The sequence below is a fragment of the Psychrobacter immobilis genome (genome assembly GCF_904846225.1).
GTDB lineage: Bacteria > Pseudomonadota > Gammaproteobacteria > Pseudomonadales > Moraxellaceae > Psychrobacter > Psychrobacter immobilis_F.
In genome coordinates this window covers 57,672-115,342 of sequence record NZ_CAJGZJ010000004.1, presented here as the reverse complement: position 1 = coordinate 115,342, position 57,671 = coordinate 57,672, and the positions used below count along the sequence as shown (strand labels likewise).

At 42.2% G+C, this 57,671-nt stretch carries 51 protein-coding genes and 2 riboswitches (1 of these 53 only partly in view); of the genes, 26 read left to right on the top strand and 25 right to left on the bottom strand.

Going from position 1 to position 57,671, the window contains the following annotated elements; translation table 11 throughout:
• Positions 1 to 82: 82 nt before the first annotated feature.
• The gene (locus JMX48_RS04605) at positions 83 to 1,267 is read right to left on the bottom strand and encodes an acyl-CoA dehydrogenase (RefSeq protein WP_201534898.1); all 1,185 of its coding nucleotides are present in this window, start codon (positions 1,265 to 1,267) and stop codon (positions 83 to 85) included.
• 176 nt (positions 1,268 to 1,443) lie between these two features.
• Between JMX48_RS04605 and JMX48_RS04600 the strand changes: the two genes are divergently transcribed.
• On the top strand, positions 1,444 to 2,277 hold the full coding sequence (locus tag JMX48_RS04600) for an IclR family transcriptional regulator (protein WP_201534896.1): 834 nt from the start codon (positions 1,444 to 1,446) through the stop codon (positions 2,275 to 2,277).
• Between the two features lie 139 nt (positions 2,278 to 2,416).
• Here the strand turns inward: JMX48_RS04600 and JMX48_RS04595 are convergent, their stop codons facing one another.
• The 3 genes from JMX48_RS04595 to JMX48_RS04585 all read right to left on the bottom strand — a co-directional run bounded on the left by JMX48_RS04595 (position 2,417) and on the right by JMX48_RS04585 (position 5,768).
• On the bottom strand, positions 2,417 to 3,187 hold the full coding sequence (locus JMX48_RS04595) for a hypothetical protein (RefSeq protein WP_201534894.1): 771 nt from the start codon (positions 3,185 to 3,187) through the stop codon (positions 2,417 to 2,419).
• A gap of 102 nt (positions 3,188 to 3,289) precedes the next feature.
• The gene (rtcR, locus tag JMX48_RS04590; RefSeq protein ID WP_201534892.1) at positions 3,290 to 5,014 is read right to left on the bottom strand and encodes an RNA repair transcriptional activator RtcR; all 1,725 of its coding nucleotides are present in this window, start codon (positions 5,012 to 5,014) and stop codon (positions 3,290 to 3,292) included.
• A 76-nt stretch (positions 5,015 to 5,090) separates the two neighbouring features.
• A complete protein-coding gene (locus JMX48_RS04585; RefSeq protein WP_201534890.1) occupies positions 5,091 to 5,768 on the bottom strand; it encodes a hypothetical protein in 678 nt (225 codons plus the stop codon).
• A gap of 224 nt (positions 5,769 to 5,992) precedes the next feature.
• Between JMX48_RS04585 and JMX48_RS04580 the strand changes: the two genes are divergently transcribed.
• The 9 genes from JMX48_RS04580 to JMX48_RS04540 all read left to right on the top strand — a co-directional run bounded on the left by JMX48_RS04580 (position 5,993) and on the right by JMX48_RS04540 (position 15,187).
• Positions 5,993 to 6,625, top strand: coding sequence for a hypothetical protein (locus JMX48_RS04580; protein WP_201534887.1), 633 nt, complete (start codon positions 5,993 to 5,995; stop codon positions 6,623 to 6,625).
• Between the two features lie 296 nt (positions 6,626 to 6,921).
• On the top strand, positions 6,922 to 8,154 hold the full coding sequence (locus tag JMX48_RS04575; protein WP_201534884.1) for an RtcB family protein: 1,233 nt from the start codon (positions 6,922 to 6,924) through the stop codon (positions 8,152 to 8,154).
• A gap of 10 nt (positions 8,155 to 8,164) precedes the next feature.
• On the top strand, positions 8,165 to 8,665 hold the full coding sequence (locus tag JMX48_RS04570; RefSeq protein ID WP_201534881.1) for a hypothetical protein: 501 nt from the start codon (positions 8,165 to 8,167) through the stop codon (positions 8,663 to 8,665).
• Between the two features lie 24 nt (positions 8,666 to 8,689).
• A complete protein-coding gene (locus JMX48_RS04565) occupies positions 8,690 to 9,163 on the top strand; it encodes a hypothetical protein (RefSeq protein ID WP_201534879.1) in 474 nt (157 codons plus the stop codon).
• An 830-nt stretch (positions 9,164 to 9,993) separates the two neighbouring features.
• A complete protein-coding gene (locus tag JMX48_RS04560; protein ID WP_201534876.1) occupies positions 9,994 to 10,287 on the top strand; it encodes a hypothetical protein in 294 nt (97 codons plus the stop codon).
• A 21-nt stretch (positions 10,288 to 10,308) separates the two neighbouring features.
• Positions 10,309 to 10,767, top strand: coding sequence for a DIP1984 family protein (locus JMX48_RS04555; RefSeq protein ID WP_201534873.1), 459 nt, complete (start codon positions 10,309 to 10,311; stop codon positions 10,765 to 10,767).
• Between the two features lie 420 nt (positions 10,768 to 11,187).
• A complete protein-coding gene (gene rtcA / locus JMX48_RS04550; RefSeq protein WP_201534871.1) occupies positions 11,188 to 12,294 on the top strand; it encodes an RNA 3'-terminal phosphate cyclase in 1,107 nt (368 codons plus the stop codon).
• A gap of 202 nt (positions 12,295 to 12,496) precedes the next feature.
• Positions 12,497 to 14,299: an FMN-binding glutamate synthase family protein gene (locus JMX48_RS04545; RefSeq protein ID WP_201534868.1), complete on the top strand. Its 1,803-nt coding sequence runs from the start codon at positions 12,497 to 12,499 to the stop codon at positions 14,297 to 14,299.
• Between the two features lie 72 nt (positions 14,300 to 14,371).
• The gene (locus JMX48_RS04540) at positions 14,372 to 15,187 is read left to right on the top strand and encodes a phosphodiester glycosidase family protein (protein WP_201534865.1); all 816 of its coding nucleotides are present in this window, start codon (positions 14,372 to 14,374) and stop codon (positions 15,185 to 15,187) included.
• A gap of 93 nt (positions 15,188 to 15,280) precedes the next feature.
• Here the strand turns inward: JMX48_RS04540 and JMX48_RS04535 are convergent, their stop codons facing one another.
• The 6 genes from JMX48_RS04535 to JMX48_RS04510 form a co-directional block, all read right to left on the bottom strand.
• Positions 15,281 to 16,477, bottom strand: coding sequence for a globin domain-containing protein (locus JMX48_RS04535; RefSeq protein ID WP_201534862.1), 1,197 nt, complete (start codon positions 16,475 to 16,477; stop codon positions 15,281 to 15,283).
• 49 nt (positions 16,478 to 16,526) lie between these two features.
• Positions 16,527 to 17,750 (bottom strand): vWA domain-containing protein, encoded by a 1,224-nt coding sequence (locus JMX48_RS04530; protein ID WP_201534860.1) that lies wholly within the window; start codon positions 17,748 to 17,750, stop codon positions 16,527 to 16,529.
• A gap of 47 nt (positions 17,751 to 17,797) precedes the next feature.
• A complete protein-coding gene (locus JMX48_RS04525) occupies positions 17,798 to 18,451 on the bottom strand; it encodes a hypothetical protein (protein WP_201534858.1) in 654 nt (217 codons plus the stop codon).
• A 28-nt stretch (positions 18,452 to 18,479) separates the two neighbouring features.
• The gene (locus JMX48_RS04520) at positions 18,480 to 19,340 is read right to left on the bottom strand and encodes an AAA family ATPase (protein ID WP_201534856.1); all 861 of its coding nucleotides are present in this window, start codon (positions 19,338 to 19,340) and stop codon (positions 18,480 to 18,482) included.
• 435 nt (positions 19,341 to 19,775) lie between these two features.
• Positions 19,776 to 20,420 carry a hypothetical protein gene (locus JMX48_RS04515; RefSeq protein ID WP_201534854.1) on the bottom strand — a complete coding sequence of 215 codons (645 nt, stop codon included), beginning with the start codon at positions 20,418 to 20,420 and terminating at the stop codon, positions 19,776 to 19,778.
• Positions 20,421 to 20,676: 256 nt separating this feature from the next.
• Positions 20,677 to 20,997 (bottom strand): YcgL domain-containing protein, encoded by a 321-nt coding sequence (locus JMX48_RS04510; RefSeq protein WP_201534852.1) that lies wholly within the window; start codon positions 20,995 to 20,997, stop codon positions 20,677 to 20,679.
• A 237-nt stretch (positions 20,998 to 21,234) separates the two neighbouring features.
• A riboswitch (glycine riboswitch) is annotated at positions 21,235 to 21,387 on the top strand.
• A 54-nt stretch (positions 21,388 to 21,441) separates the two neighbouring features.
• Positions 21,442 to 21,601: riboswitch (glycine riboswitch) on the top strand.
• A gap of 171 nt (positions 21,602 to 21,772) precedes the next feature.
• Here JMX48_RS04510 and gcvT point away from each other — a divergent pair.
• The 4 genes from gcvT (at position 21,773) to gcvP (ending at position 27,504) form a co-directional block, all read left to right on the top strand.
• Complete coding sequence (gcvT, locus tag JMX48_RS04505; RefSeq protein ID WP_413786347.1) at positions 21,773 to 22,972, top strand: glycine cleavage system aminomethyltransferase GcvT; 1,200 nt, start codon at positions 21,773 to 21,775, stop codon at positions 22,970 to 22,972.
• A gap of 86 nt (positions 22,973 to 23,058) precedes the next feature.
• Positions 23,059 to 23,439 carry a glycine cleavage system protein GcvH gene (gene gcvH, locus JMX48_RS04500; protein WP_201534850.1) on the top strand — a complete coding sequence of 127 codons (381 nt, stop codon included), beginning with the start codon at positions 23,059 to 23,061 and terminating at the stop codon, positions 23,437 to 23,439.
• A gap of 345 nt (positions 23,440 to 23,784) precedes the next feature.
• Entirely contained in the window at positions 23,785 to 24,543 is a 759-nt protein-coding gene (locus tag JMX48_RS04495) for a nitroreductase family protein (RefSeq protein ID WP_201534847.1), read from the top strand.
• A 63-nt stretch (positions 24,544 to 24,606) separates the two neighbouring features.
• Complete coding sequence (gcvP, locus tag JMX48_RS04490) at positions 24,607 to 27,504, top strand: aminomethyl-transferring glycine dehydrogenase (RefSeq protein ID WP_201534844.1); 2,898 nt, start codon at positions 24,607 to 24,609, stop codon at positions 27,502 to 27,504.
• A 113-nt stretch (positions 27,505 to 27,617) separates the two neighbouring features.
• On the opposite strand, the gene JMX48_RS04485 is transcribed toward gcvP, so the two are convergent.
• Positions 27,618 to 28,049 carry a hypothetical protein gene (locus tag JMX48_RS04485; RefSeq protein ID WP_201534841.1) on the bottom strand — a complete coding sequence of 144 codons (432 nt, stop codon included), beginning with the start codon at positions 28,047 to 28,049 and terminating at the stop codon, positions 27,618 to 27,620.
• Between the two features lie 133 nt (positions 28,050 to 28,182).
• Here JMX48_RS04485 and JMX48_RS04480 point away from each other — a divergent pair, with 133 nt between their 5' ends.
• On the top strand, positions 28,183 to 28,884 hold the full coding sequence (locus JMX48_RS04480) for an esterase/lipase family protein (protein WP_201534839.1): 702 nt from the start codon (positions 28,183 to 28,185) through the stop codon (positions 28,882 to 28,884).
• Positions 28,885 to 28,902: 18 nt separating this feature from the next.
• Here the strand turns inward: JMX48_RS04480 and JMX48_RS04475 are convergent, their stop codons facing one another.
• From JMX48_RS04475 to JMX48_RS04455, 5 genes are all read right to left on the bottom strand, one after another.
• Positions 28,903 to 30,204 (bottom strand): ribonuclease D, encoded by a 1,302-nt coding sequence (locus JMX48_RS04475; RefSeq protein ID WP_201534836.1) that lies wholly within the window; start codon positions 30,202 to 30,204, stop codon positions 28,903 to 28,905.
• 124 nt (positions 30,205 to 30,328) lie between these two features.
• Complete coding sequence (recR, locus tag JMX48_RS04470; RefSeq protein WP_201534833.1) at positions 30,329 to 30,922, bottom strand: recombination mediator RecR; 594 nt, start codon at positions 30,920 to 30,922, stop codon at positions 30,329 to 30,331.
• A gap of 107 nt (positions 30,923 to 31,029) precedes the next feature.
• Positions 31,030 to 31,359 (bottom strand): YbaB/EbfC family nucleoid-associated protein, encoded by a 330-nt coding sequence (locus tag JMX48_RS04465; RefSeq protein WP_201534831.1) that lies wholly within the window; start codon positions 31,357 to 31,359, stop codon positions 31,030 to 31,032.
• Positions 31,360 to 31,439: 80 nt separating this feature from the next.
• Entirely contained in the window at positions 31,440 to 32,720 is a 1,281-nt protein-coding gene (locus tag JMX48_RS04460; protein ID WP_201534830.1) for an O-succinylhomoserine sulfhydrylase, read from the bottom strand.
• Positions 32,721 to 33,000: 280 nt separating this feature from the next.
• On the bottom strand, positions 33,001 to 33,651 hold the full coding sequence (locus JMX48_RS04455; protein WP_201534828.1) for a hypothetical protein: 651 nt from the start codon (positions 33,649 to 33,651) through the stop codon (positions 33,001 to 33,003).
• Between the two features lie 273 nt (positions 33,652 to 33,924).
• Here JMX48_RS04455 and JMX48_RS04450 point away from each other — a divergent pair, with 273 nt between their 5' ends.
• The 3 genes from JMX48_RS04450 to dusA all read left to right on the top strand — a co-directional run bounded on the left by JMX48_RS04450 (position 33,925) and on the right by dusA (position 38,410).
• A complete protein-coding gene (locus tag JMX48_RS04450; RefSeq protein ID WP_201534826.1) occupies positions 33,925 to 35,568 on the top strand; it encodes a phospholipase D family protein in 1,644 nt (547 codons plus the stop codon).
• 485 nt (positions 35,569 to 36,053) lie between these two features.
• Positions 36,054 to 37,355, top strand: a complete 1,302-nt coding sequence (locus tag JMX48_RS04445) for an MFS transporter (protein WP_201534824.1) — start codon at positions 36,054 to 36,056, stop codon at positions 37,353 to 37,355.
• Positions 37,356 to 37,438: 83 nt separating this feature from the next.
• Positions 37,439 to 38,410: a tRNA dihydrouridine(20/20a) synthase DusA gene (dusA, locus tag JMX48_RS04440; RefSeq protein WP_201534822.1), complete on the top strand. Its 972-nt coding sequence runs from the start codon at positions 37,439 to 37,441 to the stop codon at positions 38,408 to 38,410.
• Between the two features lie 50 nt (positions 38,411 to 38,460).
• Here dusA and JMX48_RS04435 read toward each other — a convergent pair whose 3' ends face one another.
• From JMX48_RS04435 to JMX48_RS04420, 4 genes are all read right to left on the bottom strand, one after another.
• Positions 38,461 to 39,246, bottom strand: a complete 786-nt coding sequence (locus JMX48_RS04435; RefSeq protein ID WP_227687897.1) for a CPBP family intramembrane glutamic endopeptidase — start codon at positions 39,244 to 39,246, stop codon at positions 38,461 to 38,463.
• A gap of 72 nt (positions 39,247 to 39,318) precedes the next feature.
• Entirely contained in the window at positions 39,319 to 40,209 is an 891-nt protein-coding gene (locus JMX48_RS04430; RefSeq protein WP_201534819.1) for an alpha/beta fold hydrolase, read from the bottom strand.
• Between the two features lie 193 nt (positions 40,210 to 40,402).
• Positions 40,403 to 41,458 carry a signal peptide peptidase SppA gene (sppA, locus tag JMX48_RS04425; protein WP_201534817.1) on the bottom strand — a complete coding sequence of 352 codons (1,056 nt, stop codon included), beginning with the start codon at positions 41,456 to 41,458 and terminating at the stop codon, positions 40,403 to 40,405.
• 214 nt (positions 41,459 to 41,672) lie between these two features.
• A complete protein-coding gene (locus JMX48_RS04420) occupies positions 41,673 to 44,669 on the bottom strand; it encodes a ComEC/Rec2 family competence protein (protein ID WP_201534815.1) in 2,997 nt (998 codons plus the stop codon).
• Positions 44,670 to 44,905: 236 nt separating this feature from the next.
• Here JMX48_RS04420 and JMX48_RS04415 point away from each other — a divergent pair, with 236 nt between their 5' ends.
• A complete protein-coding gene (locus JMX48_RS04415) occupies positions 44,906 to 45,481 on the top strand; it encodes a DUF2062 domain-containing protein (protein WP_227687896.1) in 576 nt (191 codons plus the stop codon).
• Positions 45,482 to 45,596: 115 nt separating this feature from the next.
• On the opposite strand, the gene JMX48_RS04410 is transcribed toward JMX48_RS04415, so the two are convergent.
• From JMX48_RS04410 to JMX48_RS04400, 3 genes are all read right to left on the bottom strand, one after another.
• Positions 45,597 to 45,914, bottom strand: coding sequence for a hypothetical protein (locus JMX48_RS04410; RefSeq protein WP_201534813.1), 318 nt, complete (start codon positions 45,912 to 45,914; stop codon positions 45,597 to 45,599).
• Positions 45,915 to 45,950: 36 nt separating this feature from the next.
• Positions 45,951 to 46,631, bottom strand: coding sequence for a lipoprotein-releasing ABC transporter ATP-binding protein LolD (gene lolD, locus JMX48_RS04405; protein ID WP_201534811.1), 681 nt, complete (start codon positions 46,629 to 46,631; stop codon positions 45,951 to 45,953).
• A gap of 129 nt (positions 46,632 to 46,760) precedes the next feature.
• Positions 46,761 to 47,996, bottom strand: a complete 1,236-nt coding sequence (locus tag JMX48_RS04400) for a lipoprotein-releasing ABC transporter permease subunit (RefSeq protein WP_201534809.1) — start codon at positions 47,994 to 47,996, stop codon at positions 46,761 to 46,763.
• A 451-nt stretch (positions 47,997 to 48,447) separates the two neighbouring features.
• Between JMX48_RS04400 and JMX48_RS04395 the strand changes: the two genes are divergently transcribed.
• On the top strand, positions 48,448 to 49,419 hold the full coding sequence (locus tag JMX48_RS04395) for a hypothetical protein (protein ID WP_201534807.1): 972 nt from the start codon (positions 48,448 to 48,450) through the stop codon (positions 49,417 to 49,419).
• Positions 49,420 to 49,688: 269 nt separating this feature from the next.
• On the opposite strand, the gene JMX48_RS04390 is transcribed toward JMX48_RS04395, so the two are convergent.
• Positions 49,689 to 50,078 (bottom strand): SCP2 sterol-binding domain-containing protein, encoded by a 390-nt coding sequence (locus JMX48_RS04390; RefSeq protein WP_201534805.1) that lies wholly within the window; start codon positions 50,076 to 50,078, stop codon positions 49,689 to 49,691.
• 839 nt (positions 50,079 to 50,917) lie between these two features.
• Here JMX48_RS04390 and ccoN point away from each other — a divergent pair.
• The 6 genes from ccoN (at position 50,918) to JMX48_RS04360 (ending at position 57,026) form a co-directional block, all read left to right on the top strand.
• On the top strand, positions 50,918 to 52,402 hold the full coding sequence (gene ccoN, locus JMX48_RS04385; protein ID WP_201534803.1) for a cytochrome-c oxidase, cbb3-type subunit I: 1,485 nt from the start codon (positions 50,918 to 50,920) through the stop codon (positions 52,400 to 52,402).
• Positions 52,403 to 52,411: 9 nt separating this feature from the next.
• Positions 52,412 to 53,050, top strand: a complete 639-nt coding sequence (ccoO, locus tag JMX48_RS04380) for a cytochrome-c oxidase, cbb3-type subunit II (RefSeq protein ID WP_201534800.1) — start codon at positions 52,412 to 52,414, stop codon at positions 53,048 to 53,050.
• A complete protein-coding gene (locus tag JMX48_RS04375) occupies positions 53,050 to 53,232 on the top strand; it encodes a cbb3-type cytochrome oxidase subunit 3 (protein WP_201534797.1) in 183 nt (60 codons plus the stop codon). The genes ccoO and JMX48_RS04375 overlap by 1 nt, the downstream gene beginning before the upstream one ends.
• Positions 53,229 to 54,371, top strand: a complete 1,143-nt coding sequence (gene ccoP / locus JMX48_RS04370; RefSeq protein ID WP_201534794.1) for a cytochrome-c oxidase, cbb3-type subunit III — start codon at positions 53,229 to 53,231, stop codon at positions 54,369 to 54,371. Before JMX48_RS04375 ends, ccoP begins: the two co-directional genes overlap by 4 nt.
• A gap of 375 nt (positions 54,372 to 54,746) precedes the next feature.
• Positions 54,747 to 56,156, top strand: a complete 1,410-nt coding sequence (ccoG, locus tag JMX48_RS04365; protein ID WP_201534791.1) for a cytochrome c oxidase accessory protein CcoG — start codon at positions 54,747 to 54,749, stop codon at positions 56,154 to 56,156.
• A gap of 288 nt (positions 56,157 to 56,444) precedes the next feature.
• A complete protein-coding gene (locus JMX48_RS04360; RefSeq protein WP_201534789.1) occupies positions 56,445 to 57,026 on the top strand; it encodes a FixH family protein in 582 nt (193 codons plus the stop codon).
• Between the two features lie 171 nt (positions 57,027 to 57,197).
• Here JMX48_RS04360 and ttcA read toward each other — a convergent pair whose 3' ends face one another.
• Positions 57,198 to 57,671 carry the 3' end of a tRNA 2-thiocytidine(32) synthetase TtcA gene (gene ttcA / locus JMX48_RS04355; protein WP_201534787.1) on the bottom strand. Its footprint extends 693 nt past the window's final position, so 474 of the gene's 1,167 nt are visible here — the last part of the coding sequence; its start codon lies beyond the right edge, outside the window; the stop codon is at positions 57,198 to 57,200.

Here is a 57,671-nt window from a genome sequence, read left to right as displayed (position 1 = left end):
CTGTCTATAAATGCTTTGTAAAAAGCCAGACAGCAACGCACGTAATGAGATAAAACCGTATTAACGATTTTCTTCTAAAAAATTAGTAAAATGCCTGAATACCTGTCTGCGAACGACCTAAGATCAGTGCGTGAATGTCGTGCGTTCCTTCATAGGTATTGACCGCTTCCAAATTCATGACATGACGGATAATGTGATATTCATCAGAAATACCATTACCACCGTGCATATCACGAGCAATGCGAGCAATGTCTAATGCCTTGCCACAATTATTACGTTTAATCATGGAAATCATCTCAGGCGCAGCGTTGTCTTCATCCATCAAACGACCAACACGTAGCGCGGCTTGTAGACCTAAGGTGATTTCAGTCTGCATGTTGGCAAGCTTCAACTGTACCAACTGCGTTGCAGCTAGCGGACGACCGAATTGCTTACGATCTAGCGTGTACTGACGGGCCGCTTTCCAGCAGAACTCAGCCGCACCCATCGTTCCCCATGCAATACCGTAACGGGCTTTATTTAAGCAGCCAAATGGGCCTTTTAGACCACGAATATCTGGAAAAGCATTGGCCTCAGGTACGAACACTTTGTCCATGACGATTTCACCCGTAACTGATGCACGCAGTGAGAACTTGCCTTCGATCTTCGGCGCAGATAGCCCTTTCATACCTTTTTCTAAAACAAAACCACGGATCTCGTCAGCGTCATCTTTTGCCCAAACCACAAACACATCAGCGATAGGACTGTTGGTAATCCACATTTTGTTACCCGTCAGCTCATAACCGCCATCCACGGCGCGCGCACGCGTTGACATCGATGAAGGATCAGAACCCGAATCTGGCTCAGTCAGACCAAAGCAGCCAACGTACTCACCTGTCGCAAGCTTCGGCAAATATTTTTCTCTTTGCTCTTCGGTACCGTATGCCCAAATAGGATGCATCACTAGGCTTGACTGCACGCTCATCGCCGAACGGTAGCCTGAATCGACGGCTTCCACTTCCTTAGCAATCAGACCATAGGCGACACTTGATAGACCAGCACAGCCATAACCTTCGATGGTCACACCAAGTAAACCCATTTCACCCATTTGACGCATGATGTTACGATCAAAATGTTCGTTACGGTTGGCCTCGATGATACCGGGCATTAGCTCTTTTTGAAAAAATTGCTGGGCACTGTCTGTTACCATACGCTCTTCGTCAGTGAGCTGATTGCGCAATAAAAAAGGGTCTTCCCAATTAAAGCGTGGGCTGGTCGATGTTGCCATGTGTCTCTCCTTGATGTCAGCTTTTCTGACCGATGAGTAGTGATCAATGTTGTAAATTAGGCTAGTGGTTTATTGACTTCTTAATTCCGCTGTGCGAAACTTAGTTTCATAATATAAACTATTTAAGCAGAATTTCGCCGCACTGTAAACCTTTATCAAAAAAAGAAGAGTATAAAATGCCAAAGTCCTTGCCAGCAGCCATGCCGTTGCTGAACCAAATAAATAGTACGCTTGAACAAAGCAAAGACGATAACGACCGACAGTTTGTGAATGCTCTTGGGCGCGGGTTGATGTTACTGGCTGCTTTTGAACATCATGAGGTGCTCAGTCACCAGCAATTATGTCAAATGACGACATTGCCCAAAGCGACCATTACCCGCCTCATTCATACCTTGACCACACTTGGGTTTTTACGTACAACACAACATGGACATTATCAATTGGGAAGTAGTGCAGTCAGGCTCAGCGCCAATGCATGGCTGCGTCATGATATGGTGGCATTTGCTGAACCATTGATGCGGCAGTTTGCCAGTGAACATGAAGTATCGGTGAATTTAGCCACCGAAGTCGAAGGAGAAATGCGTTATCACGCTTGTTGTCGCAGCCCTGCTCGTCTTTCGGTCAACTTACAAGTTGGCTCAGCAGTGCCCGTGGCATATACCGCAATTGGACGCGCTTTTTATGCTGTCAGCTCGGCGTCACGGCAGGCGGTCATTCGTAGTAATTTGCAAGAAAGTTTATCTGAAGAAGCCTATCGCCATGCGCAAATCACTTTAGATGATGCAGTAGAGCACCATAAAGAATATGGTTATACGTTCTCTGACGGTGAGTTTTCTACCGATATATTGGCAGTCGCCGTTGGGGTTTACGATATCGCAACTGGACAGTACGCTTATTCGCTAAATGCCAGTGTCCCAAGTGCCAACTGGGATTCAGATGGCTATGCGGCGACGATTGTGTTGAAGTTGCATGCATTGGCAGAAAGGATTGGTCATGGCTTGGATAGCTGACCAGTAGAAGGGTTTTCGTTTTATGCTTTTATCAGCTTACGAACGGTACGGTCTTTAATTTCAGATTTGTCTGTTCATATTTTTATGGTCGTATTCTCTCGAATTTTAAACTACGAGGCTGTTCATAGCGATTTCTACACTATAAAATAAAATCAGGTTTAGGGACGTTAGGCATATTTTCGTAACACTTTAGAAGCGTCTGTTCTGGAGTTAAATCTTTGTCATTATGCCAATATACTATTTTCAACCACATAGCCGCTGTAGAGAACTGACCATAGCCTAGCCATGGGTGATCTTCCAAATTAGCTACCAATATCTTTCTGCCTAACTCAATCATAGTTGCATTGTCGTAAACTGGGTTTAACTTATTTTGACAAACTAAATAACCATAGTCTCTAGGTGTTATCGTCTTCCTCTTTAATGAGATGCTTTTCTGCCCGTGATATTTTTCAAATTCATCAACTCCAGCTTGATAACTTTCTGCTTGGATACATAAGGCTAAATAGTCATCTAAAGCATCGGTTCTAAACTTTCTTTTTTCATACCAATTTCCAGAGACATAGTTATCGACGAAAAGGGCTTTAGAATGTTGCCAATCCTCTTGGCTATCTATGCCTGTATATAACCATTTAGCAAGTGCTAAGTGTTTATATAGGTTATATTTATGGAAAGTTTCACTTTCATAAGGGCCATCAAAAACCTCATTAGTGTCAATAGCCATTTGTAGCCACTCAATGCGACTGGGTAGGATAACCTGAGTTTCTGGTTTTAAGCCGACTATCCAATCACCAATAAGCATATTTATACCGCTCAAAGCAACGTTACCCATCGGTCTTTCTGCATCATATTCAGTATTGATTAAGAAATCGATCATTGCAGTTTCTCTTTTTCTCACTGGATTAAATAACATAACAACAGCTCCTATTTATTTGATAGACTATTTTTAGCTAAACCTGCGATGACCCCTACATTATCATTATCTTTTCTCATTAATAATGAAGTAATAAGCTCTCTACCCTAACTCATCAAACCTAAGCCCAAACTTCATCAGATATTTACGTAATCTATCGCTATCATTCGGACTTCTGAGCTTATCGCGTGAGTTTTCATACAGATAACGCCCCGCCGCTGCTTGGTTTTTATGGTTAATACAAACCTCAATCACATACGCCAATTGTACTGTATCAAATGGATCAATCAGTGCAAGCGTGCCTTCATCTAGATATGTGCTTAAAAGATCATGGCTTGCTTGTTCAATTGACTGGTGATTAAACGTTAGTTCAGATTTATTTCTGCTTAGGCTATTTTTAATTCTATTATTTGAGACATGTAAGCTATTTGGCAAAACCCAAAGATGCGTTAAGCGTTCAATCTCCGCTTGTACGTCATCTACTCGAATCATGTTACTCTCAGCAAGCGTCGTTAGCCGAATCATACTAGCGGTCAAATCGCGAAAATTCCCTTGCCATGTGGCATCTGCACTCATGGCAAAGCTTTCATAGAGCACTCTTGCTTCCGATGTAAATCGATATTGCTGCTGTTGCTCACTGCCCAAGCGCGCCAACTCATAATCGATATTGGCTGGTAAATCTTCTAGACGATCTTTGAGTGACGGCAAAAAGAAAGTCCACGTGTTCAATCGTGCAAATAAATCTGCACGAAACTCACCATCAGCAACGGCTTGGCGCAAGTCTTTATTGGTGCCTGCCATCAGCTGAAACGAGACATTGAGCGGCGTATCACTACCGAGCGGATAAAAACGCTGCTCCTCTAAAGCAGTAAGTAGCATGGCTTGCTCATCAAGACCCAGCTCGCCAATTTCATCCAAGAATAACAAACCACCATCGGCTGATTTTAGTAGCCCATCACGACTTGATGCCGCTCCCGTGAATGCGCCTTTGACATGACCAAACAACACACTCATCGCCGTATCACCACGCAAAGTCGCACAATTGACTTCGATAAATTTATCAAGCGTGTATTTGCTTTGTGTGGTGCTGTTCGCTTTGGCTTTCTTTAGCGCATAGATTTGGCTTGCCAGTTGCGACTTGCCTGCCCCTGTCGCGCCCATAAGCAATATGGGTGCGGTCGAGCGCGTCGCCACCTTTTCGATATCGGAGATTAGCTGTTGATAAGCGGCATTTTGCGTGACTAGATTGGCCTGCAAGGTTTGCCAATGTTGCTGCTTTTCGGCCTCAAAACGTTCACGCAAGCCATCATAACGCGAGACATCTAGGTCAATCACTTGATAGCGACCTTGTGGATCAGCTTGGTCGGGTCTGGGACACGGCGACGTTTGAATAAAATTAGCAGGAATAAATCCGGCTTCTACTAACAAAAACCAGCAAATCTGCGCAACGTGCGTTCCAGTCGTTAGATGCAATAGATAGTCCGTGTGCGCATTGAAATCAAAGCCTGCCACAAAGTCATAAAGCTCGGCATAAACGTCGGCAAAGTCCCACGGATTCAACAATCCCACATGATGACCAATTACTTGCGTATGCGGACTAACTTGTGACACATCATTTTTGATAATATTAAACAGACGCTTATCACGCTTGCTATATAAGATATGCAACTCATCAACCAATAGCTCATCATGCAACCCTAGGCTAACGGTCGGACGCCAGCGCTGCCAACGCTTATCATTAAAGCCATTGTCTAAGATGGTTCCGAGAAAGCCGATGACGGCAGTTTTGTTAGTGGTGTTTTGGTTGTGCTGTGTATCATTTGGCATGTTTTTCACTTTTTGATTCGCAAAGAAAACGCTGATAATAAATCAAGTTTTTTGACAGTCTTTCGGTTCTACACTTCTATTCAACTGTGTTTATAATCATTTGCCTAACAGCCTCATTATAACTACTGCCTAAATCAGTATTTTGAGCTTTATGAGAATATGCGAAAAAGCTAACAGTCAACATACTTGGTAGTAGTACGCTAAAGGCATAAGCTTTAGCATGCTTAACTGTCCAATCATTCGTCAGTAGTAGTTGAAATATTTTTACAATAGCGGTCACCGTTATCGCGATATTGATGATTATCATTGCTTTCACCAGCCACGATACTGTAAATATCAATACCCACAGAACTGTATTATTAAAATAGTTGAAATATGTCTCTGGTCTGGACAGTGCATACTTAGCACAACCTATGATGAATGCCCAAGCAATAATTGCTATGACTGTCAAGATATACAACTTAGACCCTAAGCCTGAATGAGGATATAAACCTACTAATAAAGCCCCAAATAAAAAGCTGATAAACGTACCTATTTTTATCATGCGATTTAGTAGATTTATAGTCAGCGCAACTACAAATATCATGAAAAATAAAAATACGTGTAAAATATTAAAGAATCCGCTATGCGTTATCAGCCCTGCGACTAAACCCAACATACATGCTACGATCATTCTTGTACTTGTTGATAGCCTACTCATTAAATGTTGGATAGGTGTTAATGGCGATTTTAGTACTCTAGCTGTATCTGTCATTTATTAATTCTTCTCATTTTCTTTAGGTGAAAACCATAATCAATTCAGAAAATATTTAAAAGTATCTTATACTTTTTATCTTATTAAGTATTATTATTTCTATAATTATAGAATATATCCTATAAAAATTAATATGCCACTTTATCTCAAATACTAACTTTACTTTAAATCTATATTTAATAGGTTAGTAACCATCTCGGCTACATAACATATAAGGATCTATTATGGACTACCATAAACTCAGCTTTCTAATCACACTGCTAATAGGAGCCACGGCTTTCGTTAGCATGCCATCTTACCCATCTTATAATCCAGCTAATCCAGCTAAAATAGACGCAATTTCTGACAGTTTTAGCGTGAGCCAAAATAACCATTGTAAAGTTCATAACCCTTTTCCAAGACGAAACGAAACCGTTACTTGGTCAGGTAAATGTGAACAGGGCTATGCCTATGGAGAAGGTATTGTGAATTGGTACCAGTATGATGAAAGATACTCTAAAGAGACGGGCTCTATGATGAAAGGCAAGCTTGATGGTTATGTGGTTACAGAATTTCTGAAAGGCGACCAGTTTTTAGAAGGGTATCAAGGAGATATTATTAAGGGCAATCGTCAAGGATACGGCACATATACTTATAGCGATGGTAGCATTTATGCTGGGCAATTTAAGAACAATAAACAAACGGGCTATGGAAAGTTATTTTTATCTTCCAAGCGTCAATATGCTATTAACCTGTGGCAAAAGCAAAATATAGGAAAATACGTTGGTGAAACTTACGTTATTGAAGGTATCTTTGAAAATAGCGATTTTATCGTTGAATGTTATAAGCAAGAATGCCCAAATAGCGATTTTAGATAAGATTTATTTGATAGCATATTTTTAGAATAGGTTTTTCAAAAGTAGGAGTATACATCTTTAATTTAAAGTTAAATTATATAAAAAACTATTTTTATAGAATATTGACTATAATTAAATATAATAATCTCACCTCATTACTCCTTAACTCTTCCTTCGTACAGATATTTATTCATTTAAAATCAACATCTTAAATAATAATTATATAAATAATCAAAACTTGGCACGCTCTTAGCACTATATGAAGTAAGAATTAATTTTGATAACCAATACATTTTATAATGCCAAGGAGAAGAGCCATGCAACCAACCACTCATAACATCATTCAAGACGGTGGAGCTCCGATTAGACTTTGGACTAAGGGCGTGCCCGTTGATCCAAAAGCACACGATCAATTGATCAAAGCCTCACAGATGCCATTTATCTATAAGTGGCTCGCGGTGATGCCTGATGTGCATGTCGGGATTGGCGCGACTATTGGCACCGTATTGCCCACCAAAGAAGCGATCATCCCCGCTGCTGTCGGTGTTGATATCGGCTGCGGTATGATGGCGGTACAAACCACACTGACCGCTGATGATTTGCCCGATAACTTGCGCGGTCTCCGTACCGAGCTTGAAAAAGCCATTCCGCATGGTCGTAGCAAAACCCGTGGACGCGGTTCACGTCGTGATGTCGGTGCGTGGACAAATCCTGATAATACGGTCAAGGATGGCTGGGGAACGCTGGTTGATGATTTTAATTATATAACCCAAAAGCACCCGAAACTTAAAAACACTAATAATCTGAATCATTTGGGAACGCTGGGTACAGGCAATCATTTTGTAGAAGTGTGCCTTGATGAGACCAATCAAGTATGGATCATGTTGCATTCAGGCTCGCGCGGCGTGGGTAATGCCATCGGTCGCTACTTCATTGAGTTGGCGCGCGAGGATATGCGTAAGTGGTTTATTAATCTGCCTGATAAAGATTTGGCTTACTTTGCTGAAGGGACAGAACACTTTGATGACTATTGGTTTGCCGTTGGTTGGGCGCAACGTTTCGCCTTTAAAAACCGTGAAATCATGATGGAAAAAGCCATCAAAGCACTTCGTCAAATCGTACCTAAACCGTTTGATGCGGCCGTAAAAGCAGTCAACTGTCATCACAACTATGTGGCAAAAGAAGAGCACTACGGCGAGGAAATCTTCGTCACACGCAAAGGCGCAGTACGTGCCCGCGTTGGTGAATACGGTATCATTCCGGGGTCGATGGGCGCAAAATCCTTTATCGTGCGCGGAAAAGGTAATGAGGAATCATTTTGCTCTTGCTCGCATGGCGCAGGTCGTATCATGTCACGTACTGAGGCCAAAAAAGTATTTACAGTAGCCGATCAAATCGCGCAGACTGAGGGCGTGGAATGTCGCAAAGACGCAGAAGTGATTGATGAGATTCCAGCAGTCTATAAAAATATTGATGACGTGATGAATGCGCAAAGCGACTTGGTAGAAGTGGTGCATACCTTGCGGCAGGTGGTTTGTGTGAAGGGGTGAGGATAAGAATATGAATAACTATGATTATAAAATTGGTAAATTGAACGGTATATTAGAAGCGTTTCAATGGGTTAATAGTAAAACGAATCATGGATATGATTTTACTATTGAAATCTTAACAGGTAACGATGACCTCAAAAATTTAGCTACAAGTCATTTAAAACATTGGTATCCCAATGCTACTGTTCATTCAAAACCTGTAGAAAACTGGCGTGATGAATTTTCTGAAACACTACAAGAGTGGTTGTTTGAATATGTTCTAACTGATAAAAACTCTTCACACTCTGATGATAAGTTGCAAGAGATTAATAGTAGTTTTACCTTATTCGATTTTACTTCAAGAGAAGATTTTATAAATAATTTCTGCGATGATTTAGGAGATGCTTTAGAAATTATAGAGGTCATTTCAATAACTATCGAAACTGACGAATGGTATGAAGCTTATTGGCATGATTTTGCTTTTAAAGGCAAAAATGGTGCTTTGTTCATACATTTAGGCGTCTCAGATTAGTGCATCTCAATTAGAGACTTTTTTATGAGAAATAAATACGAAAAAAGAACTACTGCGCTGCTTCGTTCTGGCGAAAAAGAAGAGTATCTATGCTCAGAGTATTACGATTTATATTGGGGACTGGCATGCGCTGAGTTCAAGTTTGCACAAGGCACTGATACCTACTTCTTTTATAGTTTATCGAGTTTTGTAGAGCATATATTACTATTTTTGCTTTATCTGGACTTACCAAACCCGTGTCCGATTTTACAACGTTTTGAGCAATTTTATACCAATTTTGATGAAGCATTTGACGATTGGTACGAAATTGAAAACAAGCAATTGTTTGTTGAGAATTTGAAGCAAGTGACAGTAACAAATTACATTAATCTTAAAAGACAAAACGCTGAATTTAACAGTAGAGATATACAGCTTTTTGAAATCATGGATTTAGCTAAAAGCTTAGTATGGCTAGTTGAGGACAGTGCTGACAATCCATTATTTCTTCGCTACGACTAATAAAAAGGGTAAAACCATGTGTTACAAGCTGGAAATCATTGATAAAAGTCATAGGATATTTTTTTAGGGTTGCAGGAACTAAGCTATGCTCGACTAATAAGAAAATATGGGCATGTTGGCAAACAGGGAACGCCGCTACTAAAAATGATTATTAAAGAGGTAGTCAGAGTAAAATCTGGTGCGATACGTAAGTGGGAGTCTCGGTACGGTTGTGGATGCAGGTGCTGGCTATGTCAAATGGTCTACCACTGGCGCGCGTTTCCAATGGGATATCTCGGCTGTTCGACTAAAAACGGCAGTTATTGTATTGATGCGGGTTCGACTCCCGTCATGTCCACCATATAGAAAAAACAAACATAAGGCTGAATTCGAGGTGTAACGTGAATGAACTAAATCAACAAAACATAGTGCTACAAATGGATAAGTTGATTGCTACTATTTACGACGTCTTCTCGAGCTACTCTATTGATGAGGTTAAAGGTGTTTGTACAGGATGCTGTCTATCAAAAGAGAGTATAGAAGAGATTTTAAATGTTCCATTGAGAGAACTGAGTTGATCTGTAGTAAATGAGTATTTAGAAGCTGCGAAATATTCAGCAGAATTTCTGATACCAGAAGCCAAATATCTACTGCCTAGAATTATTGAGCTATATATTTCAAGTGAGTATGTTAGGCAGCCACCAGAATTTACTTTTCAGACTTGCCATTTTGATAAAACGGCATATTGGTGCAAAGAAGAGATCGACCTTATTAGAGAGTTTGCCGAGCTACACTTCAAAAAAACAATTATTGAAAGGGATAAGCACTTCCAAGCAGACGAGCTTATTTTTATGTGGTATGAAGCAGGATTGAATATTGATTTTTTATTCGATATCTGGAGACAAGCAGTTGATTATCCTAAAGCACTATATGACTATGCAACTATGCTGTGGTTTCGCTTTAAAGACTTGAATTATGAGTCTGGTTGGACGTCATACGCTTTAGATAAACAATTTACTGACTGGACATTATCCGATGAGGTATTTAATAGTTTTTCAAACAAAATCCTATTGGCAATTGAAGACATTAACTCGTTAGATGATGATCAGTTGGATGCTTATGAATATGTTTTACAGCTAATATAAATTAAAACAAGGAAAACAAAAATGAAACTCGCAGAAGCCCTGCTGATCCGTAGCGATATGCAAAAAAAGCTGGCGCAAATCAAAGGACGTATCCGTAGCAATGTCAAAGTTCAAGAAGGCGATACGCCAAATGAAGACCCAAACGCATTGATCATCGATGCCAGCCAAATCATCACCGAATTGAGTGTGTTGATTGAGCGTATTCATCGTACCAACGCTATTGCTCAGACCAATGAAGGTCAGTCGATACTGACACTGTTAATCGAACGTGATACGTTAGAGATGCGTCATAAGCTCTTGATTGAGGCGATTGAAGCCACGGACACCGAGGTTGATCGCTATAGCCCTCGCGAGATTAAGTGGCACGTCATGGTGTCGGTCGCAGGCTTACAAAAGCAAGCCGATGACATCGCGATGAAACTTCGCAAGATTAACATTGTTATTCAAGCCAATAACTGGCAAATTGACCTAATAGAATAATGATTATTCTATCGCAAATTTTAGCATTTCCTATGTGCTTGCTTTAAGCGCATAGATTACCCTTTTGGAACCGACTGGGCGAGTGTCAGACCCCAAACCGCCACAGCAGGGGGTTGAAAACATACTGTAGTGGCTGCTACGCGTTGCGGGCAAACGCTTTTTTTACAACTTATGCCCCGTACCCGTCACTAGTCACAATGCACTATTTAGACCTTACCACCAGACACTGATAGTCGGTTTCAATTTTATTTTTAAAGAAGTTCACTATAAAATAAATAACGCGCTATTGGGATAAATTTTTCGCAGCCTCTGTCTACATAGGCACAGCAAGCCAGAAAAACTTATCCTAACGGCGCGTTATCATATTTGCATTTTTTATTTAGAACTGACTACACCACTCTCTAGAAAAAGACAACGGTCATGCCAATCATAACAAAAAACAAAACTCTAAAAATCGACGGCAACACTGGCGAAGGCGGTGGTCAAATTATCCGTACTGCCCTGTCGTTATCGATGCTGACTGGTACGCCAATTGAGATAATCAACATCCGTGCTGGACGCGCCAAACCCGGATTGCTGCGCCAACATTTGATGTGTTTGACAGCCTCACAGCAGATATCGGACGCGACGGTGACAGGCGCGTATCTGGGTAGCACAATGTTTAGTTTTACGCCCAATACCGTTAAATCGGGCGATTATAGCTTTGATATCGGCTCGGCAGGTAGTACCAGTCTCGTGCTGCAAACATTATTGCCTGCCCTGCTTTTTGCCAATGCTGATGAGCATGCAACATCGACTGTGACCATCACAGGCGGCACCCACAATCCACTCGCGCCAACCACGGATTTTTTAACCCAAGCATTTGTTCCTGCCCTTGCTAAATTAAAGATGCAAGTTAATATTGAGTGTCAACGAGCAGGTTTTGCGCCTATTGGTGGTGGCGAGATTAAAGCGACGATAATGCCTTTTACGCGCCGTGCCAAATCAGACACACCAACACTCATTGAACGCGGTGAGCTTATTGGTATAAAACTGGTCGCTAACCATCTGAATTTAGATTATGACATTTGCAAACGCGAGCTTGCCAGCGCGCAAGCGGCATTGGTTGAAGCAGGGATTGATGAGGCGCTGATAACGACTCAAAATGATAAACTGAGTGGCATTGGTGAAGGCAATAGTTGCTATGCGCTGGTCACTCATAACGTTGACGCCCTGTCCGCTCATGTACAGTATCACCAAGAGATGTTTACGTTGCTCGGAGAAAAACGCAGCTCAGCTGAAAAAATGGGCAATCGCTTGGCAGGATTGGTGAAGCGCTATTTGTTCAATACTACCGCGCTGGTCGATGAATATTTAACCGATCAATTGCTATTACCAATTGCTTTATCGGGTGGCGGCACGTTTAGCGCACGTACGATTAGCGGTCATACCGAGACTCAAGCTTGGTTGATTCAGCAGTTTTTGCCTGTTGAGATTGAATTTGATGCGATTGATAATGATAAAATATTAGTAAAAATTACGAGTTAAAATGGATAAGTCTACAACCTCATTAGCACACTGTTACCCAATTAAACTGAGGCAGTGATATCATGTGTGTATGATGTCTGCAATAAATTTAAGCATTCAACTCAACTTAATAACCATGTCATTAACGTGGCTATTAAGTTGAGTTGGTGCTTTTTCTTATCACTGCGTTTTTATTCTTTACGTATCACTGTTGAGTATTGTCATGGCCCAATCTCGTACCAATCTAAATCCTGAACCTAAAACCAACTATCCGTATTTGGTCGGCTTATTGCTGCGTTATAGCACCTTTGGCGCTGCCATATTAATATTTTTAGCAGGTCTATTATTGCTAAACTGGTGGTTGATTATCATCGGAGGGTTTGGGGTATGCTTGGGGATTTATGACGTCATACAATCAAAGCATGCTATTTTAAAAAACTATCCAGTTGCCGGACACATTCGTTACGTACTCGAAGATTTTCGTCCTGAAATTCGTCAATATTTACTAGAAAATGACAAAGAGCAAGTACCGTTTTCACGCCAGCAGCGTGCGCTAATCTATCAACGTGCTAAAAACGTCAGTGACACTAACGCCTTCGGTACGCTAGATAATTTATACACCAATGGCAAAGAATGGTTTTTGCAATCAACGATTAGTCAACCTTTAGAAAACCAAGATTTTCGTATCATGGTTGGCGGTGAACGATGTCAGCAGCCGCACGATATGTCGGTGTTCAATATCTCGGCGATGAGCTTTGGTAGCTTATCTGCTAATGCGATTATGGCGCTTAATCAAGGTGCAAAAATAGGTGGCTTTACTCATGACACGGGTGAAGGGGCAATCAGTCCTTATCACCGTAAATTTGGTGGGGATTTGATTTGGGAGCTGGGTACGGGTTATTTTGGTTGCCGTGATGACCATGGCAACTTTGACCCGCAGTCGTTTGCCGAAAAAGCGGTTGATCCACAAGTAAAAATGATCGAAATCAAACTGTCACAAGGTGCCAAGCCTGGTAAAGGTGGCGTCTTGCCCTCCAGCAAAATCACCCAAGAAATCGCCGACACCCGTCAAGTACCACTCGGACAAGATTGCGTCTCGCCTTCTTCGCATACTGCTTTTAGTACGCCACGCGAGATGGTGGCTTTTTGGCAGCAACTGCGCGAGCTATCAGGCGGCAAACCTGTGGGCTTCAAACTCTGTGTCGGTCAGCCTTGGCAGTTTATGGCCATTGTGAAAGCGATGATAGAAGCCGATAATTATCCTGATTTTATCGTCATCGATGGCGCAGAAGGCGGTACAGGTGCCGCTCCTGTCGAATTTATGGATAACGTCGGTATGCCGATGGTAGAAGGATTTTTATTAATACACAATACATTAGTGGGTGCAGGCATTCGCGATAAAATCAAGCTTGGCGTGAGCGGTAAGATCGTCTCTGGTTTTGATATTGCCCGTATGATTGCCTTGGGCGCAGACTGGTGCAATTCAGCACGCGGCTTTATGTTTGCTGTTGGCTGCATTCAGTCACGCTCATGTCACACCAATACTTGCCCGACTGGCGTTGCCACTCAAGATCCGTATCGTCAAAAGGCATTGGATGTACCAAGCAAGGCCGAGCGCGTCGCAAGCTTCCATAAAAATACGCTCAAATCGCTTGCCAGTATCGTCGGCGCAGTCGGTTTGCAACACCCAAGCCAATTGCAACCTTACCATATCGCTCGTCGCCTCGATGATGGACAAATAAAACTCTTATCGAAATTCTTTTATTTCACGGATAGAGGGGCTTTGCTTAATAGTAGCGCCCGCGCCGACGTGTTCAATCAGATGTGGGTCATGGCAAATCCTGATAGCTTTTTGGCCAATAACGATGCCCTCATCGCTTATAATAAAGACTCGCGAGATAAAGGTAGAGAAACGACCGCATCAGCAGAACAAAGCCTTGGTAACTTTGCGAGCATCTCTGGCGGTGGCCAGCTAATCGGTAACGTCAACAATACTTTTCGCGAATTTCCACCTAGCAGTGATTGAAAATTAGCGACTAAAAATTCTTGAGCCATGACCATTCATATCTCACCCCATACTATAAAAGATACATCATTGATGCCAAATTTCGCTCTTCCCTTACCTTTAGGAGCAGTCGCCCTACTCTTATTAAGTGTCAATGCTTGCCAGCCAGCAAGTACTGATGTCTCTAGCAGCGACACAAAAGACTGGTCGTGTCAGACTCAAGAGACACCATTTCCCTATAGTGTTTGTAGCATTGGTGCTCAAGCCTTGATGGATGACCGCTATTCATTGAGATTGTTTTGGCAGCAGCCCGATAGTACGCAGCCATTACTTACTTTTGATACGTTATTGACGACTTTGCCAAGCAATCAGACGCTTAACTTTGCTATGAATGCTGGTATGTATAATGAAAAGTATGCACCGATTGGCTATACCGTCATCGAAGGTGAAGAAAAACGCGCCCTAAATCTCAAAGAAGGCGGTGGCAATTTTCACTTATTACCCAACGGCGTGATGTGGTGGGATAAATTGGGCAAGGTGCAAATTACGGAAAGCAACGCCTTTGACGATCAGCTTAAGAGCAGTGAGGCACAGCCTTGGTATGCCACTCAATCTGGCCCGATGCTGGTCATTAATGATAAGATACATCCACAATTTGACCCTGATAGCACCTCACTTAAGATTCGTAATGGTGCAGGTATTTGCGATGATGGCAGCATACAATTTGTCAGCAGCGAGGCGCCTGTGACGTTTTATCAGTTTGCATCGCTTTTTAAGGACGAGCTGCATTGCCAAAACGCCCTATTCTTAGATGGCGGGATTGCGTCAGCGTTATATGCGCCCAGTATTGATAAGCACGATAAAAAAGAGATGGGTGTGATGATTGGTGTGGTTGAAAATAAAGATTAGGCCATATTGTACATTCACATTATTTTGAATAAAAAGCACTTGAAATGACTTTGTCACTCAAGTGCTTTTTGCTGTATGGACAATAACTAAAAATTAACCGCCAAGACTCATCTTAGGACCAAACGGTTCGTAATGAACGCTATCGACACCGTGCTCTAACACCGTCAAGCCATCAATCATACTTTCCATAAATGGCATCGAACCACAAACATAAATATCGGCAGGCTTGGGCAGTTTAGTAAGCCAAGCCTCATCCAATAATTGCCCAGACTCAAAGTAAAAAATATGTGTCTCTACGATTTCAGCCATTGCTAACAATCTTTCTACCTCAGCAGTAAAGGCATGATGCGCTTTATTTTGACACGCATAAACCCAGATAATAGGACGCTTTGGATTGGCTGATACTTGCGCTTCTAACATCGATAACAAAGGAGTCACCCCAACGCCAGCACTCATCAACACCAATGGAATCTCGTTTTGTTGTACCAAATCTTGATTCAAGGCAAAGTCACCAGCAGGTGCAGACAATAAAACCGTATCACCAACTTCCAAATGGTCATGTAGATAGTTAGAAACCAAACCGTGATGCTCATTACGGTTGTCGCGTCTGACGGCAAATTGAATGCCTTTTTCGCTACTGGCAGAATACAAAGAATAATGGCGTAGAGCAATATGATCGCTATCTTTTGGGTCTGTTTTAACCGTAATATATTGACCAGCGGTTAAATTTAATTTGCTTAGATCTATATCTTGATCCTGCTCTGCGCTGTCGTTCACTGGTACAACGGTAAAAGCTGCGATATCCTTAGCTGCTGCCTCTTTTTCGGTGATGATAAAGGGCGCAAACTGTTGCCACATTGCCTTTTCATACATCCTATCTTCTATTTGAATGAATACCGAGGCAATTTCATCATAGGCTTCAGTCCAAGCCGTAATAATATCGTCAGTTGCAGCCTCGCCCAGCACTTCTTTTATCGCACCAATCAAATACTCACCAACGATAGGATAATGCTCAGGTAAAATTTGTAAGGCTCGATGCTTGTGACTAATTTGGGTCACTTGCGGCAATAGCGTGGCCAACTTATCCAAATGCTTAGCCGCTGCTAATACTGTCATTGCTAATGCAGTCTGTTGACGGCCTAATTTTTGATTGGTTTCATTAAATATATCCAGCAGTTCAGGATGTGCTTCAAACATATTTTTATAAAATACGGTGGTAATTGCCTTTCCATGCTCCTCGAGTACAGGAACAGTGGCTTTTACAATTTCTAAGGTTTTTGGTGAGGCCATATTATTTCTCTCATTCATTGATCAAATTAATAAGTTTGCAATTTAAAAATCACCGCGCCAGATAGTTGGTCATCTCTTCGACACCATGCAAGGTCATCGGATACATCTTATTATCAAACAGCTTTTTGATCTCTACGATGGTTTGGGTATACTGCCAATAGCTTAGATTTTCAGGATTGAGCCAAGCCACTTTATCAAAATGAGCAAGCACCCGCTTTAGCCATACGATGCCCGCTTCATTATTCATATATTCAAAGCTACCGCCCACTGTCATCAGCTCATATGGCGACATCGATGCATCACCAACGAAGATGACACGATACTCTCGACCATATTTATTGAGCAACTCAAACGTCGGCATTGGCGCGCTATGGCGACGGTTATTGTCCTTCCAAACATAGTCATACAGACAATTATGAAAGTAAAAAAACTCTAGGGTTTTAAACTCATTTCTTGCCGCAGAAAACAGCTTTTCAAGCGCCTCTACATGAATATCCATACTACCACCCACATCAAACAGCATCAACACCTTGACGCGGTTACGACGTTCCGCCTGCATGTGTATATCGAGCACGCCTTTTTTGGCAGTGCGTTTGATCGTCTCATTAATGTCGAGCTCATCAGCACTGCCTGTGCGCGCAAACTGGCGCAAATTGCGTAGTGCCATTTGGATTTGACGGGTACCAAGCTGGTTATCGTCATCGAGGTTACGATATTTGCGCTGCTCCCAGACTTTTGCGGCACTACGTTTACGCGATTCACCGCCGACACGCACCCCTTCTGGATGATCGCCATAAGCACCAAATGGCGATGTGCCGCCCGTTCCTACCCATTTACTGCCCCCTTGATGACGCGCTTTTTGCTCTTTTAAACGCTCCTCAAGTGCTTTCATTAATTCTTCAAGCGATCCGTATTTTTTCAGTAATCGCCTTTGTTCCTCAGTCAAGTTCTTCGGATCGAGCTTTAGATCCAGCCACTCTTTCGGAATGTCCGTCAACTTAGCCAAGAGCTCATCCATATCAAGACTATCGAGGCCTTCGAAATAGTCTGCCATCGCACGATCAAATTTATCAAAATGACGCTCGTCTTTGACCAGACACAGACGAATCAGCCGATACATATCTTCGCGGCTGGCAAAGGTAGACAACTCTGGATTTTCAGGATGTGGCTGCATCATGAGGCCTTGATCTAACGCGGCATTTAGATCGAGCAACTCACGCGTACTGACGGGCACGCCATAAGTACGTAAGGTGTAGAATAGTTTTATAAACATGAGTGGTATTGGCTCTTCTGTAATGTAACTATTGTATAGAATGATGGTTATTCTTCTGATGGATAATGATAATCCCATCGAAAGAAACCATGCTCCTTAAAACTCGAGCCACTTAAAGACTGCTTTTTACTTTTAATATGGTTTGGCGGTGGGCAAACCACATTGTTCATCCAGTAACCGATTTGCCGCCCTTCTTTTATCTCCATTAAATCATAGATTTCCTTGTGATAAGGATTCAACTCTGGCAATGAGTAAAAAACAAACTGCCCTATTGATAGCTTTATCCAATCTTCTGCATCTTGCGAATTTTTCAGCGGCGTTGCATGGACATTTGATTTAGCATTTAAAAAAAATTCATTGAAATTACTCATATTCCAATCGCAAAACTCAAGAGATTCCCTTTCCTTATAAGACATTTCATCTAAACGATCAATCACTTCTTCTGCCCAAGGTGAACAATCGTGGTAAAGCTCAATTTGACTCAGACTATACAAAATGTATTCAGCGACTAGTGCGCCTAATTCATGCAGAACTAAAGCTGGATGCTCACCACCTCCACCACCAATAATTAAGTTCTTGGGACTGCATGAGAAATCATAGTCGCCTGCATCACCATTTACATATGTTTCTATTGGGTGGTAAATCGGTAAGCCATTTAAATAACCAACAAGTTCATGCTTAATTGTATCTATATAACTCATTTAACACCTCAGCCTCTTTTCTATTTAATTAACGACGCATCATATTGGCAAAACGCTGCAACAAACTTACATCAGCTTCATTTTTGAGCAGCGCTCCATACAGTGGCGGGATGGATTTTTCACCGCGCAGATTTTCTTCTAATTCAGCTTGAGCCATATCGTCAGCAAGCAATAAGGTCAACCAATCGACCAATTCTGAGGTAGATGGTGGCTTTTTGAGTCCTTGAATGTTGCGCAATTTATAAAAAATATCGAGCGCATCATTGACCAGTTTTTCTTGAATATTGGGAAAATGCACGTCGATGATTTGGCGCATGGTTTCTTCTTCAGGAAAGTCGATATAATGAAAGAAGCAACGACGTAAAAAGGCATCTGGCAACTCTTTTTCGTTGTTTGATGTGATAATCACCACTGGGCGCTGCTCGGCAGTAATGGTTTCGCCTGTCTCGTAAACATAAAACGACATCTTATCAAGCTCGTGTAGCAAGTCGTTCGGAAACTCAATATCCGCCTTATCAATTTCATCAATCAATAGTACACTGCGCTCTTTACTGGTAAATGCCTCCCACAGTTTGCCAGGTTTGATATAGTTACCAATCTCATAAACCTTATCATCACCCAATTGCGAATCGCGCAAACGTGATACCGCATCATATTCATATAGCCCTTGCTCGGCTTTAGTCGTCGATTTGATGTGCCAAGTAATCAGCGGCATACCTAAACTCTCAGCCACCTCCTCAGCCAATAACGTCTTACCTGTGCCCGGCTCTCCTTTAATCAGCAATGGCTTTTGTAGCGTCATCGCCGCATTGACCGCTAACTGCAAATCGTCGGTGGCAATATAGTTTTGTGTACCAGTAAAGCTTTTTTTAGGGTTATCAGTCGTCATAATTAAGTCTCAGTTATTGTTATACATTAGGGCTATTAAGGTTCATAAAAAAGGGTAAGGGCAATGAATAATGGATAAACAATCATTTAGATTAGCACAGCCTCGTTCATTGCCAAAATACTCATGCGTTCGCAATAAATCACGAATGCTATAGTCAATATCAAATAAAACAAGGTCAAATATTATCACGCATTATCGAACCAACTTTCCTTTAATTACTATAGTCAGTGAAAAGTAATATCGATACATCATGCACAAAAAAAATCACGTACAAAAAAATAACCCACAAAAAAAGACACGCATGGTGTCTTTTTTATTTATAAAATTCTATCTTACTCAATGGCTCATGCTATACAAGCCAATTTTTAGAAGTTTTCCTTAGAACTAATTCTTAGAAATCTTTTTTAGAACTGATTCTTAGAAATAAGTATCACTTTACCGCTCATTAGACTTTTCGGTATTGGGTTTTTTCGCCAAGACACTGTCTTTTTTTAAGCTAACTTCTGTGTCAGGCTTAGCAGCTAAAGGCGTTGTATGAGACTGCGGAGTGAGATCAGGCTGCTCAGTTAAGGTTCCGCCTTCTGTCAAATAGTTCCCTGTCGTCAGCTGCATGGTCGCTTGCGTATCCTCTGCCGTACGACTACGGGCTTTGTCTAAACTTGACTCAAATGCACCGCGAATAAGCTGCCAAACAAAGCCAACAAACAATCCAACCACCAATACCACCAATATCGGTAGCATATTGGCAATCGCACCCGCTGGATCTTTCATCATAATCGCATAAACCACGCCAATGCTGGCCGGCGCAATCACACTTGGGTCACCAATGGCTGTTCCTGGTGCTAGCAATACGGCAAACAGCAGCATCCAGCTCATGCCACCCAAAGGACGAGGTAGCATGCGAGCGACTAACAACCACAGCACCAATACGATAATGACACCGCCGAGATAGGCATACATTGGTAAGTCTGCGGGCGGCACGTCTTTTACCAGCTGTCCCCACCAGATAACGATTTCGCCGAGAATATCGCTGATGGCTTCTAGCGGTAAGCTTTGTAAGATATTTTTTAACCAGTCCATGCGCGTTTCATTACCTGCGTTTATAAATGGTGCAACACGTTTTTGCGTTTAACCGTACATGATATATTTGGCCATACAATAAACAAGGCTGGATACATCATCAACATGTCCACTTGATAGGCTGCTAGTTTATCACGACTTCCTATTAAAATGCATGTGACCAAATGTTTCGTCAACTTTTTAAGACGTTGCTCTTTAACGAAGGAAGGAGCCAAAAACCCTCTCATAACAAACGCTTTAGCATAAAACAAACAAACTAATCATAGATATTGTCTTGTGCTTCGTGTGCACGCAGCTCTGCTTGGCGACGCATGATATCTTGCGGTGGCATTTGTACAAAATACCCTTGCGACTGTAATTTTGCCATCACCTCTTCTTTATCGACACGAGCAAGCGTTGGCCTGGTTGCCAAATCCAAATGCATGACGAACTTGCTACGACCTAAGCCTGCACGAAAGTCTTTCGGCAGGACACCCAACCAATCCTTAAGCTCTTCGGTATCATCAGGATAATCAGGACGCGCGATATAGACATACATATCATCGTGTTTGGAAAACTTATAAATATCACAATGCATAACAACACCCTCTCAAAAACTATTGTCATAGGTTAGCATATTTTAGACACATATCAGTAGCTGCTTTGGGTTTTGCTATGATGAATCGACTTAAAGTTTGTGCAATATTTTAGCAATCAAAGTGCTCAAATAATTTACGAAGTGGCTGATTATCCTTGGGAAAAATCATTTTTGCCAAAATTATTTATTTTAATGTCGCTGATGACTTGTAAAAGCATCTTGAACCTTTCATAATAAAAGCGTTTTTCAGGAGAGAGTTTGTAGGCACCGTTATACTATAAAAGACATCGTATTATCCGTATCGGTTACACGACGTATAGAGTGACTACATGACCACCGAAGGCGCAACCACCCTGCCAATCGCTCAGGTAAAAGGACTGAAAAACACATGTCATTCTTGTTTAATTCTGTGCTACTGATCGCACATTACATATAAACATAAGGCATAACAAATCTGGAGAGCGGTAAGAACGGACGACGTCTTACCCACCGAAGGGGAGAAAACGCGACATCATTTGATTTGGTTTTTAGAGGCTAATGCCTTGATAGACTAGCAATGATGGTTCGTGTTGAAAATCTCAGGTCACAGGACAGATAGGGCTTTTGCTTAAACCGACGTTCAGCGTCTGTTTGGCTGACGGCTTTATATTTGTTTTCTGTGCCACCCTTTGATGTAATATTTGCACCCTGCAATATTGCTTCTCACTACTATGATAATGCGCATTAGACATCGTACTTTTATTGAGTGCGACTGATGTACACATAAGGATTTGTTATGACTGATATGCAAGCTACCCATTCTCAAGATGCCGATTCAAACGCTCAAAACCAAGCACCTAAGCGCACCCCGCTTTATCAGTCACATGTCGATAGTGATGGCAAACTAGTGGATTTTTCTGGCTGGGAATTGCCGATTCATTATGGCTCACAAATTGAAGAGCACGAAGCCGTCCGTACGGATGCAGGCATGTTTGATGTCTCACATATGGTTGTCACCGATATCAAAGGCCCTGATACCAAAGCATGGCTACAAATGCTACTGGCCAACGATGTCGATAAATTAAAAACCGTTGGTAAAGCGCTTTATTCTGGCATGCTCAATGAGCAGGGCGGCGTTATCGATGATTTGATCGTCTATCTTATGAATGAAGACGCCACTGAATACCGCATCGTCTCTAACGCGGCTACCCATGACAAAGACTTAGCACAGTTTAACAAAGTCGCTGAAAGCTTTGATATTACTATCACCGAACGTCCAGAACTTGCCATGCTTGCTGTTCAAGGACCAAATGCGGTTGAAAAATTGGCACAAACCAAACCAAATTGGGCTGACACGTTAGCAGCGCTTAAACCTTTTGTTGGTGCTGATTTGACAGATATCGAAGGCACAGATTGGTTCGTCGCTCGCACAGGCTATACAGGTGAAGATGGTGTTGAAGTCATTATGCATGGTGACGATGCACCAGCGTTTTTTGAGCAACTAAAAGCTCATGGCATAAAACCTGCTGGCCTTGGCGCACGTGATACGTTGCGTATGGAAGCGGGCATGAACCTCTACGGTCATGACATGGACGAAACCATCAACCCTTACGAATGCAACATGGGCTGGACGCTCGCGCTAAAAGATGAGCGTGACTTTGTCGGCCGCGCGGCATTGGTTAGCAAGCGCAAACAGTCAAAAGAAGACAACACGGCTATGAAGCAAGTCGGTCTATTATTGACGACTCGCGGCGTATTACGTGAAGGCATGACGGTAACCATCAATCAAGGCACAGATAATGAGCAAACTGGCATTATCACCAGCGGTACATTCTCCCCTAGCCTAAAAAACTCTATAGCCATTGCGCGTGTGCCTGCCAGCGTATCAGATGATGATAACGTACAGGTGGATCTGCGCGGCAAAGGTAAATTCGTTGATGTACGCGTTCTAAAGCTACCGTTTGTCCGTAATGGCAAACAGCAATTTGACTCATAGGCTTTATAAATTCTATCATTAGCCTCCACGGGCTATAGTATTCCCTATTTTTTGTTAATTAACCTCTATCATCTAGGAGAGAGACCATGAGCAACATCCCAGCAGAATTAAAATATATCGCCAGCCACGAGTGGTTACGCTTAGAAGACGACGGTACGATCACCGTTGGTATCACAGACCATGCGCAAGACTTGTTGGGTGATGTGGTATTCGTTGAACTTCCTGACGTTGGCGACATCATCGCCGTTGATGATGAAATCTCAGTCGTTGAATCAGTAAAAGCCGCTTCTGACGTTTATGCCCCTCTTTCAGGTGAAGTGGTTGAAATCAATGACGCGCTAGAAGACGATCCTGAAATCATCAACTCTGACCCATATGGCGAAGGTTGGTTCTTTAGAATGAAGCCTGACAACATCGCTGACTACGAAGCACTTATGACGGCTGACGAGTACGAAAACGACTTGTAAGCAAGACATTAACGTCTTAAATAGCGATATCCAAAGTATATCGCTATTTATAAAATGCTCGTCCTCATAAGATAGTAAACCTGACTCAATATTATGGATACTGGCACCAGCTGTTATCTATATTCTCTATTTTGAACACCCTTTTTCATCAAAAGCGTTTATTGATCACGCTTATTGTTTGAAAACAGATTTATATATAGACCGCTACCAATCATTATCGTCCGATGTTATTGCTCCTAAGCGTTATCTCATTGACTCGTATTGATTATTTATTCAAGTCCCAATGCATACGTGCTATCAATAATGACTCAAACGGATAACCCAATTCCCAGTATGGATCCTAATATGAACCCCAACACTGACCATAAAGATACCGTTGCTACGCCCAGTCACACACCGCAATTACAGGCGTTTCGTGAGGTGGTAGAATCACGTCGTTCAGTGCGCCGCTTTACGGACACACCGATACCTGATGACGTATTAGCAGACTGTCTGCGTCTGGCGATGCTAGCGCCGAACTCTAGCAATCTACAGCCGTGGGAATTTTATGTGATTGATAACGTGGACAATCGCACGCGCGCGGTAAAAAACTGTATGAATCAAAACGCTGCAAAGACAGCAGCACGATTGATCGCGGTCGTTGCTCGCACCGATATTTGGCACGATCATGCCAAGCAAATTTTACGCGAATATCCTGATACACCCGTACCAAAAAAGGTTAAAGACTACTACACCAAAGTGGTGGCTATGGACTTTTTACGTGGGCCTGCCAATGTGGTATCCGCGGCTAAATGGGGCGCGACTCAAGTGGTCAGACGCGTAAAAGGACCGATTAAATCGCCTTATTATACCTTTGAAGACACCAAAAACTGGGCGACCAACAATACCGCACTTGCTGCTCAAAACCTGATGCTAGCACTGCGAGCACATGGATTTGATAGCTGTGCAATGGGCGGCTTCGATGAGCCTGCCATGAAGCAGCTGTTAGGTTTAAGCGACGATCAGCATATCATTATGATGATTGGTGCTGGCGCGCGTGCTGACAATGGCGTCTACAATACCCAATTCCGCTTCGATCAAGACCAGTTTGTGCATTATGTTTAGTGCATCAAATCATTATTTTTAGTTAATTAAATACTTTTATTACTCCCTTAACCAAGGATTGTCATGACTATCTCTCAAAACCCAACGTTTGATACCTTTCAAGGTTTATTTAACGAAGCTGAATTTGTCTATCGCCACTTAGGCTCAAATGACACCAAGCAAGCTGATCTACTTAGCGCTGTTGGCTATAAAGACATGGAAAGCTTTATCAACGATACCGTGCCTGAGCCAGTACGTTTGCATAAAGCATTGGATTTACCGTTAGCAATGAGCGAGCATGCCGCTTTAGCCAAACTGCGTAAGATGGCTGACAATATCACTGTCAATAAAAGCTATATCGGTCAAGGTTACTCGCCTGTACGCATGCCTGCGGTTATTCAGCGTAATGTCCTTGAAAATCCAGGCTGGTACACCGCTTACACCCCTTATCAAGCTGAAATTGCCCAAGGTCGCTTAGAAGCTCTGCTTAATTTCCAGCAAGTTTGTATTGATTTAACAGGTTTGGAGCTGGCTGGCGCATCGTTACTTGACGAAGCCACCGCAGCTGCGGAAGCCATGGCAATGTCCAAGCGTGTGAGCAAAAGTAAATCAACCCAGTATTTCGTCGATGATCGTGTTTATCCACAAACGCTAGATGTCATCAATACCCGTGCCAAATATTTCGGCTGGGAAGTGGTCGTTGGTGATTTTGAAACAGCCAAATCTGGCGACTATTTCGGTGCGTTATTTCAATATGTTGGTTCTGAGGGTGACGTTAAAGACTTAACGGACGTCATCAGTGCAGTAAAAGAAAATAAAACATACGTCAGTGTCGTGAGTGACATCATGAGTTTGGTGTTATTAAAATCACCAGCTGACATGGGCGCAGACGTGGCGCTAGGTAGCACCCAGCGTTTTGGTATTCCAATGGGCTTTGGTGGTCCACACGCTGCTTATTTTGCTTTTTCTGACAAAGCCAAGCGCTCTGCACCTGGCCGCATCATTGGTGTGTCAAAAGATGCGCAAGGCAATACGGCTCTACGCATGGCATTACAAACTCGTGAGCAGCACATTCGCCGCGAAAAGGCCAACTCAAATATTTGCACTTCACAAGTATTGCTCGCCAACCTCGCGGGTATGTATGCCGTTTATCATGGCCCAAAAGGTGTTAAGCGTATTGCGACCCGTATTCATGCGTTTGCCGCCGCCTTTGCTGCGGTTATTACAGAAGCCAATGATAGCAATCTAAGCGTGGTACATGATCAGTTCTTCGACACCGTTGTTATTGATTGTGGTTCAGAGAAATTGGCGACACAAATCTTTGAAAATGCCGACAATGTTGGTTATAACTTATGGCGTCTTGGCGACCAAAAATTGGCGGTTGCCTTTAGTGAAACCAGCGATCAGCAAGACTTCAAGGTTTTGACTCAGTTATTTGTCAGTAAATCACATGATCTACCTGAAGCGGCTACTGTGTCTCTTGATAGCGCCCATTTACGTACTGACGATATTTTGACGCATCCCGTGTTTAACTCGCATCACACCGAACATGAAATGCTGCGCTACTTAAAATCGCTTGAAAACAAAGATTTGGCGATGAATCGCAGTATGATTTCTTTGGGTAGCTGTACGATGAAGCTCAATGCGACCAGCGAGATGCTACCAATCACTTGGCCTGAGTTCGCCAATGTGCATCCTTTTGCACCGCGCGATCAAGTCACAGGTTACATTGCCATGATTGATAGCTTACAAGATCAATTAAAAGCCATCACTGGATTTGACGATGTGTCCATGCAGCCAAACTCTGGCGCGTCTGGTGAATATGCTGGATTGCTGGCGATTCGTCGTTATCATGAATCACTTGGCGAGACCAATCGTGACATTTGCTTGATTCCAATGTCAGCACATGGCACCAACCCTGCTACCGCTATGATGATGGGTATGACAGTGGTTGTAGTCAAAACCGATGAAAATGGCAACGTTGACATCGAAGACTTGACCGCTAAATGTGAAGAACATAGCGAGCGTTTGGGTGCGTTAATGATTACCTACCCATCGACACATGGTGTGTTTGAAGAAGGCATTCGTCATATCTGCGACCTTATACACAAACATGGCGGTCAGGTTTATATGGATGGCGCTAATATGAATGCTCAGGTAGGCATGATGCAGCCTGCGGATGTCGGGGCAGACGTGCTACACATGAACTTGCACAAAACCTTCTGTATCCCACATGGCGGCGGCGGTCCAGGCATGGGCCCTATCGGTATGAAATCACACTTGGCACCATTTATGGCCAACCATACCTTAAGCCCTGTCCATAATGCACAAAAAGACTGCTCAGCAGTATCGGCAGCGCCTTATGGCTCAGCGAGCATTTTGCCTATCTCATGGATGTACATTGCCATGATGGGCCGCGATGGTTTGCTCAAGGCGACTGAACTGGCGCTCTTGAACGCCAACTACGTGGCAGCTCAGCTTAAAGACCACTACCCTGTCTTATATACAGGCAAAAACGGCCGCGTTGCTCACGAATGTATCATCGATATTCGCCCGTTAAAAGAAGAGACTGGCATCACTGAAAGCGATATCGCTAAACGCTTGATGGATTATGGTTTCCACTCACCAACCATGAGTTTCCCAGTAGCGGGTACTTTGATGATTGAGCCGACAGAATCTGAGTCCAAAGAAGAGCTTGATCGCTTTATCAATGCCCTAAAATCTATCAAAGCGGAAGCACTCAAAGCCAAAGCGGGCGAAGACAACTGGACGTTAGAGAATAATCCATTGGTCAACGCCCCGCATACCGCTGCTATGGTAATCAATGGCGAATGGACACATCCGTATAGTCGTGAGACAGCAGCATTTCCACTGCCTTATATTCGTGCCAATAAATTCTGGCCAAGTGTGGCACGTGTCGATGATGCCTATGGCGACAAGAATCTAATGTGCTCTTGCCCAAGTATCGAAAACTATATGTAATCGAGGTTTTCGATAAACGATCACTTATATATAAAAGACCGCCAAGTCAGTAGCTGATTTGGCGGTTTTTATTTTGCGTGTACTTTGTCAAAATTTCTAATTACTGCCTAAACTTAACCACCCAGCCAACCTTTATCTAATCCACATTCTATCCAGTTCACTTTTACTTGATCAGTGATATTAGCGTTAGGATACGTAAACGCTGCACCGCCAAGATAAAGCTCGTCGCCAATCTCATAGGACTTTCCTTCAAATAGTAGCACTTCTTTAGCTACATCCCACGAAAAGGAAGTATCCGCTAATACCAACAACAAAGTATTGTCTTTCGTCGGCAGCTCTTTAGGATTCATAGTTAAAGTAAGACAGTTATTAAACTTTGTTAAATAGCCAAGCCCCATAGCGGTAAATCGACCGTTATATTTGGTTGGCGACCAAGTAGCAATTTGCAGAGGTGGCTTAGCTGCTAGAGGTTCGCTTACTGCTATCGTTTCTGGTACCTCTACTCTATAAGTAGTACAACCTGACAGTGAAAAAATAGCTAACATGAAGACAGAAAACCCAAGATAATTTGACAACTGTTACCCCTAAAGCGCTACTATAAGTAGATTGTCTATCCGCTCATTTGAATCAACAAGCGTTGATGATAGAGTTTATGATATTACTGATTTGGATATTATTATGCAACAAAAAGCTTTGAGACATAAAAACCGCGTTATTCTGATTCATGGGCTGCATCAAACTGCTTGGATTATGCGACCATTAGCCAAACGTTTACAAACGGCAGGGTTTGATACCCACCAATATAGCTATCGTAGTATGCGTGATGGTATCAAGGTAAATAGTGCCCGTCTTAATGAGTGGCTAGAACAAAACCACCATTCTGATCAGCCCATAGATTTGGTTGGTCATAGTTTGGGCGGTTTGATTATTCGTGATTTTGTTGTGCAGTATCCCAAGTGGCAGATTGGGCGCTGTGTCACCCTTGGAACACCACATATAGGTAGCGTTTGTGCCGATTATATTTGGCGATTAACGCCCGCTGTGGTGGGTCGCTCATATATTGATGCATTAGATGGAACCGTAGCGCCGTTACCGAAATACATTATTCTTGGTGTGATTGCTGGTAGTCAGCCTTATGGTTTGGGGCAATTCTTTTTGCAATACCATAATCGCAAACAGCGCAAAATAGACAAGCTGTTACCAGTGCATCAGCTTATACATGATGGCACAGTATATGTAGAAGAGACGAAAATCGAGGAGGCAGCTGATCATATCGTCATGCCAGTCTCACATACTGGCATGTTGGTTAATAAGCAAGTCGCGGAGCAGACCTGCTATTTTCTGGAGTACGGGCACTTTAATCACGAAATACCCGATTAATAAAGGTGATAGAACTCATTAAACTTTGATACCCATCCCTTGCTGCAATTCAGTTTTGTGTTTTTCGATAACGGGTATCAACGTATGCACCACCCATTCATTGCGCCAGCCTTTTAACCCTTGCGGTAGCTCGCTTAGTTCTTTATCAAAAGCAATCAATTCGTACAGCTGCCCTAGCCATTTTTTACGCATCAATACGTTAGCAGGCACGCCAATCGTTTCTGCTTGATCATCTATCGCTTGTTCTACTGCTTTTGACAGGACTTTGTTTTTTGAACGATAAGGCGGCAACAGACAGTCTGGATATTCAGCAGGATGAAGGTTTTTGGCGTCTTTTATCACCTTAAGCAACTCTTCACCATACAGTCGCAACATGCTACGGTGCATCGTGGTTTTGTGTGCCAACTCTCGCATATTGCTCGGCTTTTCAGTGATAATCTCGCGTACGGCTTGTTTTTTGATGACAAAGGTACGTGGCTGATTGGTCGCACGTGCCAGCTCTTCTCGCCAAGTCGCCACCGCTTTTAAAATCGCCATTTGCTGCGCGTTATAGCGATAATCTGCCATTGTTAGGTACATCGCTTCATCTTCGACGTGCTGAGCGGCATGTAAATCGCTGGCATAAAGCTGACAGTCCGCCCATACATACTCAAAGAGGCCTTGGTTTTTTAGGTTATATTCAAGACTTAAATAGAGCGCTGGCAAAAATCGTACATCATCAATGGCATACTGTTCCTGCTCATCTGATAACGGACGTTGTAACCAGTCCGATTGGCTTTGTTCTTTATCAATGTGTATGTCCAATTGGTCAGCAAGCGCTTGCTGATAACCCATTTGCAATTGACCGGTCAAATAAGACAACGCAATTTGCGTATCAAAAATATTGGTCAATGGTGGACAACCAGACAACAGATAAAAAATACCCAAATCTTCACCGCAAGCATGCCAAATAGCGACATCGACCTTAGCAAGCGCCTGCCAAAGCTCGGCTAATTGCAACTGCGGCGCATCTAGCAAATAGATATGGTCGCCCGTATTTAGCTGTACCAGTGCCAAGCGTGGATAATAAGTATCACGCTTAATGAATTCTGTGTCTAATGCAACACGCCCGCAATTGGCTAACGCATCAATCACCTCATCCAATTGGCTTTGCTCGCGCACCCAAGTGACATCAACATCATCCGCCATATTTAACAGTGCATCGATATCTATTTGTGAAGGTGAATTTACTGACGATATATCAATACTAGATGACGTCTCTAACAATTCGTCAGTGATATCAGTGATATTTTTTTGAGGGTTTGAAGCGTTATTGGACACGGGCAGATACCTGCATAAATAAAAGAAAATAAAACGCTCAATAGCGTTTTAATAAAATGGGATAAGAAATAGTCATAAAACTATTATAACAATATCATGAGATAAAACGACTAAGACTTCAGTGTTATAAAAAAGAGCGATTTTGCATCGCTTGTCCAAGCGTCATACTATCAAGATACTCAAGCTCGCCGCCCATCGGTACACCTTGCGCCAAACGTGTCACTTTATCGACATGACGACTAACTGCTTCACTAATGAAATGCGCGGTGGTCTGCCCTTCGACCGTCGTGCCAGTTGCCAGTATCAGCTCTTCGACTGGTTCTTGTTTGACCCGCCAGACCAGCTGATCAATATTTAAGTCGTCAGCACTAATACCATCAATCGGTGATAAATGCCCGCCCAAGACGAAATAACGTCCACGGTAGCCTGCCGTTTGCTCGATCGCCATGACATCTGCTGCGGTCTCTACCACACACAATAATCCATCGTCACGCCTCGGATCTTGACACAGGGGACAAATCATCTCATCACTAAAACTATGACAACGCTGACACTCAACGATATCACGCATCGCTTCATCGAGAGCATGCGCAAGTGCAATGCCTTGTGGGCGTTTTTTAGTGAGTAAATGCAGCGCCATACGTTGGGCGCTTTTTTGTCCCACACCCGGCAAGATACGCAGCTGTTTGACCAGCTGATCAAATTTGGCTGTCAGCAAAGTGTCTTCCTTTATTTAACTTGATTTAAAAAACCGTAGCTATAAAAATGGGGTCGTATCATGTCGATAACAACCCCATTTTGTCTTCAATATGAAGTATTTAACGCTTAAAACATGCCTTGCATACCGGGTGGCAAGCCCATACCTGACGTCGCGCCAGCCATAGTTTCTTCGTATAACTCATCGGCTTGGCGAACCGCATCATTAATGGCAGCAGCGATTAAATCTTCGATCATATCTGGCTCATCTTCTAACAAGCTTGGATCAATCGTCAAACGCTTAACCACATGACGACCTGTCATGGTTACTTTTACCAAACCACTGCCCGCTTCGGCGTGTACTTCTTTGTTCGCCAGCTCTTTCTTGGCATTTTCAACGTTCGTTTCGACTTTCTTTTGCATCGTTTGGGCTTGTTGCATCAATGCTTGAATATTCATAGTTGCCTCTTTGTCTTATAATAATGAATGGGATACTTTAAAGTTTGAAATAAAATACTGACCGCATTATACCGCTATCTTTATAAACTGTCTAAACCACGCGCCAAATCTTTAATAATATCTTCCACATCTTCGAGACCAACCGATAGCCGGATAAGACCATCTTTGACACCTGCTTCTGCTCGTGCTTCAGCGGTCAGGCGAAAATGTGTGGTGGTCGCAGGATGGGTAATCGTGGTTTTGGCATCGCCCAAATTATTAGTAATAGAAACCATTTGTGTGGAGTCAATCACGTGCCAAGCAGCGGCTTTTGGATCAAGAATTTTTGAATCAGAGCTGGCAGACGGCTTGACTTCAAAACCCATGATAGCACCATATCCATCTTTCATATGGTGTTGACGCGTCGCAAGCTCATGCGCGGGATGATCGCGTAAACCGGAAAAATGCACCGTACTGACATTGGGATGGTTGACTAAGAATTCTGCTACTTGATTGGCATTTTGACAATGCGCTTGCATACGCAATTTAAGCGTTTCAAGGCCTTTGGTAAAGACCCATGCGTTAAACGGACTCATACTAATACCGCCTGAGCGTACCACCGTAAATGCTTCTTGCATCAACTTATCATTGCCAACCAACGCCCCGCCCAGCACACGACCTTGTCCATCTAAATATTTGGTGGCAGAGTGGATGACAACATCAGCGCCCAAATCTAATGGACGCTGAAGTGCAGGTGTGGCAAAGCAGTTATCGACCACCAATAAAATATCGTTGGCTTTACACAGCTTACTTAGATAATCAATATCGCAAATCTGCGCCAGCGGATTGCTCGGGCTTTCACAATAAATGACCTTGGTATTTGGCTGAACGGCATTTGCCCATGCATCGTTGTCGAAACAATCAACATAACTAACTTCAACCCCAAATTTGGCCATATAATTATTGAATAAGCCAATGGAGGAGCCGAATAATTGATTGGCGGCCAGTAAATGATCGCCTGCTTTTAGATATGCCAAGCACATGGTCAAAATCGCGCCCATGCCAGAAGCCGTGGCAACGGCACGTTCGCCATTCTCGAGTGCTGCCAAACGACGTTCAAAAGTTCGCACGCTAGGATTGGTATGACGAGAATAAACATTACCAGTTTTGGTTCCATCAAAATGTGCCGCCGCGTCAGCCGCAGACTGATAAACGTAAGAGCTAGTAGTGAATATCGGCTCGGAATGCTCGCCCTCATCAGTACGATGTTGCCCCGCGCGTACGGCGATCGTTTGCATACCGTAATCTAAGCTCAAATCTAGCGCGTCAGAGCGCCAGTTTGGATCTAAATTGCTATCTTCTTGCACTTGCGACTTACTCATAACTAATCCATCATCGTTAATTTTAATTGCATTAAAAATATTTTATTTCTTTTTGCCAATAACTTTTTACCAATCATTAATTCAGAAAGTTGAATGCTGTTTTATAATATCATGTCGCTATCTATCAAGCATCTATAAACCTCATGAGTCCCGATATTAACGGATGCTTTCATATCCTTAAACTTGTACCCTTAAATCTCTATCCTTTAGTAAAACTTACCAAAAAAATTTCTGGCTTGATACTATTTCTGAATTAAAGGCCTAAATTCAAAGTCCAAATTCAAAAAATTCTGTGCCCAGTATAATCATAGTTAACATGATATTTATGGATTTCAGGCATCAAGAACATCCCTCGACCATTGCTACAATCTAAACCTTTTTGGGCTGACGCTTCGCCCTCACTGTTGCTGTTTGATGGGTTGCTCGGTTTGACATCACACTCTACTTCAAGCAAATAATCTTCTTCGTTATGCATGACATTGGCATAGTGCTTAGTAGCCAAGTCCTTGGGAGTAGCGTTGTAAAATGTGTGCGTATCGCTTCCAGCATCCTTGTGAGTCAACTCGGCTGTCACATATACCAATGACCAATCACACCTTCCTTTACTAAGAGCATCACGAAAGAAACGCGCTTGGTATTGATTGGCAGTTTTTTCTATATGGATCTTCAGCGTTTCGCTGAGTTGATAAACATGTGAAATATCTACATAGTTTCCGCAAAATTTACTTTTCGATTCAAATCGCGCAGTCATTTGCACATCCAATGCCTGATCTGCAGGTAGAGAGCCATAAATAATTATTTCGTCAGTAGGATTGGGATTGACTGGAGGCATTTCCGTTTTTAAAGTACACGCCGATAGCAATACTATTGCAAGAACCGCTACCCATAACTTGATTGACAATAAACCTCCGCCCAATTGATAAGCCATCATTCCCTTATCCTTCAATCACAATTTATTGGGCACTATTGCTAAATCAAGATTGGCTTAAAGCGAAAATCTCAAGTTTCTACTAATAAAAATAACGTATTTATAATAGGCAGAAATAGCGACAACTGGTAAGCTTAGCGGCGATTTGAGCTTTGCCTTAAGTGATATTATCATACGCCTCATAATCAGTGCTATCATCTGTAAAAAAAGACGGTTGATTCCAGCTCGTTTGCTACAAACTCTCACTATATTAAGGCTCACTAAGGTAATTTATTTATGTCAATGTTCAGTATAGAACCTAGCAATGTATCGTTGAGTCTAATACTGGGACTTACCTTGGGTCTTAGTGGATGCCAAGTGCTACCAAAACAGCCACATTTGCCTGAAAGCATCGCGTTATCAGCACGTGTGAATGACTTATATGAAAAAGAAAGCAACCAACAAATCGAACAAGGTGAAGACCCTGAAACCAATAATATCGATTTGGTTGAAGCAATTAGCGAACAAAACGATATTCATCCCGATTTATCAGGCTATCATCCCATTGTGACTGGTGCCAATGCCTTTGCTTCGCGCACCATATTAACGGATATGGCCACACGCAATATCGATGCGCAATATTATATTTGGCATGATGATCAAGCGGGTCAGCTGTTATTGAAAAGTCTATGGAAAGCCGCTGATCGCGGGGTAATTGTGCGCTTGCTTTTAGATGATTTTAATAGTAATGCCAAACTTGACCAGCATCTATTACGATTTGCCAGCCACCCCAATATCGCGGTGCGAATCATCAACCCTTTGATGCACCGTAAGTTTTCAACCTTAAATTTTGTCACAGGTTTACCGCGTATCAACCGCCGTATGCACAATAAAAGCATGACCTTTGATAAGCAAATTACCATTATTGGTGGACGTAATATCGGTAACGAGTATCTAAGTAACGATAAAAGTAGCCAATTTGCAGATTTGGATGTCTTGCTCATCGGTAAAGTCGTCGCAGATGTTGATAACAGTTTTGCAAGCTATTGGTCGTCGTCGTTAGCATTCGATATCGAAACCTTGGTCACACCTGATAGCAGTGAAACACCTGATTTTTTAAAAGGGCTCGACAAGCTTGGTAACGAAGAAAAAAACAGTAATAGTAGCAACTTAACGGTTTATAAATCCGCTATTGAAGAGTCCACGATAGACAATGATTTGATCAATAAGCGCGTGCCTTTTCGCTGGACGGACATGCAGTTTTTGAGTGATGATGTTGGCAAATTAACCAAAACGGTCCCATCTGAGACCAATTTGGTGCATCAGCTACGTACTTTACTCGGTAGCCCAACCAAAAAACTAACGATCATCTCCTCTTATTTTGTACCGACCAAAAACGGTGTCAATACCTTGGTAGAGCTGGCTGAGTCTGGTATCGATATCAAGATTTTGACCAATTCGTTTGATGCCACTGATGTGACTGCCGTTCATTCTGGTTATAGTCAATGGCGTCCTGATTTGCTTCGTGCCGGCGTCAAAATCTACGAGCTCAAATCCACGGCATCTGAAGAGAAGCGCGAAAACAAGCTGTGGAAAGCTCGCAGTCAATCCTCAACCAGCTTGCACGCAAAAACCTTTGCTGTTGATGATTACCAAGTGTTCATTGGCTCATACAATGTCGATCCTCGCTCCGCCAATATCAATACTGAGATGGGCGTGATTATCAATGATGATGAACTTGCAAAACAGCTACATGGTGCGCTTAGCGATGAATTATTAAGCCAAGCTTATGAAGTTAAGTTACTAGATGATGGCAAATTGCAGTGGCATACGATAGAAAATAATAAAGAAGTCATTTACGACTCAGAGCCGCGTGTCGATATGAGTGATCATGTTTGGCTAACTATCCTGTCATGGTTACCTATTGATTGGCTACTATAGTGATAGAGCTTAAGGCTTAGCACTTAAGGCTTAGCACTCAAAATTATTTGGAAAATGCATTCATTAGTGTTTAACATTGATTAATATTTAAATAGCATCAAAAAATTTGAATCCGTTACTGTTAACTTAAGCACTTTTAACTTAATTTCCTTTAATTAACGTGCTTGTTTTTTTAACTAATTTTTAGCTCAAAAATCTTATTTTTCGACAAATCATTATCTATTTATACTGGTTTGTCGTTTTTTATTATGGCCAGTTATTTAGGGCGTGTCATCATTTAGATTGTGAGGCTTAAAATGAGATAAATGGCAGTCAAACAAGGAAAATAACGCAGATAATATCGAGATATTAACCCGTTATTTGACGATGTTTGGCAAAATTTAGCCATTTTAAGACCACTAAATGATTAAGTGTGCTAATTGATGACACGCCCTAGATAATAACCGTCTTTATGAACAATTTTACATGTGGATGCACAACTTCTTATGCCTTCTCGCTCTCAATATGCCCTAATGTCTTCTAGAGACAAAAACACCCTGCTATTTATATGTTTTAACTGCGCAGTGGCATTTTTTGATTTCTTGATTTACTTATATATTTCAGATATTGTGGCTGCTGCTTTTTTTCCTGTTAACGCTAACCCTGCTATTGCAAAGATGCAAGGGCTTGGGCTTTTTGCGATTGGCTATTTAGCACGCCCACTTGGCGGTGTCCTCTTTGGTCGTTATGGTGATATCAAAGGCCGCAAACCAACACTATTGATCAGTGTATTGGTTACTGCAGTCAGCTTGCTGGCGATGGCCTGCCTGCCTACTTATGCACAGTGGGGGCTGATTGCGCCAGCCTTATTTATTACATTGCGACTGATACAAGGCATGGCATTTGGACTTTATGCACCACTCGCTTGGGTTTTTGTGGCAGAGCATGTTCCTCGACAGTCTTTGTCAGTAGCCTGTGGTTATGTCACTGCCAGTTTTTATGTAGGCGTGCTATTCTCAAACGCCTTTTTTCTTTGGCTAACTAATACCATGACGCCTGAACAACTAGCCGATTATGGCTGGCGTTTACCATTTTTCATCGGTGCTATCCTGAGTCTTTTGCCCTTATTAGCATGGCGATGGATAGATGAGTCACCATTTTTTGTTGAAATGAAAAACTCAAAACCAGATGACTATGTGCCTAAACCTCTCAGCCTTCTTTTTAAGCACTGTAAACATTCAGTATTTATCGGTATGGTTCTTACTATAATTATTTCTAGCATAACGACGGTCATCGTGCTTTTGCTACCCGATTTGATTGAATTGCGCTTTACACTAGACAGCGACTTATTTGGATTCTCACACAGTCTAGGTATCGTGTTCATGATTCTTGGTTGTGTGTTTTATGGAATAATATCTAACCATCAAAATTTTGGCAAAGTTTTAACCATTGGCTCTACGTTATTAATCGTTCAGATACTTGCATTCTTTTATCATCTACAGTCAAGTGGTGACTACATTCTAATTATGTATGCCCTTTTAGGTTTTTGTGCTGGCATCGTTGGCATGATACCGGCCATCATCGTCCAACTATTTCCAACCAATGTACGATTAACCGGTATGGCATTTTGTTATAATATGTCCTACGGCATTGTCGGCGTGTTGGTGCCTTTCGGGCTTAGCTATGCCACCACTTATGTCAGTTTTTCACCAGCACTTTATATTACGTTTATCGGTTTTATTGGCATCATAATGGGCATTTATTTTTACAATTTGCCCGAATTCAAAAAAATCGATCAAGTTATCTAGGGCGTGCCCTATGCTGTGTTCTCAATTTTAGGTTAAACGTTCGAGTTAAGATTCAAACATTTAAATATTAAGGCTTAATACCCATGGTTGATATGACCAATAAACGACTCTCTGTTGCCCCCATGATCGATTGGACGACCACTGATTATCGTTATTTTGCGCGACTTTTTAATCCTCATGTCCATCTCTATACTGAGATGATTAGCACTGGCGCTCTGATACACGGTAATCGAGAAAGGCACTTACGCTTCGACACGATTGAGCATCCTGTTGTGCTGCAACTTGGTGGTGCAGATATTCGCGAGATGACTCAATGCGCAGAATTTGCTCAGCAGTACGGCTATGATGAAGTCAATATCAATGTTGGTTGCCCCTCTGATCGTGTACAACACAATAAGATTGGGGCTTGCCTGATGGCAGAGCCTAATACGGTTGCAGGTCTAGTAAAACACATGCAAGCCGCTGTCGATATTCCCGTGACGGTAAAACATCGCATTGGTATTGATGATTTTGATAGTTATGAGTTTATGGTTGATTTTGTACGGACAGTAGCAGAAGCTGGTTGTACGCGTTTTATTGTTCATGCGCGTACTGCTTGGCTCCAAGGTCTTAGCCCCAAACAGAACCGAGAGATACCGCCACTACGTTATGAAGATGTTTATCGCCTCAAACAAGATTTTCCAGCACTTGATATCGAAATAAATGGCGGTATCGATACGATCACAGACATCGAATCGCATTTACAGCACATAGATGGCGTCATGATTGGAAGGGCGTTCTATCACAATCCTTATTTGTTGGCAGAGGCCAACAGCTTATGGGGTGAGCCAGCACCTAAGCGTTCAGAGATTCTAGCGCAGCTTTATCCACATCTAGAAGCGCAAATCGCTAAAGGCGAAGCGCTGCCGACGATGACTCGCCACTATTTGGGATTATTCCAAGGACTAACGGGTGCACGAAAATGGCGACAGGCTTTAAGTGGCAAACCTCAGCTCATAATCGATGACATCAAACGAGCGGCAGATGAGGTTTTATCGTTAAATCCTGATGCCTAACCAGCTTTATAGCGATAACATAACGGCTATGCGCATAATCGTTATGTTGTTTAAGCGGCTTGCGCGAGATACTGCCACATAGCCGCCCCATTATTAATCATATGCAATAATATCGGCAGCAACAATGAGCCTGATTTCATACGGGCATAGCAAAATATCAACGCCAATACGACGATAGTGCTGATCTCATAGATACCGTACTGCACGTGAATCACGGCAAATATAACACTCGTCACGATACTTGCCACTATTGCTCCGCGATACTTTGGAGATGATGATGTAGTGAACGCCTCTGCGATCGCTGACCATAACAGTCCGCGAAAGACCAGCTCCTCATACAAGGGTGCCACAATCACCATCGCAAAGACCAAAAGCCATACTGAACTGACAGAGTGGTACAAAGGATCGACGAATACCAGTGGCGTCTCATCAAGCAAATATGTCAATGCCTGACTGCCAATCATAAAGATGAGCAGCAGACCAAGCATGCCCATACCCACCGAAAAAGAAAATGGTATTAGCGCTAGATAACGACGACTATTGCCGCCTCTTAAACGAATGATTAAAATACTAAGCGCGGCTAATAGTACGCAACTAATCATGATAGAAATGCTTACCACTGTGCCGTTATTGCTACCAAAAAAGAATATATCAGCGATTGTCGTGCTTTTAGTGGCTGGCAATATCAATTTGCTTGCGACATACACTCCTAACAGTTGACTGATAAAAAAGGCCATCACCATTCCTATCGTCAGTAGAAATATCCCTAAACGTGAAAATAGCGGCGGCTTAGACGCTGTCATCAGATTGTGTGAACAAGTCGCATTTTTTAGCATAAAATCATTACTCAAAAAGGTATGCTGCCAGCCTAAATCTAGAATGAAATGAACATCATTAGTAATTAGCGATTAGCTTGGTAATTGCTGCTGAATCAATGCTAAGACTTGCAGCGATACTGATTTTGGATGCTCAAGTGGGAACATATGACCGCCAGCATGAGTTTTATAAGGAATACCCAGTCGTGATTTGACTTGCTGCGGAAACTGGCGCTTTAGGAAGATACTGTCCTCACCGATAATCAATGTCACAGGCAGCTTAGGAGCACGATTTGGTGCGAGCCAATACCAAGAGGGATTGGTACGAAATACAGCCACTTCACTGTCTTTAGGAATAGCCAGTGTCACTTTGCCATCCGCGCGCTCATGTAAACCATGATCGATATATCCTTGAAAGCTGCGCTCGTCAAAGTTTTTAAAAAATCCTTTATGGCGCATTTTTTCATAGGCTTGTGCTCGGCTATCCCAAACGTCACGACGATGCTTGGACACGCCTGCTGGTGATAACTTGTCCATCAAACGATTATTCATAAAGGGCAATCTATCTGCTGTCTTTGCTAAATGCCATAACAAGCTGACTTTGCCATAAATCCAAGGCGGATCCATCAATACGGCTTGACTAAAGAGCTCTGGCGCACGATACAACGCCTGTATCGTACACATGGCGCCAAGCGAATGGCCAACCGCTACTACTTGCGTAACCCCATGATACTCGCATACCGCTCTTACATTATCGACGATCTGCTGCGTGAGACTGCGCCAATGATCGTCTACGGGATAATCAGGCGTGGCACCCAACATCGCAATATATTCAATCGTAAAAAACTCTGCCAACTGCTCAAAAAACGGCTTATAAACGCGACTTGGCATCCCATTAGCATGGGCAAAATGAATCACGGGCTTCTTTGTTATTTTAGATACAGGTAAAACAGCAAAGGTCTGCAAATTGATTTCATCACTCATAACAAGCTCTCATTAGATCGGTATGCTAAAAAATTTGACAAGATTATCGTATTTTTGTGTTTGGTATGAGAGCGCTTCCTCATTTTTATAACCATTTTTAATATGAGGAAACGCCCTAGATACCATTGAGGCTGAGCACAGTTATATGCTCAGCCTCAACAATCATACACACTAAATCTAAAATATTAAACGCTTAACGCATTTCTGCCGTGCCTTCTTCTTTCGGTAAGATACCGTCAAAACTGACGCTCGAGCCAATACCTGCACCCAATTTAATGGCAAAGCGATCCATCAATGACTGGAATGGATCCATTGTCGTATAGTTCACGGCACTATCAAGCTTTAGCTCTTTTTCTAAGCTAGAGATACTGCCTTCTTTATCTGCTAGACCCAGTGCAATAGATTGCTCGCCTGTCCAAAACAACCCTGAGAACAGTTTATTTTCTTCTGGATTCTTTAGACGGTTACCGCGACCTTCTTTTACCGCATTGATGAAATGCTTGTGTGTATTGGCCAATACGTTTTCCACATGCTTTTCTTCATAGTCAGTCAATGGACGCGACAAGCTTAAAATGTCTTTATATTCACCAGCAGTGATGGTGCGATCTTCTACGCCCACTTTATCCATCAATCCTTTAACGTTGTAGCTTGGCATAATAACGCCGATAGAACCGACCAAACTTGATGGATTAACATAAATTTCATCTGCGGCAGAAGCAATATAATACGCGCCTGAAGCACCAATATCACCAATCACGGCATAAAGCTTTTTGTCTGGGTATTCTTTGCGCAAATCCATCATGGTTTGCCAAATCTCATCAGACTGTACTGGTGAGCCACCAGGAGAATTAATTTCTAAGGCCACCGCTTTTGAGCCGCTGCTTTCAAATGCTTCGGTCAACGCTGCACTGATATCATAAGCATTGGCAGGATCGCCACTACTGATAGTACCTTGTAGTTCAACCACTGCCAAATGTGGATCACTTGTGTCCATATCTTCAAGACTAGATGATGAGCCACTACAACCACGTCCAAGCATCAAAAATATGAACAGAAGATAGCCAAAGGTCAATAGTTTAAAAAATATACTCCAGCGACGGGCGCGGCGTTGCTCAACCACACTAGCCAATAAGGTGTTTTCTAGCACTCGCCATTCTTGTCCACTTGGCGCGCTGGGTTGCTGCACGGGCGTTGGCTGATTTGCCGAATTATCAGAACGTTTGTTAGGGTCTGGTGGCCAGTTGGGCATATAACTTCCTAAGTCAGAAAAAAATCTAAAACGATAAAAAAGATGACATAGAAAGTAGGTAAAGTAAGAAGTTTATGCTTACTTTACCTACTTTCAAACGATCATAGTCATCTATATTCGTAGGCGGTTAAGTATGGTGGTATTTCAATCATGGTTCAATAGTATAACTGTGAAATATCACTATATTGTAACGCTGACAATATAAGCACTATTTTTAAGGCGCTTTACCGATGCTATCGACAATCGTATTTAACGACAGTGCCGCCTCTAACCCTTTATCATCATAGGTAATGATTTCATTTACTTTTTGATGACTTATCACATCAGCAGTGATATGCGATGCACTGTGACCAAGCCACGTAGTATGGTTTGATATGTTTTTATCGTTAAGCGTTTCAGCTGAACATAACAATGACCACATTTGCCAAATACGCTGATGAGCATCAGCATTCAAAATAATGCGAGAGGCTGACTCATGTGTTTGATGGCTAATCGATTGAGGTTGAGAATTCAATGTTTGAGGAAAGGTTTGAGAAAGCGTTTGAGCACTAGCAGGTAACGACCTCATTGGATCATTGGCATTATACTTCAACACTCGTATGGATAAGCGACTATCAATCGCTACGCTACAGTCCCAAACACTCGCATCGTCTATCTTGCTCCACCCCGTCATCGCTTGGATGGTTAAATCACCGTTGGGTAATTGCCATGTCTTGCCTTGGTCGCAGCGTTGCACACTAATATCCAATCTATTATTAGATTGACTGGCTACTTTATAGGTTCGTTGTATATCAGGCCAACGATCAGAGCGTCCTGCTTGCCAGTACTGGCTAACAGGCAGACGCTGACTTAACTGCGCAACAGTCATGGGTAATAGCTCAGAAGCGCTCGAATTAGAACTATTACCCTTATTACCATTGATATCATTAGTAAGCGTCGCCGTTAATCCCACGCTACCGCTCTGCACCATGATGCCTTCTAGCGTACCAACGGATAAGGCACCTAATTGCTGCTCTAATGTCATAGACAACTTATCGGCGGTCAGACTACTTGGTATCATTCGTGAAGCTGTCGGTCTGTGATCGGCCAAAAATAGCCAGCTGACATTTTTCTTATCATCTGTAATAGGATACTGCAACAGCACGGCACTCACATAGCGATCGCCTGTCGGCAAAATATACAATGTCGGTATCGTGGCTAGTGACTGCTGATTGGCATATACCGTCATCATTAATAAGGTTAGAGGAGGCAATGCCAACCAGCGACTAATGAACCCTCGCGGTAACAGCCAAGGCAACATACTTAGCAACACTATGAGCAATATAGCCACATTCACTGGCGTATATAACCATGCTTTTGATAGCGCTGGTAGTGATGTTAGCCATATAATCAGTTCATGCAAACTCGCTACGATTGTGATAACGAGCGTCCAAATACTATCGCCTATCGCTGGTGATAAAAGATAACAAAGCCCTGCTAATAGATTAAGCGGTACAATCACCCAGCCAAATAGACCAATCGCAAATAGATTGATGACAAGACCCCACAGTGATGCTTTGCCAAACAGTAGCAAGGTGATGGGTAATAAAGTAATAAATAACCAACACTGTAATTTGAACAGCCTTTTACAGAAAATCCAAACACGCTTAAAAAAAGCATTTACCGTATTGGCTCTTTGAGTATGGGCAGAGGATGAGATAATAGCAGATTGGTCATTTTGGTATGACCTATCGTCATACTGAAGTAATAATGCCACTGCAATAAAAGACAACCAATAACCTGCTTGCCATAGTACGTAAGGATCACGCCACGCCATCAGTATTGCGAGCGCAAACAAAACGCGCATCGTACTGATAGGCAATAATGTTAAACGTACCAAACCTATCGCTAATAACATCCATGCCGTACGTGCGGCTGGCACATCAAAGCCAGTAAATAGTGCATAGATAAAAGCGGCGCCAACCATCACCCACCAGCGCACTTGCCAACGTGGGACATAACGATACACCATCGGACATAGCCGATTAAAAATCAATACAACTGCGCCAGACAACATTATCGCTAAAAACAAAATATGTGTGCCGGAGATCGCAAGCAAATGCGAGATACCAGCCAGTTGATATAAGTCCTTGGTATCACGATTTATTAAACTGCGATCACCTGTTAGCAAACTTAGTGTCACCGCTTTTGCTTGCTGGTTTGCTGTGGTCTGCCCTGCCCAATCTGTATAAAAATGCTGACGTAATTGCCACCGCCCTTGATCAATACGAGTACGAAAACGTTGGAGATAAGAGTTAGAGGAAGCTGCTGATGAATTGGCACCAGTCACAATCGATGGACTAATCGCCAATATATTTGCAACGCCATCAATGTGACGCCCTCGTAGCCAACGATAGCTATCAAAACCAGATGGATTGTTTGTCACTTGCTCAGAAGTAGCAAGCGGTGCAAGCGTTAAACTCATAAACAACCGATCTCCGGGTTGTAAATGATTCAATCTTGCCAACGGACTATGATTGGAATGCTCTCCAGACGAAGATTGTTTTGGATAAGCATTCAGCAACACTCGATACTGTTTATCATTGCCGTTACTTATATCGGAATTATTCTCGTATTTATTGTCATGCTTATTCTCATGCTTATTGTCATATACGGTATTTTTGCTTAGGCTATTACTATTACTTTCTAGATAATGAACAGTAATATCTTCTAAATCTTGAGGCGCTAATTTGGTGACTAGTGGTGATATATGGCTAATAGTAGCAACTTGTCGATAGCCACTACTTGTAGCCGCATCATAAACGCTATCACTTATACCCTCGATCGTCACTAATGCTTGTACACGCATCGGTTCAGTGATTTCTGCTGCTTTTGCCTGTTGATGACTGACAATCGCTTGCAGGGCACTGCCAATAACGAGCGCCATTGCTAATATAGCGATTAAAAGATAACTAACGATACGAAAGGAGTGTTCGAAAGGACGAGGCAAATAGCTAAAGAAATTTTGAGGTGTGTTACTGGTGCTGACTGTAGGGATATTAAATTGCTTGATAACAAACAACGTAATGGCAATCGTGGTTAATAATAAAGATAAGACGGGAGCATTGAATATACCTAATAACGACGGATTAATCGGCATCAGCAGACTATCCGCGACTGCCAAAACCCCCATCATAGCAATAATAATCAAACTACCAATCAACCAGTACACCAACGCTCCTTGCTTGATAAGATGAATATTATAATACGACTACAGACAGCAACTGATACGTCAGGTAATAGCATTTACATATATATTGCCCTATACTGATTAGACGTATTGCGATGACGATAATCTAATATCATTATCCTATATATACTCACTTATATTGTTTATCAATAACATGATTTTCTACCAGCCCATCAATGCGATTGAGCGGAATGTAGTTAACGATTAAAGGCGATCCTGTGCCCAAAAAACATCTGAAAGCATTGCTGCCTACGCCAGAGAAAATCTTGGAAAGTCGCACCTTAAAATTGTTCGCACCGCATTTGGCTGATCCACGGCTATGGCACTTCAATCGTCACAGTCTGAATAAAGCGGTCTACATTGGAGTACTAACGGCTTTTTTTCCATTACCAGGGCAAATGCTATTAGCGTTGATAGGCTCACTAATTTTTCGTGCCAATGTTCCTATGGCACTTGGTTTGACTTGGATTACCAATCCGCTCACTAGCCTGCCTATTTTTTACGCAGGCTACTATATTGGTGCCAAAATTATCGACGCGCCAATGATTAGTCTACGACTCATCGCTCGCATGATTACAGACTTTAGCTTATGGTTACTGTCAAATGGTGCCAATCCATTCGTGACCTATCGCGGGACCGTATCGCTTGCGGCCTTTTGTATAGGACTCACAATCTTAGCTATTGTAAGCAGCATCATTTGTGGATTGGCATTTAAAGCGATCTGGCGTTATAAAACAGTGGTTAGCTGGCAAAAACGTCAACAACAGTCTTCTGATAGAATTCCTAAAAATTAGGCCGTATTTGATTATTCGACCATGGCACTGACAGAGACTGTTTTTTGGGTGGTTCAAAGTCGAAAACGGTAAGTTTAGTCATGCTAAGCGTCTATTTGTAAATGTTCGACACAATCTACACTATTCCATTTTCTTTTTTATGCTTGTCTATAGCGGCCTGAATATTATCAGCAAGATTTGTGTCCATTACAAAGACATCAATTACTTTTTCGTCTTTGAGCAGCGTATAGCGCTTTCCTGTCGCGCTATCCTGAGCCGTCAAACTATAGTCAACCCCAGCCAAAGTCATAGCGTCAAAAACAGGGGTTAGTAAATCTACTTGTGCTTGTCTATCAAACGTGTCGAATAACGTCGAATCCATATAGGGTTTTAATGGCTCGTTGCCTTCTTCAGCACTGCCAAAAGCCTCAATTGGGTCTTCCTCTTTTTTCATTATATTTATCCTTTTTATTCTGACTGCGTAAAGCGCTTAGTACTGTTCCCAATGACCATTACGTAGCAAAAGCTGTCGATCTGCAAGAGCGGCTAAATTGCGATCATGAGTCACCATTAATAGTGCCGTTTGCATCGTGTTTTGTAACTCTGACAACAGACCAAAAACGCTTTGCGCATTATCATAATCCAAGTTACCCGTCGGCTCATCGGCTAAAATAAGCGACGGCTTAGTGACAAGTGCACGAGCAATAGCCACACGTTGACGTTCACCGCCTGATAGCTCACCAGGTCTGTGCGCCAAACGGTGTTCAAGACCCACACTTTCTAGAATATCGATGGCTTGTTGGCGCGCTTCAGTGGTCGACACCTCTGGACGCATCAATAAAGGCATAGCGACGTTTTCAATAGCAGTAAACTCAGCCAATAAGTGATGAAATTGATAGATAAACCCTAAATACTTATTACGCATCGCTCCACGTTCAGTCTCATTCATACTGTTCAATAATTGGCCATGTAGCCAGACCTCACCACTGGTTGGCGTATCAAGTCCACCGAGCAAGTGTAACAAGGTGCTCTTACCCGAACCACTGGTACCAACGATAGCAATGCGTTCGCCAGGATGGACCGTTAAATCCAATCCAGTCAATACTTGCGTACTGACCGCCCCTTCATCATATATCTTGTTGATATCTCTCGCCTCTAAAATGGCAGACATAACGCTTCCTTTATTCTATTTATACTGAAGTTGATGCTTTATCAAGACTGTTTAGACCCAAGTTTTGATTAAAACATACATACTTTTTAATCAAAACTAAGCAATAATTTAGGTCATTTATAAACCTATTTACTCATAACGCAATGTTTGTGCAGGTTGGATTTTAGCCGCTCGACGTGCCGGATAAATGGTTGCCAAGAAGCTCAGTATAAATGACGCTCCTGTAATTAAGACAACATCCAATAAACGCAGCTCCGATGGCAAATAGTTAACAAAATAAGCATCAAACAAGTTTAGATGAAAAGTTTGGTTAATAAATCCTAAAATATCACTGACTGTGAGTGCAAATATAATGCCCAATATCGTACCAGCAATCGTACCGATGAAGCCGATGACCACACCTTGTACCATAAAGATTTGAGTAATCAAACGAGGAGATGCGCCAAAGGTTTTTAAAATCGCAATGTCTGCTTTTTTGTCAGTGACGAGCATCACTAAGCTGGAAACAATATTAAAAGCAGCGACCAATATAATTAGGAATAGCAATAACCCAACCATGGCCTTTTCCATTTGAATCGCGCCAAACAGATTGCCATGAGTTTGTGTCCAATTATTGGGATACAACTGCTCAGGCGCTAGTGCTGCTGCTTTTTCTGCTGCAATTGGTGCCGTAAAAATATCATTAAGCTTCATACGAATGCCCTGCGCCCCTTCTGGAAGACGGAGCAGTTTTGCGGCATCACCCATGGGAATAAAAGCCATGAGGCTATCCACTTCTGGGCTAATACTAAATATGCCTGTCAAGGTAAAACGCTTAAAGCGTGGAATCACACCTGCGGGCGACGGCGATGCCTCTGGCAACACCAATGTCACTTTGTCGCCCAACTGCAGCCCCAATGACTGCACCATCTCTTCACCCAATACAATACTGAATTCACCATTTTTTAAGGTATCGATATTACCTTTAACCATATGGTTATTGATGATGGAGACGTTTTTTTCATATTTAGGTTCGACACCAGTCACCATGATCCCCGCCACCTGACCATTTGATGTCAACATTCCTTGCAGTTGGATAAAGGGTGCTACTGCGGCAACTTCTGGATCTTTTTTGATCTTATCAGCCAATTGCTCCCAATCACCGATAATTTCAGTTGAGACAACCGTTGCTTGCGGCACCATGCCCAAAATACGGGTCTTTAGTTCACGATCAAAACCATTCATGACCGATAGCACCGTAATCAATACGGCAACCCCAAGAGTCAGACCAATCATCGAGATGAGCGAGATAAAGGAAATAAACCCATTACTACGCTCTGCTCGGGTGTAACGTAAGCCGATAAATAACGCTAAAGGACGAAACATATTCAAACTCTTTATCTTATCTACGTGCGACTTTATATATGCTATAAAATGAGCAATAGCAAATGCATCCTACTTTTACATCTGCCATGCTCTCATATACATCGAACACAAAAACAGGGTTTAAGACGAGCCGAAGACAGCTGTCAAAAGGGAGCTAGTTTGACACAATTTGGCTGATATGTGCCAGTCATTAGCGAAAAATGGGCGTATTTTCTGATAAAAGATTTGGTTTTGTTACTATTTTTTATGAGGGGCTTGCTATTACTTACGTCAATACCTATATATTGTATGCTAAAGACAATTGTCATTAACCATTCATTGCTGTTTGTTGACTCTGTACTGACGATAACGTTGCTCACTATCATAAACCAATAATGTGGAATGTTTTGTGATATAAAGCAATAGCAGTTTCAGATCCAAACCTCACGCTGACTTAATTTTGAGTATTTTCATGACCATTAATTATCAATATAAAAACATCCAATCGCCCACCAAAATCATTTTGACTGACGAGCAATCTGCCGGTCATGCCGATCATTGGAGTATCTTGACCAATGACATGAGTCATGACGTGCCAGAATGGCTACAGAAGATGATTGAAAAAGCAGCCATGCCTAAAGGTCTCAATGGCAATGTGAGCGCTCAAGACAGCTGCCTGTTATTATCTGAAGACCAGCCCTGTCATATCAATCAAGTCTTGGCGATGAAAGACGGTAAGCCTGAGTGCTTCATCAACGCCTATCCTTGTGTCGATAGTCCTTATGGCCTTAATTGTAAAATTGAGCGCATCATTGCCAATGACAACTCACACGATGCAGTCTTACGCTTGCGCACCGCTGATGGCAGTATCATCTATGCTTTTGACCAGCTTTATACCACCAATCGTCATCTATACCAGCGCGATACCTCTTATTTTGTAAACTTCAGCGCTTGGGCACACGAGATCAAGCTGAGTGAACAAAAAGAGGTGATCATGATAGAAGATAAAGAGTCAATTCGCTATCACCGTGCATTTAACGATATCGTCGCAGCCAATGACGGAAAAATTCCAGATGATCTACAAGAGCAGATCAGTGAATGGACGCCTGAGACCAAAGAACAAATGGCTCCGGTAGAAATCAACTTGGGTCATATGTGTGCATACTTATTTGGTGATACCTTAGGGCAAGAAGACGAAGCTTGGTGCCAAGGTCAAGTGCTTGGTAAACAAGAAACAGTGTTCAATGGAAAACCCATCATTTTATTTGATGTCGTGACTCTACGTGAACAAGACGCAGATCCATTCGTTGTGCGTATCGGAGCGCTGAATACCGCAGAGACTGCTAGCATTAAAGTACATGACTATGTACAAGCAAACGTTTGGCTACAAGCAGCGATTTATAAAGAAAATCAGCAAGCGGCTGCGAAATCGAAAGCCAGTTAATTGAACTAAAGAGATATAGTCGATTTACTTTAAATCCGATGCATTGCTACTGAGGTAAGTTTTTCGCAGCCTCTGTCACGCTTGCGAACAGCAAGCTAGAAAAATTTATCCAGTAGCACGCAGCTACTGACGTATCAACTTTATTTCGAACTGGCTATATCTACTGCTAAAATTATCTTAAGACGAGACATTATCGACGAAAAAGCCCCTAATATGAATTAGGGGCTTTTTTATGCAAATAATTTTGAAATACGCAGAAAAATATACGATTAAGCCATTGTCGTCATTGACTTGATACGAGTATACAGCTCTTTTTGCTCAGCACTTGGACGAGCAGTCTGTACCGCCATTAACTGTGACATATCGCCTTCAACGCGAATTTTACCACTCATAAATGCACCCATAATTTGATTGGTATCAAAGTCTGTGATGATTGATTGTAAGATATCGCGATCAAGTAACAAGGTAGTGGTTGCTGAGTCATTTAAGCCACGATGTAATAAACCATTCGCAAAGTTGGCTTCGATATCTTGCTCAGCATCAGAAACCTTTAAATTAACGATCATATTAGCAAGTGCTGGTGGCAAATTAAGCTCACCCGCTTCTCCACCCATCTGCTCAACTTGCTCAAACCATTCATTTGTCAAAAATATGGCCATATTATTGTCCTTAATTAGTATTATGTTAGGCTAAAAAATTTTAGCGCCTTTGCCTGACTAAATTTCAAATTTTATAAGTCAGATAATAGCGATATAAAAAACGCTGTTGTCAATCATGCTCGGCCTCATTATAAGGGTCGAATTGATGATAAGTAAAACCTATTTATTAAACTAAGACTGCGATTGTTACAAAAATACTTTGAGCGTTCACGGTACATTTTAATAATTACTGTGATTTTCTGATTCAGATACGCGTTCAAAATTGTGTCTAAAATAGACAGGCAGAAGAGTAACAATAATCTTCTCATTAAGATTTTTACCAAAGAGTTTGTATTTTACCGTACAGTTCTGATGATATTTCCTTAAGATTGCGTTACAATACCCTTAAACAGAGTCAGGAGTTTTAACTAAAAATTACATATACGTGTTTTTTTGTCAGCCACCGCTAGCATATGTCCATATCCACTACGTTTGTATGGATGTTGGCATCTATCTTCGATTTTATAAGTTTTTTGGTAATCGCGAAGATAGCTACTTAGCCTCATTAGATGCTTAATGCTTAATGCTTAATAACGGTGCGCCTTCTTAGTTACCTTGACGATTTATTAATAATCCCACTATCGATTAACTGTGAGCGCAGGGCGTTTTGAATACTTTTATCTATTAATATTAAATGATATAGAGAAAAAGCTTAGATCGTTAGTTAATAATCTCAGGGAAACAAGCAAGTCAAAAAAACAGCATGTACCGCAATGATGATCTGTATATTATTTTTTAATACAGGTATGCGGCACCTTAGTTAATTCTGTTGATAATTTAGGCTGTAAAGGAACCATCCAATGAGTTTACAAAACACAGCAGTCGCCCCAATAGACCGTGAGTACGAAATTACTGTCATCCGGTTTTTTACGACCATGGCCGTGGTATGGGGCATCATCGGCATGAGCCTTGGTGTGTTCATTGCTTCAGAGCTGGTTTGGCCAGCTCTTAACGCTGACATTCCATGGATAACATTTAGTCGTCTCAGACCACTACATACCAATGCGGTCATTTTTGCGTTCGGTGGCTCTGCCTTGTTTGCAACGTCTTATTATATTGTTCAACGCACTTGTAAGACGCGATTATTTGCTCCTTATTTGGCTTGGTTTACCTTTTGGGGTTGGCAAGCGGTTATCGTATCAGCTGTCATCACCCTTCCTTTAGGGCTGACGTCAACCAAAGAATATGCTGAGCTTGAGTGGCCAATCGATATTTTAATCGCTTTGGTATGGATATCTTATGCCATCGTCTTTTTTGGTACGCTCATCAAACGAAAAACCTCACATATCTATGTTGCTAACTGGTTCTTTGCCGCCTTTATTATCACGATTGCCCTATTGCATATTGTTAACAGTATGGCAATTCCTGTTAGTGCTTTTAAGTCTTATTCAATATTTGGTGGCGCCACGGATGCAATGGTGCAATGGTGGTACGGACATAATGCCGTCGGCTTTTATCTAACAGCCGCTTTCCTTGGGATGATGTATTATTTTGTCCCTGTACAGATTGGTCGTCCTATTTATTCTTATCGCTTGTCTATCGTTCACTTTTGGGCATTGATTGCTTCATATATGTGGGCCGGTGGTCACCATTTACATTATTCAGCGCTACCAGATTGGACTCAATCACTAGCAATGGTGTTCTCTATCATCCTATTTGCACCATCTTGGGGTGGTATGATTAACGGTGTACTAACGCTGTCAGGCAGTTGGGATAAGCTGCGTACCGATCCTATCATTCGCTTTATGATCGTGGCGTTGTCGTTTTATGCGATGTCGACGTTCGAAGGTCCAATGATGGCTATTAAGACCGTTAATGCGCTGTCGCATAATACAGACTGGACAATCGGTCACGTACACTCGGGTGCACTTGGCTGGGTTGGGATGATTACGATTGGTTCGCTATATGTGTTATTACCACGTATTTATAATAAGCCAAAAATGTACTCTATCAGCTTAATTACAACGCATTTTTGGTTGGCGACTGCGGGTACTATTTTCTATATCGTATCGATGTGGATTTCAGGTATTGGTCAGGGAATGATGTGGCTTGCAACGAACCCTGATGGTACTTTGTTATACAGTTTTGTTGATACCGTTGAGTTTTCACATTTCCCATATATGGGCCGTGCTTTTGGTGGATCACTATATTTATCAGGTATGTTTGTGATGGCATATAACTGCTATAAAACAATCAAAATGCCAGATGGCAAGCCTGTAAGTATCGCAGATCCAACAGATCATGAACCTAGTGTCGATGAAACTTCAACAGCTGCTAACGTATAAGGAGCGATCATGGCTGGTACACCGCATGAGATTATTGAAAAAAATACAGGCTTGTTGGTCATCGGTATCGTTATTGCTATTAGCTTTGCAACGCTAGTTGAAATCGTACCATTGATATATGATAACAAGGGCCCTGAGGAAGGTGGAGTGAACGCTCCCCTTCCTTCTATGGAACCATGGACTGCACTAGAGTTCGAAGGTCGTGATATCTATATTCGTGAAGGGTGTCACGTCTGTCATACCCAAATGATTCGTCCACTACGTGCTGAAGTTGAGCGTTATGGACCATATTCACGTGCGGCTGAATCTACGTGGGATCATCCATTTTTATGGGGTTCAAAACGTACTGGGCCTGATCTAGCACGTGTTGGTGGACGCTATTCTGAAGATTGGCAAAAACAGCATTTGATAGACCCACGTTCATTGGTTCCAGAATCAGTAATGCCTGGTTTTCCATGGCTGGCTACCAACGAGGTGAATGGGTCAAACGTTCAAACTAAAATGCGCTTATTCCGCGATCGCTTTGGTGTTCCTTATACTGAAGAAGACATCGAAGGCGCTCCTGATGCTGTGCTTGGTGCCACTGAGCTTGATGCTTTAGTCGCCTATCTACAACAGCTGGGTACCGCGATGGAAGGACAGCGCTAATGGGTATTGGTGAATTACAAACAATTGCGACCGTTTCTGCCTTTATTGCCTTTATAAGTATTGCATGGTGGGCGTATTCGCCAAAAAACAAAAAACGCTTCGAAGAAGATGCACAACTTGCGCTTGATGATGAGGATATAAAATCTCTGTCTGACGAGCAGCGCAATAAGGATAAACGATGACATTTTTTTGGAGTTCTTGGATTACCATTCTAAGTTTCATGTGCTGGGCGTTTATCCTCGGCGTCTTATTAATGGTACTGAAGTACAAACCAGAGTTAGACGAAGACGGTACGACAGGTCACGCTTACGATGGTATTACCGAGTATGACAAGCCACTACCTAAATGGTGGCTAGTGATATTTTTTGGCTCAATTGTTTGGGGAGTTGCATACTGGGTGTTTTTCCCAGCGGTGTTTCCATCAAAGTGGGACGGTCTTGCTACAGTAGAAGTCGATGGCAAAACGGTACCATGGAGCTCACATAATGAGCTAAGCAGTGAGCTTGAAAAAAACAATAAGGTATTTACCGATAATTTTGAAAAAAACATCTTGGCGAAAGCGGATGCCAGCGGTGCTACTTCCACGTTAGCGACACTTGCTGATATGCAAGCAACGATGCGTCATAGCGACACGCCACCGGCAGACTTACAGACTCAAATCGACGGAAAAGTCGCAGAACTTGCTCCTTACGTCGAAAAACTGTCAGAAAATCCAAATGCGTTAAAAGTTGGTAGTCGTTTGTTCCTACAAAACTGTGCCGTTTGTCATGGCTCTAACGCTAAAGGCGCAACCGGTTATCCAAATCTGACTGATAATGATTGGTTATATGGCGGAGCACCTGAGAATATCTTGACCACGCTACATAATGGTCGAGTGGGTGGTATGGCAGCATGGCGTGATCAGATTGGTGAAGACGGTGTACGCGCGGCAGCTGAATACGTTTTATCTATATCTGGCAACCAACAAGATTATGACCTTGATCAGATAAAGGTGGCTCAAGGTAAGGCAATTTTTAATGAGCCTACCAACTGTGTGCTTTGTCATGGTAAAGATGCTAAAGGCATGATTTCGACTGGAGCACCCAACTTAACTGATAAAATTTGGTTATATGGTGGTGATCGCGAAACTCTTCGTGAGACTCTACGCTATGGACGTGCGGGTGTCATGCCTGCATGGCAGTCTAAATTAGGTAATGAGCGTATTATGCTGCTTGCGGCTTATGTTTACTCATTATCAGATAAGAAAGCGCCCGCTACTAATGCCTCACCTGCTAAAACTGCCTCTGTCTCTCAGCCAGTAGTAACTGCAACTGCTAACTAATAGTTTTAGGCTAGACTATAAAATAAATGGATAATAGGGTTTATAATAAAGGGAGAGCTGTGATTACAGCTCTCCCTTTATTATAAACCCTATTATATTGATTGCTTTTTTAGGCTATTACCCCATTTATAGTAGGGATAATGTTAAAATAATACTCTCTAAAACAGCTCGTTACTGACTGATTTAGAATATTATTACTAATTTTATTAATCTATTTATAATCAATACTTTAATAGATCATTTAGCATATTTTTCTGTTCAAAATTTTGTTAGATACTTACTGACATTGATAATATCGTACACTCATTCACCTCATTATTAAGGTGTCTGTTCATCATGCCAGCAAACTGATTCTTTTTTCAAAGAGGCACGTTTATGTCAGCACCGCAATCCAATAAAATTCCTGTTCAACAAATTGATCTTGATGCGACCAAACATCGCGTTCATCCTCGGTTTGTCACAGGCTTTTATCAAAATATTCGTGTTATCACGATGTATGCACTTTTGGCCGCTTTTTTGCTTTTGCCATGGCTACGTTATAACGATAGACAAGCAATATGGTTTGATGTTCCCTCGCAGCATTACTATATTTTTGGCATGACGTTTTTGACTCAAGATTTTTATTTTATTGCCGCTTTTGCCATTATTGCCGCATTCACATTATTTATGGTGACGGTCTATGCAGGCCGCGTATGGTGTGGCTACGCTTGTCCACAAACGATTTGGACGCATCTTTACCAGTATGTTGAAAAATGGGTGATTGGCGATCGTAATAAACGCATAAAATTTGATAAAGAACCAATGAGCGCAAAGAAGGCTTTCAAACGCTCTGTGGTATATTTTATTTGGTTTATATTGTCAGTCATTACAGCAGCGACCTTTGTAAGCTACGTGTCTGGAACAGATTATTTATATCAGAGCTGGCAGTCGATCGGTTTTATGCCAATACCGGACTGGCCAACGTGGATATGGGTGTCGATGTTTATCTTTACGTTTGCAACCTATGCCAATGCTGGTTACATGCGTGAGCAGATGTGTATCCAAATCTGTCCTTATGGTCGGTTTCAAAGTGTGATGTTTGATAAAGATACGTTGGTTGTCTCCTATGATTATGAGCGAGGCGAACCTCGTGGTGCTCGTAAAAAAGGCACAAACCCTGACGATTTGGGTGATTGTATCGAATGTCAAATGTGTGTTCAGGTCTGCCCGACTGGTATCGATATTCGAGATGGTTTACAGGTTGGCTGTATTCAGTGCGCGGCATGTATCGATGCTTGTAATGAAATTATGGACAAGGTCGGCTATCCGCGTGGTCTTATCCGCTACACGACAGAGCGTCAACTGGCTGAAAAAGAGCCAAGCCGAGTATTACGCCCACGCCTATTTGCCTACCTGGCTTTATTAACGCTATTATGTGGGGGCGTTTTGTATGCGCTAACTGATCGTGTCCCGTTAGAGATTGATATTCGCCGTGACCGCAATCAGTTGTCTTCTATGAACAATCAAGGCATGATCGAAAACAGCTATATCGTCAAGCTGACTAATAAAACGCAGGATGCTCATACCTACAAGATAACCCTTGCGCCGCAAGAGGGTTTGAGTTTAGAACTGCGATTCAATGATGTCCCATTAGAAGCGGGCGAAAGCTTTGATATGCCTGTGAGTATTTATGGCGATCCTGATGTGATTGAATTTGGGCAAACCCCTGTCACTTTAGATGTGACGAGTGAAGATGGACAGTATAAAGTGAGTAAGCAAAACGTATTTACCACTCAAGGTCAGTAATTTATCAAAATATTAGCTCTGCCATCTTTTATATAGTAGATACTAGGGCGTGTCCTCAATCTGAAAATGGATACCTCAAATCTATCCTGCGTGACTGAGACAAATTTTTCTTGCTGACTGTGCCTGCGCAGACAGAGGTAACAAAAAATTTATCCCCGCCCCGCTGTATCTTTTTTATATTGACCTGACTATATTTCAGTCAGTAATACTTGATAGATAAACGATTCATTATTAAGCTGGCATTCTCCCGTTATCAGATTATCAATTAATATAGCTCATAGGTATGTTATGTCTACTTCAGAACCAAACTTTAAGCATCAAGATACTCAGCCATGGTATAAAAATTACATGGTCATTATCTTTGTGATTGGCATGCCAGCTTTCGTAGTGATTGCTTGCCTTTGGTTTGTTTATTACTCTTATCAAATCCGTGACAGCGTGGTACGTGATGACTGGTACATGGATGGCAAGACGCTTTATCAAGATGTGTCGCGTGACAAGCTTACTTATGATTTAGACTTGCATGGCAAAATGCAGTTTGCAGATAATGGTGATATCGTATTTTATTTGAATTACCCTGAGCAGAGCTTGCAGTCAGGCAAACTACTGGATGGCACGCCGCTTATCTATCCAGAAAAGCTAGGTTTGTCTATCTCGCATGCAACTGATATCAAAAAAGATCGTGACGCGGTGCTACAGCATGTCGAGGGCAATAAATACAGCGCAAAAGTGACTTTAGATCCTGTGAAAGCCAAATATTATTTGCAAGTAAGTCATGATGGTAAAGAAGATTGGCGCATGCAAGAGGTGGCAAAACTGCCGCGCTCAGAGGTTAATTTCAATCCACTACAGGTTTTTGCGAAAAAATGATTTAATTGCATTGCTTGATTTGAAGATAAAAAAAACCAGCTCATTATTTATGAATGGCTGGTTTTTTTATAGTTGATTTGCCGTGATGTAACACTTAGCAAGCAAAAATTTATATCAGAGAAAGTTTCTATCATAAACGCCTTTTCGCTCTCAATCAATCGTGACCGAGGCTTAAATTACTGGGTTGATCGTTGGAATTTTTTGCGTGGTAAGATTATTATTTGTCGCTTTATCGCTAGCAAACTTTGAATTATAAGTCTGCGTTTTTGGTGCCACTGGTAAGCCAATTTCAGCCAAACTGTCGGTCTGCCCTGCCTGAATATTATCGCCTTCAAATAATCGTTCATTATCATCACGCTCAAGACTTAATCGTTCAAAGTCAAACAATTCACGATCGGCCAACTGCGACGGTGCAACGTTTTGCATGGCTTTAAAAATAGAGGCCAAACGCTGCGGATGGGCATCATCCCATTCTCGTAGCATGTCATTGATAATGGCGCGTTGTAGGTTGGTTTGGCTGCCGCACAAATTACAGGGAATGATAGGAAATTCTTTTAAACGGGCATATTCAATGATATCTTTTTCTTCAACATACGCGAGCGGGCGAATAAGCAAGTTTTGCTTGTCATCACTGAGCAATTTGGG

Bases quoted from the DNA above. Each gene is read 5' to 3' on its own strand.
- JMX48_RS04605 (WP_201534898.1), bottom strand. From the start codon at position 1,267: ATGGCAACATCGACCAGCCCACGCTTTAATTGGGAAGACCCTTTTTTA.
- JMX48_RS04600 (WP_201534896.1), top strand. From the start codon at position 1,444: ATGCCAAAGTCCTTGCCAGCAGCCATGCCGTTGCTGAACCAAATAAAT.
- JMX48_RS04595 (WP_201534894.1), bottom strand. From the start codon at position 3,187: ATGTTATTTAATCCAGTGAGAAAAAGAGAAACTGCAATGATCGATTTC.
- rtcR (WP_201534892.1), bottom strand. From the start codon at position 5,014: ATGCCAAATGATACACAGCACAACCAAAACACCACTAACAAAACTGCC.
- JMX48_RS04585 (WP_201534890.1), bottom strand. From the start codon at position 5,768: ATGACAGATACAGCTAGAGTACTAAAATCGCCATTAACACCTATCCAA.
- JMX48_RS04580 (WP_201534887.1), top strand. From the start codon at position 5,993: ATGGACTACCATAAACTCAGCTTTCTAATCACACTGCTAATAGGAGCC.
- JMX48_RS04575 (WP_201534884.1), top strand. From the start codon at position 6,922: ATGCAACCAACCACTCATAACATCATTCAAGACGGTGGAGCTCCGATT.
- JMX48_RS04570 (WP_201534881.1), top strand. From the start codon at position 8,165: ATGAATAACTATGATTATAAAATTGGTAAATTGAACGGTATATTAGAA.
- JMX48_RS04565 (WP_201534879.1), top strand. From the start codon at position 8,690: ATGAGAAATAAATACGAAAAAAGAACTACTGCGCTGCTTCGTTCTGGC.
- JMX48_RS04560 (WP_201534876.1), top strand. From the start codon at position 9,994: ATGTGGTATGAAGCAGGATTGAATATTGATTTTTTATTCGATATCTGG.
- JMX48_RS04555 (WP_201534873.1), top strand. From the start codon at position 10,309: ATGAAACTCGCAGAAGCCCTGCTGATCCGTAGCGATATGCAAAAAAAG.
- rtcA (WP_201534871.1), top strand. From the start codon at position 11,188: ATGCCAATCATAACAAAAAACAAAACTCTAAAAATCGACGGCAACACT.
- JMX48_RS04545 (WP_201534868.1), top strand. From the start codon at position 12,497: ATGGCCCAATCTCGTACCAATCTAAATCCTGAACCTAAAACCAACTAT.
- JMX48_RS04540 (WP_201534865.1), top strand. From the start codon at position 14,372: ATGCCAAATTTCGCTCTTCCCTTACCTTTAGGAGCAGTCGCCCTACTC.
- JMX48_RS04535 (WP_201534862.1), bottom strand. From the start codon at position 16,477: ATGGCCTCACCAAAAACCTTAGAAATTGTAAAAGCCACTGTTCCTGTA.
- JMX48_RS04530 (WP_201534860.1), bottom strand. From the start codon at position 17,750: ATGTTTATAAAACTATTCTACACCTTACGTACTTATGGCGTGCCCGTC.
- JMX48_RS04525 (WP_201534858.1), bottom strand. From the start codon at position 18,451: ATGAGTTATATAGATACAATTAAGCATGAACTTGTTGGTTATTTAAAT.
- JMX48_RS04520 (WP_201534856.1), bottom strand. From the start codon at position 19,340: ATGACGACTGATAACCCTAAAAAAAGCTTTACTGGTACACAAAACTAT.
- JMX48_RS04515 (WP_201534854.1), bottom strand. From the start codon at position 20,420: ATGGACTGGTTAAAAAATATCTTACAAAGCTTACCGCTAGAAGCCATC.
- JMX48_RS04510 (WP_201534852.1), bottom strand. From the start codon at position 20,997: ATGCATTGTGATATTTATAAGTTTTCCAAACACGATGATATGTATGTC.
- gcvT (WP_413786347.1), top strand. From the start codon at position 21,773: ATGACTGATATGCAAGCTACCCATTCTCAAGATGCCGATTCAAACGCT.
- gcvH (WP_201534850.1), top strand. From the start codon at position 23,059: ATGAGCAACATCCCAGCAGAATTAAAATATATCGCCAGCCACGAGTGG.
- JMX48_RS04495 (WP_201534847.1), top strand. From the start codon at position 23,785: ATGAACCCCAACACTGACCATAAAGATACCGTTGCTACGCCCAGTCAC.
- gcvP (WP_201534844.1), top strand. From the start codon at position 24,607: ATGACTATCTCTCAAAACCCAACGTTTGATACCTTTCAAGGTTTATTT.
- JMX48_RS04485 (WP_201534841.1), bottom strand. From the start codon at position 28,049: ATGTTAGCTATTTTTTCACTGTCAGGTTGTACTACTTATAGAGTAGAG.
- JMX48_RS04480 (WP_201534839.1), top strand. From the start codon at position 28,183: ATGCAACAAAAAGCTTTGAGACATAAAAACCGCGTTATTCTGATTCAT.
- JMX48_RS04465 (WP_201534831.1), bottom strand. From the start codon at position 31,359: ATGAATATTCAAGCATTGATGCAACAAGCCCAAACGATGCAAAAGAAA.
- JMX48_RS04460 (WP_201534830.1), bottom strand. From the start codon at position 32,720: ATGAGTAAGTCGCAAGTGCAAGAAGATAGCAATTTAGATCCAAACTGG.
- JMX48_RS04455 (WP_201534828.1), bottom strand. From the start codon at position 33,651: ATGATGGCTTATCAATTGGGCGGAGGTTTATTGTCAATCAAGTTATGG.
- JMX48_RS04450 (WP_201534826.1), top strand. From the start codon at position 33,925: ATGTCAATGTTCAGTATAGAACCTAGCAATGTATCGTTGAGTCTAATA.
- JMX48_RS04445 (WP_201534824.1), top strand. From the start codon at position 36,054: ATGCCTTCTCGCTCTCAATATGCCCTAATGTCTTCTAGAGACAAAAAC.
- dusA (WP_201534822.1), top strand. From the start codon at position 37,439: ATGGTTGATATGACCAATAAACGACTCTCTGTTGCCCCCATGATCGAT.
- JMX48_RS04435 (WP_227687897.1), bottom strand. From the start codon at position 39,246: ATGCTAAAAAATGCGACTTGTTCACACAATCTGATGACAGCGTCTAAG.
- JMX48_RS04430 (WP_201534819.1), bottom strand. From the start codon at position 40,209: ATGAGTGATGAAATCAATTTGCAGACCTTTGCTGTTTTACCTGTATCT.
- sppA (WP_201534817.1), bottom strand. From the start codon at position 41,458: ATGCCCAACTGGCCACCAGACCCTAACAAACGTTCTGATAATTCGGCA.
- JMX48_RS04410 (WP_201534813.1), bottom strand. From the start codon at position 45,914: ATGAAAAAAGAGGAAGACCCAATTGAGGCTTTTGGCAGTGCTGAAGAA.
- lolD (WP_201534811.1), bottom strand. From the start codon at position 46,631: ATGTCTGCCATTTTAGAGGCGAGAGATATCAACAAGATATATGATGAA.
- JMX48_RS04400 (WP_201534809.1), bottom strand. From the start codon at position 47,996: ATGTTTCGTCCTTTAGCGTTATTTATCGGCTTACGTTACACCCGAGCA.
- JMX48_RS04395 (WP_201534807.1), top strand. From the start codon at position 48,448: ATGACCATTAATTATCAATATAAAAACATCCAATCGCCCACCAAAATC.
- JMX48_RS04390 (WP_201534805.1), bottom strand. From the start codon at position 50,078: ATGGCCATATTTTTGACAAATGAATGGTTTGAGCAAGTTGAGCAGATG.
- ccoN (WP_201534803.1), top strand. From the start codon at position 50,918: ATGAGTTTACAAAACACAGCAGTCGCCCCAATAGACCGTGAGTACGAA.
- ccoO (WP_201534800.1), top strand. From the start codon at position 52,412: ATGGCTGGTACACCGCATGAGATTATTGAAAAAAATACAGGCTTGTTG.
- JMX48_RS04375 (WP_201534797.1), top strand. From the start codon at position 53,050: ATGGGTATTGGTGAATTACAAACAATTGCGACCGTTTCTGCCTTTATT.
- ccoP (WP_201534794.1), top strand. From the start codon at position 53,229: ATGACATTTTTTTGGAGTTCTTGGATTACCATTCTAAGTTTCATGTGC.
- ccoG (WP_201534791.1), top strand. From the start codon at position 54,747: ATGTCAGCACCGCAATCCAATAAAATTCCTGTTCAACAAATTGATCTT.
- JMX48_RS04360 (WP_201534789.1), top strand. From the start codon at position 56,445: ATGTCTACTTCAGAACCAAACTTTAAGCATCAAGATACTCAGCCATGG.